The sequence below is a fragment of the Flavitalea plasmicola genome (assembly GCF_030546645.1).
GTDB lineage: Bacteria > Bacteroidota > Bacteroidia > Chitinophagales > Chitinophagaceae > Puia.
Genome location: NZ_JAUOTO010000007.1, coordinates 576,717 through 618,178, shown reverse-complemented (window position 1 = coordinate 618,178; position 41,462 = coordinate 576,717). Strand labels below are relative to the sequence as shown.

Annotated in this window: 39 protein-coding genes, 1 tRNA gene and 1 pseudogene (1 of these 41 only partly in view); 22 read left to right on the top strand and 19 right to left on the bottom strand. The window is 49.8% G+C overall.

All coding sequences use genetic code 11. The annotated features are described in order from the left end of the window. The 3 genes from Q4E93_RS27930 to Q4E93_RS27920 form a co-directional block, all read left to right on the top strand. On the top strand, window positions 1-1,062 hold a 1,062-nt coding region (locus tag Q4E93_RS27930), incomplete at its 5' end, for an RHS repeat domain-containing protein (RefSeq protein ID WP_303590998.1). 32 nt (window positions 1,063-1,094) lie between these two features. Continuing rightward, window positions 1,095-1,436, top strand: coding sequence for a DUF7957 family protein (locus Q4E93_RS27925; RefSeq protein WP_303590997.1), 342 nt, complete (start codon window positions 1,095-1,097; stop codon window positions 1,434-1,436). A gap of 701 nt (window positions 1,437-2,137) precedes the next feature. After that, window positions 2,138-2,644: a hypothetical protein gene (locus tag Q4E93_RS27920; RefSeq protein ID WP_303590996.1), complete on the top strand. Its 507-nt coding sequence runs from the start codon at window positions 2,138-2,140 to the stop codon at window positions 2,642-2,644. A 222-nt stretch (window positions 2,645-2,866) separates the two neighbouring features. On the opposite strand, the pseudogene Q4E93_RS27915 reads toward Q4E93_RS27920, so the two are convergent. From Q4E93_RS27915 to Q4E93_RS27905, 3 genes and pseudogenes are all read right to left on the bottom strand, one after another. Further along, window positions 2,867-3,214, bottom strand: a pseudogene (locus tag Q4E93_RS27915) (DUF7684 family protein); the annotation flags it as partial. Between the two features lie 292 nt (window positions 3,215-3,506). Then, complete coding sequence (locus Q4E93_RS27910) at window positions 3,507-4,115, bottom strand: hypothetical protein (RefSeq protein ID WP_303590994.1); 609 nt, start codon at window positions 4,113-4,115, stop codon at window positions 3,507-3,509. A gap of 111 nt (window positions 4,116-4,226) precedes the next feature. After that, entirely contained in the window at window positions 4,227-4,691 is a 465-nt protein-coding gene (locus Q4E93_RS27905; RefSeq protein ID WP_303590993.1) for a DUF4268 domain-containing protein, read from the bottom strand. 126 nt (window positions 4,692-4,817) lie between these two features. Between Q4E93_RS27905 and Q4E93_RS27900 the strand changes: the two genes are divergently transcribed. Together Q4E93_RS27900 and Q4E93_RS27895 are read left to right on the top strand one after the other, a co-directional pair. Next, entirely contained in the window at window positions 4,818-5,726 is a 909-nt protein-coding gene (locus Q4E93_RS27900) for an alpha/beta hydrolase (protein ID WP_303590992.1), read from the top strand. 57 nt (window positions 5,727-5,783) lie between these two features. Further along, window positions 5,784-6,257 (top strand): hypothetical protein, encoded by a 474-nt coding sequence (locus Q4E93_RS27895; protein ID WP_303590990.1) that lies wholly within the window; start codon window positions 5,784-5,786, stop codon window positions 6,255-6,257. A gap of 545 nt (window positions 6,258-6,802) precedes the next feature. Here the strand turns inward: Q4E93_RS27895 and Q4E93_RS27890 are convergent. Next, entirely contained in the window at window positions 6,803-6,958 is a 156-nt protein-coding gene (locus tag Q4E93_RS27890; protein ID WP_303590988.1) for a hypothetical protein, read from the bottom strand. Window positions 6,959-6,998: 40 nt separating this feature from the next. Between Q4E93_RS27890 and Q4E93_RS27885 the strand changes: the two genes are divergently transcribed. After that, window positions 6,999-7,412, top strand: a complete 414-nt coding sequence (locus tag Q4E93_RS27885; protein WP_303590986.1) for a YybH family protein — start codon at window positions 6,999-7,001, stop codon at window positions 7,410-7,412. Window positions 7,413-7,733: 321 nt separating this feature from the next. Here Q4E93_RS27885 and Q4E93_RS27880 read toward each other — a convergent pair whose 3' ends face one another. Then, a complete protein-coding gene (locus tag Q4E93_RS27880) occupies window positions 7,734-8,561 on the bottom strand; it encodes a hypothetical protein (RefSeq protein WP_303590985.1) in 828 nt (275 codons plus the stop codon). A gap of 283 nt (window positions 8,562-8,844) precedes the next feature. Here Q4E93_RS27880 and Q4E93_RS27875 point away from each other — a divergent pair, with 283 nt between their 5' ends. The 3 genes from Q4E93_RS27875 (at window position 8,845) to Q4E93_RS27865 (ending at window position 10,924) form a co-directional block, all read left to right on the top strand. Further along, a complete protein-coding gene (locus Q4E93_RS27875) occupies window positions 8,845-9,480 on the top strand; it encodes a Crp/Fnr family transcriptional regulator (protein ID WP_303590983.1) in 636 nt (211 codons plus the stop codon). 129 nt (window positions 9,481-9,609) lie between these two features. Then, window positions 9,610-9,822, top strand: coding sequence for a hypothetical protein (locus tag Q4E93_RS27870; RefSeq protein ID WP_303590982.1), 213 nt, complete (start codon window positions 9,610-9,612; stop codon window positions 9,820-9,822). Window positions 9,823-10,162: 340 nt separating this feature from the next. Further along, window positions 10,163-10,924, top strand: coding sequence for a metallophosphoesterase (locus Q4E93_RS27865; RefSeq protein WP_303590981.1), 762 nt, complete (start codon window positions 10,163-10,165; stop codon window positions 10,922-10,924). A 12-nt stretch (window positions 10,925-10,936) separates the two neighbouring features. Here the strand turns inward: Q4E93_RS27865 and Q4E93_RS27860 are convergent, their stop codons facing one another. The 3 genes from Q4E93_RS27860 to Q4E93_RS27850 form a co-directional block, all read right to left on the bottom strand. Further along, on the bottom strand, window positions 10,937-11,683 hold the full coding sequence (locus tag Q4E93_RS27860; RefSeq protein WP_303590979.1) for a LytR/AlgR family response regulator transcription factor: 747 nt from the start codon (window positions 11,681-11,683) through the stop codon (window positions 10,937-10,939). Continuing rightward, window positions 11,680-13,344 carry a sensor histidine kinase gene (locus tag Q4E93_RS27855; RefSeq protein WP_303590977.1) on the bottom strand — a complete coding sequence of 555 codons (1,665 nt, stop codon included), beginning with the start codon at window positions 13,342-13,344 and terminating at the stop codon, window positions 11,680-11,682. Before Q4E93_RS27855 ends, Q4E93_RS27860 begins: the two co-directional genes overlap by 4 nt. A 118-nt stretch (window positions 13,345-13,462) precedes the next feature. Next, window positions 13,463-14,743 (bottom strand): ankyrin repeat domain-containing protein, encoded by a 1,281-nt coding sequence (locus Q4E93_RS27850; protein ID WP_303590975.1) that lies wholly within the window; start codon window positions 14,741-14,743, stop codon window positions 13,463-13,465. A 767-nt stretch (window positions 14,744-15,510) separates the two neighbouring features. Between Q4E93_RS27850 and Q4E93_RS27845 the strand changes: the two genes are divergently transcribed. Then, window positions 15,511-16,305, top strand: coding sequence for a class I SAM-dependent methyltransferase (locus tag Q4E93_RS27845; RefSeq protein WP_303590974.1), 795 nt, complete (start codon window positions 15,511-15,513; stop codon window positions 16,303-16,305). 76 nt (window positions 16,306-16,381) lie between these two features. Here Q4E93_RS27845 and Q4E93_RS27840 read toward each other — a convergent pair. Next, window positions 16,382-16,454, bottom strand: a tRNA-Phe gene (locus Q4E93_RS27840). Between the two features lie 254 nt (window positions 16,455-16,708). On the opposite strand from Q4E93_RS27840, the gene Q4E93_RS27835 reads away from it, so the two are divergent. Both Q4E93_RS27835 and Q4E93_RS27830 read left to right on the top strand, forming a co-directional pair. Beyond that, window positions 16,709-17,512 (top strand): 2OG-Fe(II) oxygenase, encoded by an 804-nt coding sequence (locus Q4E93_RS27835; RefSeq protein ID WP_303590972.1) that lies wholly within the window; start codon window positions 16,709-16,711, stop codon window positions 17,510-17,512. A 7-nt stretch (window positions 17,513-17,519) separates the two neighbouring features. After that, window positions 17,520-18,233: a helix-turn-helix transcriptional regulator gene (locus Q4E93_RS27830; protein WP_303590970.1), complete on the top strand. Its 714-nt coding sequence runs from the start codon at window positions 17,520-17,522 to the stop codon at window positions 18,231-18,233. 3 nt (window positions 18,234-18,236) lie between these two features. Here Q4E93_RS27830 and recQ read toward each other — a convergent pair whose 3' ends face one another. Next, the gene (recQ, locus tag Q4E93_RS27825; protein WP_303590969.1) at window positions 18,237-20,513 is read right to left on the bottom strand and encodes a DNA helicase RecQ; all 2,277 of its coding nucleotides are present in this window, start codon (window positions 20,511-20,513) and stop codon (window positions 18,237-18,239) included. Window positions 20,514-21,027: 514 nt separating this feature from the next. On the opposite strand from recQ, the gene Q4E93_RS27820 reads away from it, so the two are divergent. The 6 genes from Q4E93_RS27820 to Q4E93_RS27795 are packed head-to-tail and all read left to right on the top strand — an operon-like array spanning window position 21,028 to window position 27,028. Further along, window positions 21,028-21,996, top strand: a complete 969-nt coding sequence (locus Q4E93_RS27820; RefSeq protein WP_303590967.1) for a KpsF/GutQ family sugar-phosphate isomerase — start codon at window positions 21,028-21,030, stop codon at window positions 21,994-21,996. A gap of 8 nt (window positions 21,997-22,004) precedes the next feature. Next, a complete protein-coding gene (locus Q4E93_RS27815) occupies window positions 22,005-23,087 on the top strand; it encodes a mannose-1-phosphate guanylyltransferase (RefSeq protein ID WP_303590965.1) in 1,083 nt (360 codons plus the stop codon). 34 nt (window positions 23,088-23,121) lie between these two features. After that, complete coding sequence (locus Q4E93_RS27810) at window positions 23,122-23,850, top strand: 3'-5' exonuclease (protein WP_303590963.1); 729 nt, start codon at window positions 23,122-23,124, stop codon at window positions 23,848-23,850. A gap of 21 nt (window positions 23,851-23,871) precedes the next feature. Then, window positions 23,872-25,023 carry a methionine aminotransferase gene (locus tag Q4E93_RS27805; RefSeq protein ID WP_303590962.1) on the top strand — a complete coding sequence of 384 codons (1,152 nt, stop codon included), beginning with the start codon at window positions 23,872-23,874 and terminating at the stop codon, window positions 25,021-25,023. A 7-nt stretch (window positions 25,024-25,030) separates the two neighbouring features. Next, window positions 25,031-26,383, top strand: coding sequence for a PQQ-dependent sugar dehydrogenase (locus Q4E93_RS27800; protein ID WP_303590960.1), 1,353 nt, complete (start codon window positions 25,031-25,033; stop codon window positions 26,381-26,383). A 33-nt stretch (window positions 26,384-26,416) separates the two neighbouring features. Then, window positions 26,417-27,028 carry an HAD family hydrolase gene (locus Q4E93_RS27795; RefSeq protein WP_303590958.1) on the top strand — a complete coding sequence of 204 codons (612 nt, stop codon included), beginning with the start codon at window positions 26,417-26,419 and terminating at the stop codon, window positions 27,026-27,028. Window positions 27,029-27,070: 42 nt separating this feature from the next. Here Q4E93_RS27795 and feoB read toward each other — a convergent pair whose 3' ends face one another. From feoB to Q4E93_RS27760, 7 genes are all read right to left on the bottom strand, one after another. Continuing rightward, window positions 27,071-29,206, bottom strand: coding sequence for a ferrous iron transport protein B (gene feoB, locus Q4E93_RS27790; protein WP_303590956.1), 2,136 nt, complete (start codon window positions 29,204-29,206; stop codon window positions 27,071-27,073). A gap of 64 nt (window positions 29,207-29,270) precedes the next feature. Then, on the bottom strand, window positions 29,271-30,014 hold the full coding sequence (locus Q4E93_RS27785; protein ID WP_303590955.1) for a 2-phosphosulfolactate phosphatase: 744 nt from the start codon (window positions 30,012-30,014) through the stop codon (window positions 29,271-29,273). A 181-nt stretch (window positions 30,015-30,195) separates the two neighbouring features. Continuing rightward, window positions 30,196-30,672, bottom strand: a complete 477-nt coding sequence (locus tag Q4E93_RS27780; protein WP_303590954.1) for an SRPBCC family protein — start codon at window positions 30,670-30,672, stop codon at window positions 30,196-30,198. Window positions 30,673-30,800: 128 nt separating this feature from the next. Further along, window positions 30,801-31,886, bottom strand: a complete 1,086-nt coding sequence (gene gcvT, locus Q4E93_RS27775) for a glycine cleavage system aminomethyltransferase GcvT (protein WP_303590952.1) — start codon at window positions 31,884-31,886, stop codon at window positions 30,801-30,803. 389 nt (window positions 31,887-32,275) lie between these two features. Further along, window positions 32,276-34,462, bottom strand: a complete 2,187-nt coding sequence (locus tag Q4E93_RS27770; RefSeq protein WP_303590950.1) for a PspC domain-containing protein — start codon at window positions 34,460-34,462, stop codon at window positions 32,276-32,278. Between the two features lie 50 nt (window positions 34,463-34,512). Further along, window positions 34,513-34,842, bottom strand: a complete 330-nt coding sequence (locus Q4E93_RS27765) for a PadR family transcriptional regulator (protein WP_303590948.1) — start codon at window positions 34,840-34,842, stop codon at window positions 34,513-34,515. Window positions 34,843-35,385: 543 nt separating this feature from the next. Continuing rightward, on the bottom strand, window positions 35,386-36,327 hold the full coding sequence (locus Q4E93_RS27760) for an isopenicillin N synthase family dioxygenase (protein WP_303590946.1): 942 nt from the start codon (window positions 36,325-36,327) through the stop codon (window positions 35,386-35,388). Between the two features lie 66 nt (window positions 36,328-36,393). On the opposite strand from Q4E93_RS27760, the gene Q4E93_RS27755 reads away from it, so the two are divergent. Continuing rightward, complete coding sequence (locus Q4E93_RS27755) at window positions 36,394-37,446, top strand: DUF3089 domain-containing protein (protein ID WP_303590944.1); 1,053 nt, start codon at window positions 36,394-36,396, stop codon at window positions 37,444-37,446. Here Q4E93_RS27755 and Q4E93_RS27750 read toward each other — a convergent pair whose 3' ends face one another. Together Q4E93_RS27750 and asnS are read right to left on the bottom strand one after the other, a co-directional pair. After that, window positions 37,447-37,998, bottom strand: a complete 552-nt coding sequence (locus Q4E93_RS27750; RefSeq protein WP_303590942.1) for an ExbD/TolR family protein — start codon at window positions 37,996-37,998, stop codon at window positions 37,447-37,449. It abuts the gene before it with no gap. 62 nt (window positions 37,999-38,060) lie between these two features. After that, window positions 38,061-39,500: an asparagine--tRNA ligase gene (gene asnS, locus Q4E93_RS27745; protein ID WP_303590941.1), complete on the bottom strand. Its 1,440-nt coding sequence runs from the start codon at window positions 39,498-39,500 to the stop codon at window positions 38,061-38,063. A gap of 113 nt (window positions 39,501-39,613) precedes the next feature. Between asnS and Q4E93_RS27740 the strand changes: the two genes are divergently transcribed. From Q4E93_RS27740 to rho, 3 genes are all read left to right on the top strand, one after another. After that, window positions 39,614-40,258 (top strand): DUF1016 N-terminal domain-containing protein, encoded by a 645-nt coding sequence (locus Q4E93_RS27740; RefSeq protein ID WP_303590939.1) that lies wholly within the window; start codon window positions 39,614-39,616, stop codon window positions 40,256-40,258. A gap of 20 nt (window positions 40,259-40,278) precedes the next feature. Next, the gene (locus Q4E93_RS27735) at window positions 40,279-40,665 is read left to right on the top strand and encodes a PDDEXK nuclease domain-containing protein (RefSeq protein WP_303590937.1); all 387 of its coding nucleotides are present in this window, start codon (window positions 40,279-40,281) and stop codon (window positions 40,663-40,665) included. Between the two features lie 269 nt (window positions 40,666-40,934). Next, a protein-coding gene (gene rho, locus Q4E93_RS27730) for a transcription termination factor Rho (RefSeq protein ID WP_303590936.1) crosses the window boundary here: on the top strand, window positions 40,935-41,462 show its start. Its footprint extends 1,215 nt past the window's final position; 528 of the gene's 1,743 nt are visible here — the first part of the coding sequence; it begins with the start codon at window positions 40,935-40,937; the stop codon falls past the right edge of the window.

Sequence of the window (41,462 nt, the reverse complement as noted above, 5' to 3'; positions counted from 1 at the left end):
AATGTCCCTGGCGACGGACACAATAAGAATAAAGAAGAACGGATATTTTATATTTACCTGCTGAATGAGACGAAGAATGTCTCGGTGTTCTTTGATAATCTAAGTTTAACGCATTACACAGGTCCGTTGCTGGAAGAGACGAATTATTATCCGTTTGGATTGACGATGGCGGGGATTAGTGATAAGGCGTTGAAGACGAATTATGCCGAAAATAAGTACAGGTATAACAAAGGATCGGAGCTGCAGAATAAGGAGTTTAGTGATGGGAGTGGATTAGAATTATATGCTACTAACTACAGGAGCCTCGACCCTCAGATAGGCAGGTTCTGGCAGATTGACCCGCTCCTTGAAATCAGTGAAGACGTATCTCCATATGGCTACTGCATTGATAACCCTGTCTTACACGTTGATCCTCTTGGATTAGCTATTTCGGATTCGACTCATCCGCAAGAGCGTACTCCCGTTACAGTAACAGGTCACAAGAATAATAATTCGGGTGCGGGGATCGCTGCTCTATCAGGGGTGACATTTGCAAAGGCGGTTACAGATCATCCGGTTGCTCGTCCATATGTCAATACATCGCTGCGATTTATTACGGCAGAGCAGGCAAATGTTGAATCAGGATATTCTCTTCCACCATATAAGAAAGGAACAAATGTGGCGAGATTCAAATCCAGTGTACTTGGCAAATATGTGCGAGTATTTAGTTCTAAAAATCCAAAGGCGAATGCGATAGGTAGGTGGGTAATGAAGCGGACTGAAATTGAGAATCTAAGCCCGGCAGAGATTAAAGACAAATTTGCCTTAGAATTTGAACCAGATCAGATTGCTGAGGTTGAAGTGCCAGTAGGAGAAGAGATGGAAGTTAGCGTTGCTGGGGAAAATACGTGGGGAAAGGGAGGTGGTATTCAATACAGAATCTTAGGTAAAATAGTAGATGGTATGTTCAAGGGAATATCGACAATCCAGACGCCGTTGCCCGATGTTAATTTGCCGACGTTTGTTAGACCCGGCGCTGGTACGGTTCCTCTCGAAGAGATTCCTCCTATTGACCTCCCATGACTGTTTTTGGTTGGCTAAATTGAGACAATAATATGTATAAAGTAAATGAAAATCTCCTTGTAATAGAAGCTCAGGAAATATATTTTAAATATAAGATCAATAGTATTCTTGAAGTATTCGACATGCTCATAGTATTTTTAGAGAGCCCGAGAGAGACTGTGTTTAATGAGAATGTATTTGGAGTTAACCTTCTTGAAAAAAAAGTCAAGTGGCAGATTGCTAAATTGCGATATGACACGGGGGTTGACTGTCCTTTCGTCGGCGGTAAACTCTATAATGGGCAACTTTACTTACATAATTGGTGTGATATTTACTTGATTATAGATCCAGTGACAGGAGAAATTTTGGAAAGAGGATTGCCCAGTAAATCCTGAAAGGAATTAACTGATGGAAATTATTCATATACTCTTTGCGCTGTAAAAAGTACAATGCAGCAGTTTTGCGACCGTTTACTTCCCCAATTCCCGCAACACCTCCTTCGACACGACTAAATAAGCCGCAATATCCCCAGGCTCCGCCAGCTTCAGCACCCAGGGTTGTGTGGCCTTCAGAGATTATACCGCTCCTTGTCGGACATGGTCTGTAGGCTGCACAGGTGGTCTTGGACCCTCTAGTGAAGGGAGATGGTTGAGTTGGTGAATCGGGAGATGAATATGATTGTGGGGGATCCTGGGTTGAAAGGGAAGGTGGTATCTTCGTAGGTGTAGGGTATGGGAGCTTTTTGTACATTGAGGCATGCTGAAGTTCTAATTTGACAAATAACGGGGAACCCTATTTAAAAATGTTGTATGAATTTTTTTTTATCTTATTTCGTACCGTTTATTATATTGTTTATTGCCTGTTATCTATACAAAGTGTATCTGGAAAATAAAATTCGTGAGCCTAATCGGCGTGAGTCAATTTTTTCAATCATCGCATTTAAAAAGTATAGCATGACTTCGTTATTCCTTCTGAATCCTCGATTAGGCGATGAACGGGAAAGAGAGCTTCGGAGAAAAGCTAATAGGGTATTATTGATTGCATATGCAAGCTTCATAATAATATTATTATTGGCCATAATTTCAAAATAGAGCGTATGGAATATTATTTAGACGGGAAAGTTTTTAAAGATAATGACGAAATTTATTATAAATTATTGTCTATAATGGTTCCGCTTGAAAATGATATCCAAGGTCAGTTGGTTAAGATATTTAGACTTACAGATGACAATAAGGTGAGGGATAAGATAGCATTGATTTTTGCAGATCTATCAGATGAGCATATTATACCTGTTCTGATAAATAAGATTAATGAAATTAAATACTCTGGACATATATCAACTTTAATATATGTTTGCTCTGAATACGACTGTGCAGAATGGATAGATTTTTTTGTGGGACTAGTAATCGATCTTGATGACTCATCTTATCTTGAAGCAATCAGCGTTATAGAAGGCATCCAGAAGCCAATAAAACTGAGCGACAAAGTTATTTGTATTAAACGTTTGGCGAATTATTTATCTTCTATAGAAAATGAAAGCAACAAATATGAAGACGTTGAAGCTGTCATGGAGTTCGTGGACAATTTGAAGACTGTCTTTTAACCCAAACTTCTAGTCTATGTCAAGTAATGTGTAATCTCCCTCAAATTAGGCCACGTTCACTGGAAAAACCGTTAGTTTTCTCGGACAGCCAGGCGAGAAGATTAGCAGCAGAGAAATCGCTAAGCCTTCGGTGAACTACCCTTCTAATTATTGACGAATGATTTTGCACAAACCTTTTTGCTACAAGTTATTCGGGTATAGCCTTCGTCCGTCCATTTATTTTCAGCCATTGATATTGTCATAAACCGGATCTTTAAAAGGTTCATCCGATGGGAGCCAATTATTGTTGATTTTGATAATCAATTCTGTTAAATGATCTTTAACCCCTTTTGTTGTGAGGTCAATGCATACTGCCGTATCGATGTCTTTGTAGCTATCACATGCGACAGTAGTTGCAAACCAAAAACCCTCGCTAAAGTTATTATGAGAAGTGGTTATTGGGGAAAGCTCATAGTCATATGGTTTCCCCGTTTGTGTTTCTTCCTGAATGGCCCTATTAACTATTTCCTCGTCAAAAATGAGCTCCGTCAAGCTAGAAAGCTTCCCGGCACAACATATATAACAAACCGATTTGTCAAGACATAGTTCAACAGCTTACTTTATAAGTTCCCGATCGAGGTCGTCGGCTATATTGAAAACTATCCAATTATCAGGTGGTAGTGCATTTGACCACTTTTGGTCTGCCCGAATGTTGGTATAAAGTATTTGACGATCCCTTATGTTTCCCAGAGGTTCCATTTGCAATTGGTATTTTGTCCGCATCACTAAAGCAATAAATGTAAGCAACTCATCAATAAAAAGCAAACACCTATCCCAGGCAAGCGCCCCAACAGGTTTTTGCCAGGAAGACTTAAGTTCTCTCTTATACAGCATTCGACTTGTGCCAATCAATGTAGCTTGATAATTCTATTATTGGGATTTGCCCGTCTTCTTCAGGGTCTACTATTTGACTTTCGAATTCGATGTATGTTAAGTCTTCAGAAAACGATTTTTCACCTACAATTGTGTCGATCATTTTCAATAAAAGCGGGTTGGAAGAATCGTTATCTCTGATGAGATCATAATTGGGAACATATACTCTTATTCCAATTTCTCTGGGGTCTTCGCTTTCAAGCGGTATAAACCAGATGTCTTGCGAATCCAGTTCTATATCCCCCCACTTAGACTTGAATTGATCGTTTGTAGGTTGTTTAAAAGCAATAAAAGTCCATCCGTTAATATTGGGAGCATTAGCGATTAACTCTTCAGTTTTAGAGAAATATTCCTTGTTTCCCTCAGCTGTAATGATGAGCTCCTGTTCCTCATCTGGGAATCCCCCTATTTCAAAATAGAGTTTGTCACAATATTTATGCAACTGAACTAACAGGTTGTCGAGTAGTTCTTCTTTAACAGATGGTTCAATAGATGTTAAAAAAGTATAAGCCTTATGGTTATCCGTAAACCACTGCCAGAATTCCGTGCCATTTGTCATACAATCTTAAAGCATTTGGCATGCCTTCGTTGTAAATGTATAATAGAATGCTTAAATATCAAAAACAACCTTTTTGCCTTTAAAAAGTTTTGATTCATTGGCACGTTTGAGTTAGCCGATGACATCAAAATGATACCGCACCATCCCCCAAAAACTATCCAGCGCTATGATCCGCGGCTTCAAAAAAGAAATGATTGCCGACCAGTCTTCATTCTTAAAAATATTAACCCCCGTCAGCGTCTTTTGTACTACGCTTACAGTTTTCCCGTGCTCATCTGTGACCTCCCGCAGCCAGCTCCAATCCTTCTCTTGCAGCTCCTCTTCAAAAATGTCTTTGAGCCGGGAGAACCCATCGAAGTATAACCGCTGCCTGTCGGGGTCGGAGTGATGCAGGATAACCGCTATCTGCGCCTGCCGGCTGTCCGCGTCCATTTTGAACTGGACATGCTTATTACCCGTCTTGTAGTTTAGCCAGCTGATCACTTCGCCGTCCGTGGACAGGACCGGCTTCATATATCTACCGAATGCCGTCCAGAATGCCTGCTTCTGTCTGGATATCTCCTGTTTTGTATACATGAAAATCAAATCGTCGTGTCCGCAATTTACTGCGGAAAAGCGAGGTGTATCAGATGGTTTTGGAGATTCGCCCGGGCGGGAGATGGATTTTTTATAACTTTAATCTTCACTTTAACTGTCTGCCATATGAAGTCTTCGATATTTGCGCTGGGCTGTTTGCTTTCCGGACTCGTTTCGATGGCACAGGCGCCGGAACGCGTAAAAAGCATTTTCCCTGCTTCCACTGTCGTATATGAAAATGTCCCTTATGCGGGGGATACGTTACGGAAGCATTTACTGGACATTTACCTGCCGGCGGGTGCGGGGCCACGGACGCCTGTGGTGGTGTGGGTACATGGTGGCGCCTGGATGTCGAATGACAAATATGCGGACATGGGCTATATGCGGAACACGATCCAGGATATTTTGGCAAAAGGGTATGCGCTGGCATCCATCGATTACCGCCACAGTACGGATGCGGTGTTTCCCGCGCAGGCGCAGGATTGCAACCAGGCGCTGGAGTTCCTTTACCAGCATGCGAGCCAATATAAGCTGGATAAGGACCGGATCGCGCTGATCGGATTTTCGGCGGGCGGTCACCTGGCCTCCCTTATCGGCCTATCCAACAATAATGCGGTGGCTGTATTTTACCCGCCGGGTCTAACGTCGCATTTCAAGGTGCGATGTGTGCTGGACTTTTATGGCCCCTCTGACTTTCTCATGCTGGCCAGCAACCCGGATACGGCTATCAACAATATGCATAACCCCGTGTCCATCCTGCTGGGAGCGCTTCCTGTGGAGCGGCCGGACCTGGCGAAGCGGGCCAGCCCTGTGACGTATATCGACAAGGATGACCCCCCTTTCCTGATCGTGCAAGGGGAAAAGGATGAGTCGGTGCCCAACACGCAGTCGAAGGTCCTGCATAGCTGGCTTACGCTGGCAGGGGTGGCGAATGAGCTGATCGTGGTGCCGAAGGCGCCGCATTATGGGGAGATGTTCGATGCGGCGGAGATACGGGCGCGGGTGCTGGCGCTATTGGAGAAGGTTATGCGATGAGGGATCATCGCTTGATAGAAAAATTTCTTGCGGCGGATAGCAAATAAAGAAATTGATTTGAGCCAAGAAACACAATACTTGAGACAAATGCCGGAAGAATTGAAAAAGAGGGATAGTCGGGAGGTTGATGCTGGAAAGATGAGCGGTATAAAAATGGGCACCTTAACGACGCGCAACCGGCAACAAAAAAAGTTAATAGCATTTCTAGGTGATAATATGAAATATATAATTGTTTTAATCTTTCTCTGCCCATCATTGAGATCCAACGCGCAGACAGGAACTGGCCTAAATAACGACTCCCTTGATCTATTGTTTAAGCATCATTTTAGAATTCTGGATTCTGCGATACTTAAAAAGACTGTAAGTAGATATTATTGCTGTACTGCGCAAATAAATTTCATGGAAAACCGTACCAGAATTATTTCTTCTTCGGAAAAGTCTTTTATGGGAAAACTAAGTTTTACGATTCAGGATGTCATAAAATGGCACCAATGGTATATAAAACGGAGTGTTCTTACGACATCTGAATAGTGGTTTTTTATGGTATGGCAATAACGCTCCTGCTATTCCGCCTTGGCCATGCTGCTGTAGTGGGTCGCTCAAGTAAGAAAGGCACCAACGGCCCTTTCCTAAAGGGCATCCGCCGCAACTAATGTGCATTAAAGCGTCCGCGCTGCCTTATTTACCCGAAGACAAGCTGCCGGAAGATTCTGATACACGCTTGCTTGGGGTGGTAGATGTAGGTATTTGCCCGGGTAAATACAGCAGCGCGGCATCAAGATGCAATCTTCGGCTAGCGGAAGGGCAAGTCTCGAATGTCACCCTTAATAAGGCCTGCACCTAGCAGGCTGCAATCTATCAGACAAAATGATTGCACTTGCACACAGTATCTGCCAGGGTCAGCCCTGCCGCGGAGACGCCTTACATTGGGCTCGTGGGATGCAGGCAGAAAAGCCCAATTATATTTTGGCTGAGTTAAAGGGCAACATTCAGTGGTAGCCCAATGTACAGCGGCGGAGCGGTTAGGGCTGCCCGGCGAAACGAGAAAGAGAGGCGCACAGGATGCAGGAATCTTTTTAACACGTAGCACTGACCAGCGTGAGGGATTGCAATGGAAAGCCCGCAGCCAGCAGGGTGAGGACTTGCAATGGAAAGCCCGACCGAAGGGGCACGCCCTGAAAATTCACCCGTACATTTACGTTCCCTCCTACCGGATGGCACAATGCGTCCATTTTTACGTAAATTGATCCCAACTATTATATCTGTCAGCACATGAAAGAAATCGAATCTTTATTTGAAACCTATAAGAACGCCGTCTTTCAGAAAGACGTCGAAGCCTTCCTGTCTATTTTTGACGAGCACGTCCGCATCTTTGATATGTGGGAATGGACGTATGAGGGACTGGTTTCCTGGAGGGAGATGGTGAAAGGCTGGTTCGGGTCGCTGGGAACAGAACGGGTCGTCGTTACGTTCGATGAGGTTCAAGTGGAAGCGGCCGGCGGGATGGCTGTTGCCAGCGCATATGTAAGGTTTGCCGCTATCTCGGAGCAGGGCGAAGAGCTTCGGTACCTGCAGAACCGGCTGACATGGGTGGCGCAGCAGAAAGGGGGGGTATGGAAGATCATACACGAGCATACATCGGGGCCCGTGGACGGCGAGACGATGAAGGTGATCATGAAGCGTTAAACCGCACTCCCTCTGAAATAATAAGGACTTGCCCTTAGTATCCGGTAAGTTTACTGAGCAAACAAAAAAAAGGGGCGATGGAAAACGAGGCAACGCTTCGCAGGTACCGCATCTTTGTATCGGCAACCTACTAATCCAATATACAATATATCCCTAAACCCCGGACACCACCCCTAAACCCTGAAACCCGTGGCGGTCCCCATCCAATACTTGAAAAACTACTGTAACACGCAGGATCTTCTTACAGTAAACGAACTAACCCGCCTGACCCGGCGGGTTCTTTGTAGCTTGATGTTTTCCGTACCCTCCTTGCGAGGATGATCAATAATAGGTGTAAGCCGCGTGTGTCTGGAACCTTTTTCCTGCGTCACTTCCGTCGGTGTATAATAGCTCGCCTATTTTGGATGAAGGTGTATTATCGCTGTTGTAAGTATAGGTGTAATCAATCGTATATGCGGTGAGGCCGACGCCGGCTGAAAAAGATTCTTTCCCGGGATTGTTTTTCTGCAGACGGAACCCTTGCAGAAGAAAAAGGTGATCGTGTATGCCGTCATGGATAAGGCTGAAATCCTCTACGTTGATCTTGTTGTCATATTGCCCGAACTGCCGGATGGAGGTAAGCTCGGGCGAACCGGGATGGGCGGGTCGGTGTTCGGTGATCGTACTTACATTCCCATCGGGAAGATAAGTAAATGTGAGGGTGCGGTCGATCAAAAAACCGGCATCGCCTTCTTTATGATCCCATTCTATTCGTGTAACCTTATCTCCATTGTAGGCAAATGTAACGTGCCTGTAAAGAACATTTTGCTGGTTGATAAATTTGATCATGAACACTTTGCCTGCATTGTCATACAAATACCGCAAGGTGTCGTGATTGACCAGGATGTTGTTTCTCATCTCGGCGATCCTGTTTCCGGCGTAAATGACATCATAGATCGTGTATCCGGAAGCAAAGTCGGCCTTGGAAACCGTACTGTCGGGGTTATACTCAAAATGGTAATAGGGAGAAGGGATATGAGGTATCGTAATATCTTTCAGCAGGATCTTTTTGACGGGATCCGTTGGTGGTGGGTTATTGGGATGGTCTTTTCTGCACGAGATCAGGAGCGATGCAAATGCCACTATCCGTAAAGCCTCGGTATATCGCATATTGTTACTTTTTGCTGTAAAGCTAAACTGCGGGAGCGGCAATTTTGGGCGGAAACTATGAAGGGTGAGAATGGATGTACCAAAGGAGCGGATGATTCATTTAACGGCATTCCGGGTCTTACCCGGGCAACCGGGGACTTCCGGGCGAATCCGCTTTTCATTGCCCGGCTTGAAGATAAGGCATTGATTAATAGTGTTGATTACAGGGATCAATGATTTTCGGTCCAATTGTTAATTGGCCGCACATTAGGAATTTATTATATTTGAATATAACTGAATGCTTGTGAGGATAGAACTGCCACCGGAGGAACATAGCGTCTTTTCAAAAAAATGGAATCAAGAGTGGGGACGATCGCCCATGGCCTTTTTTGTGAATCACATTCACCCGGTGAGATCGGTCTTGCTGGACTACATCGATGAGCATTGTTTTACCTACACCATACGCAAGGGCAAGCTGCTGCTGAAAGCAGGAGAATTTTGCCACCACCTGTATTTTGTCAGGCGGGGAGTGCTGCGTGCCTATATCCAGGAAGACGCAAAAGAGATCACGACCTGGATCACGGCGGAAGAGGAGATGGTCACTTCCATTCGAAGTCTGTTTGACCCCGGGCAGCCTTCCCTGGAGAATATCCAGGCAATCGAAGACTGTGAGCTGGTGGGAGCCCAGTATGCATCGCTGCAGTACGCGTACGACCATTTTATTGAAATGAATATAGTGGGCCGAAAATTACTGGAAAGGTATTACTGCGATGCGGAGGAAAGGGCGTATATCAGCCGCCTTAACAGAGCCGAATCCAAATACAGGCACTTTATCCACACGAAAGGGCGGCTGGTGAACCGGATCCCGCTGAAATACATAGCTTCCTACCTGGGGATGACGCTGGAGACGCTCAGCCGCATTCGTAGTAAAATCCGGTAGCTCATCAGGTGAGCCGGAATACCTTTCCCCTGGCAAAAATAAACGTTGATAATTATCAAAAATTTGCCGGCGAATATGCGTCCCATTCATGTAGTCATTTAGGTTTGCATGAACTCCAAAACCTACTGCATGCAAACATTATTCGCACAATTAAATCTTGATACCAGGGCCAAGCTGGTGTGGGAAGAGGGAAAACTAATCTCCGACCGAAGCGATGCGCATCACAGGATAACCTTATACAAACTGTTCTCTTTTTACGTGGAAGTCTATTGCGACCTGGACTTTACGACGATCGAAGAGATCAGGCCGGTGGCTTTTCCTGATCCAGCGCCCATGCCATAAAAAGCGCGGGATAAACTGATCAATAATAAGCACGTGCAGCCCTTGATGGGCGGGCAAAGGTCTGATCCGAAATGGAAGTACGGTGACATAGGCCTCGCCGGATTTCGTATATTCGGAAAAACCTGTAGCCGGAAATGCAGTTTGCCCCTTCTGATATTTTAAGGCCTTTCAAGCTGCCTTCCAGGCTTGCGGTCTCCAAGGGGACACCCGTATTGATTGCCAGAATCTATCATCATACTAGCTCATTATTCTTTACCAACTCCATGTCGACATGAAATAAATATTATAACTTTGAGTTGCATCAAAGTAGCGGGAAAATATTGTTTCTCTAAAGTCTTTGATGATGAAAATTCAATACTGTTCTGATCTTCACCTGGAATTCCCGGAAAATCAAAAATTCCTTCGCAGAAACCCCCTGCATCCATTGGGGGACATCCTTGTATTAGCGGGCGATATCGTTACGTTTCATGATCCCGGGAAAGCCCGTGAGTTCTTCGACTTCGTTTGTGATCATTATGCTGCCGTGTATTGGGTGCCGGGTAACCACGAATACTATGGGTCCGATGTTTCCGACAGGCCGGAGACGTTTTGCGAAAAGGTCCGGGATAATTTGTATCTGGTAAATAACCAATCCATTGTTCATGAGGGCGTCAGGCTTGTTTTTTCCACTTTATGGGGCCGGATAAGCCCGGTGCGTGAATGGGACCTTCAAAGAAGCATCTCTGATTTTTCGGCTATACAGTACCAGAGTCGGAAATTTACCGCGCGGGATTTTTCTTTGCTGCATGACCAGGGGTTGAATTTTCTCGGGAATATGCTGCGATCCGGAAGTGAAGCGCCAACGGTCGTGATCACACATCATGTTCCTACCTTGATGCATTACCCGGCGGTGTATAAGAATAGCCCGTTGACGGAAGCGTTTGCCGTAGAGCTTTTTGATCTTATCCAGGATGCGGGGGCAGCCTGCTGGATGTATGGGCATCATCATGTCAATACGCCGGAGTTTAAGATCGGAGGGACGATGATGGTGACGAATCAATTGGGGTATGTTCATCATTATGAACACGGATCGTTCCGAAGAGGGGCGGTGGTGGAGGTTTGAGGGGGGAATGCGCTAGCGAAACAACTCTTTAATATATTCTTTCTTTTGCCGCGACACCGGTACAAGTGAAGCATCCTCCAGCAATAGAAAGTCGCCGTCTTGTTTCACCCAGCTTTTGATGAATTTCTTATTTATAAGATGGGATTGGTGGCAGCGCAAAAAGCCATAGTCATGTAAGAGCTCCCCGAATTCATAAATGGGTTTGGACACCAGCAGCTTTTCGCCCGACAGGAGGTAAATCGTCGTGTAATTGTTGGACGATTCACAGCGGACAATATCCTGTGTCTTCACTAACCTTGTTTCCTTTGCTGTGGCCAACGCTATGCGGTGCGTATCCTTTTCCTGCTGGTGCTTTAGGAGCTGCAGCAGATTTTCCAGTTGCAGGTTTTGCTTTTTTTCGCTGTACCGGGTGATGGCCTTGCTCACGGCTGCCTTCAGCTCATGGGTGTCGATGGGCTTCAGCAGGTAGTCGATCGCGGAAAATTTTACCGCCTGTATGCCATACTGATCGAAAGCCGTGACAAAAATGATCCCGAAAAAATGATCCGGCAGCGATTGTAATAGCTCGAACCCTGATTTTCCCGGCATCTGGATATCAAGAAAGATAAGATCTGGTTTCTGGGCAAGGATGATTGCCCTCCCTTCATCAGCAGTCAATGCGGTAGCTGCGACCGCTATTTCGGGGCAATGCTTTTCCAGCAGCCGGCACAGGTTGTCCAGGTTGTTTTGCTCATCGTCAATGATCACTGCTTTTATCATCCCAGCCAGTTTTTAAAAGTTAGGATTACCGTGGTTCCCGCTCCGCTGTCAATATCCATTACAATTGAAGGGGATTTCAATATTTCATTGATCAATGCTATTCTTTGACGGGTTAGTTTCAGGCCATAGCCCTGCGATGCATGGTGGATATCGAATCCCTTTCCGTTGTCAGTGATGCGAACCTGCATATCGTTGTTGCTTTGACTGAAGACGATCTCAATCCTTCCCTTATCCTGGAGCGCCGAGATGCCATGCTTTACGGCATTTTCCACCAATGGCTGTAACAGCAGGGAGGGGATCTGAATTTCCGACAAATTGGTGATCTTTCCAGTGTCTATTTTATACACAAATTGAAACCGCAATTGCTCCAGCTTCATGTAGCTTTCCAGGGTTTGAATTTCGCGATAAAGCTCGTTATTTTCATTATTATTTCCATTCAGGACATCCCGCATCAGGTTGGCAAAGTCGGCCAGGTAGTTATTCGCCTTGTCAATTTCCCCTTTATTGATCAGCCCCTGGATCGAATTCAGTGCGTTGAACACGAAATGGGGGTTGAGCTGGGCGTGGAGGGCTTTGATCTCTGTTTCCAGCTTTCCCTTTTTCTGTTGTTCCGCCAGGAGCAATTGCTTTTGCCGGCGGCCGCGCCACAGCAAGATGATAAAACCAAAAAATGCAGCTATTAAGGCGCCTGCCACCAGTTTGAAAGCGGTGGTTTGATGCCATGCAGGTTTTATCCGGAAGGGGTATGAAGTTAGGTGTTGCGGCTGGATGAGGTAACGCATCTCCAGCCTGTATTCCCCGGGCGGGAGATTTTTAAGCCAGATAAAATGACCGTCAAATTCGTTCTTCTGCCATTCTGTGTAGGGTGAGCCGTCTTTGATGAGCTGGTATTCCAATACGCGCCGTTGGTTGGGTCCCCCCTTGAGGTAGAAAATAAGGTTATTATCATTATTGGGCAGGATCAGCTTTTTCGGGAGTGCGCTCGCGGAATCTATTTCATCCGGGGGATACCGTTGTTTCCATTTTTTTCTTTCATCGCGCGTCAGGGAGCTTTTTTGCAATTGAGAGATACTCAGCCGTCGGAGAAATTCATTTAATTCGTTGGAAGTATATATATTAAGCAAAACAGGCTGAGTCTTCCTCCAGAAGACATAAGCATAAGACAGGACGCTGTCGGAATTTTTTCTCCTGATATCCACGCCGAGATAGTTCCCGAAACCCGTTTTGTACCCTCCCAGCAGCGCCATTTCTTTCTCTTTACTGTCACTTTTGGGAACCTGGTCCCCGGTGACAAAATGTGTGATATTGGTCCATGGCAAAATGGTTGTGCTGTGATTCTGCCTTACCCTGAATTCATATTGGGAAGCATTGTGGTGATCAATGTGCTCTACGAAGAAATAGGCCTCCGACGAATCATAAGTAGTGTTGTAATAATAGTAATACGGACGAGCAGAAATAAGGTCTTCCGGTGGTAACGGAAAGGGGGTCCCCATGTCTTCCACATAGCTGTTGTTTTTGCGGGTGGCGGTAACCAGCGAGGGAGTGGTATCGCCTTTCGGCTTGGTGTAAGAGCTGACGGAATAGTCCTTCAGGTTTATTTGCGCAAATGCTGCCGGCGTTAAGATCAGCGCTATGGCGGCGAGCAATAATATTTTGTTCATGCAGGTTGATTTTTCATCAAAACTATTTTCTGCGTTCTTGCTTACGGGGCTGACTGTGAATTTGGCGGGTGCGGCTGTGATGTTGGATATTCCTGACCGACGATGGGATGTGCCATCATTATGTATGAATGCTTTCGATCATACAGACGGCCTCCTGGTTTACCCAACCTCTTTCCGGAAAACCGGCCGCCCACTCCAGGGGCGTGACATTCCTTGCGATGTGCCAGCCCGGTTCTTCGCGCCAATCGAGGTACTTTCTCAGGTTTATCCTGACGTGTATATCGGCCCCCTGCTCCAGAAGCCGGTGGGCCATGTAAGCGTCCCGCTGCCTGCCGTTGACATACGCATCGCTTACGATGGCATTGAACAGCGGCGTATGTCCGCCAAAACCTTCTTTGTCAATAGTGGCTGCGGCATTTACATCCGCTCCCTGCTCCAATAACCAGTCGAAGATCTCCTGTTCGTCAAAGTCGATCGAAAGGTGCAGCAGCGTGGTCCCGTCAATGGGGGTACCGTGCAGGCCGGACCGGCCATCAGCTGCGCAGCCCAGTTCGAGAGGATAAATCTCACGATAGCTGAAACACCGGTGGATCAGCTGCGGATCGCGTTGCAGATGAGCTTTGAGCTGGTGCAGGTCGCCGCCATGAAAAGCCATCATAGGCGTATTTGTCCAGCGATATCCTCTTGCCTTGAAGCGCTGTAAGATCGCATGTTTGCCGACGGGGTTGCGACTGTAAGTTTCCAGCACCATGGCAAGCGAGGCTAATTTATCGCCTTTCCCATCCGTCAAGGGAGCGCCCGCATCATCCAGAAATCCAAAGCCACGGGCATTCAGCGTTTCGCAGGATCCCATGATAATGCCAGGTGTGAAGGTGGCGCCCTGTCCATACAGCCATTGAGCTACCTCAATATCACCATGCAACAATGCTCGATCGAAAGCATGTTGAAAATCTTTTGCACCCAGTGCCGCGATTGTTTTCACCATGTCAAGCAGGCCCATGTTGGCAGCGTGGCTCATGGGCGGTCCCCAATTGCCGCTGCGGACGGGGACGTGCAATAGGTTGGGATGCGCGGTGAGCAGCCGGGTGACTGCGGCGGCGTCATTGGAACGAATGGCTTTGTCGATCAGCTCTGCCGCAGTATTTTCTGTGATGCGCTGCTTGAGCTGCGTCCAGGAAGAGAAACCGTATTCCCGTGCAATGACCAGCTGCGTGTCGCTCAATTTTAATTGGGTGGAAATGGGGTCATCAACGGCCGTGCGAAACCTTGGATGCTGGCGTCGGACGCGATCGAGGGCTTCGGTTGACCTTGCTTTGCATTGCCGGAGCAGTTCGCGTGCCTGTTGTTTGGGAACATCGAGATGGGGCTGTGCGGGCAAGCCGCGGGAGACTGTAGACATAACTTTCCTTCTTTTATTATGCCCGTGTCCGCACAGGGGCAAGAAGTTAAGTTAATAAATATGTTCGTGAACCATGCCGGTGGGCTTTGCCCATTTCCGCGGACGGGGTGCTTCCGGAGAGCAAGGTGAAATTAGGAAATTTTGCGATATTATGGTAAAAGGGGTACCGACTTTTAAGTGAACAAAGTTTTAATATCTTTAGTGGAAGTTATCTGTAAAATCATGGCGAAGTATATACCTGACGAGATATTAAGGCCCTTTATACAATCTTACGAAAAAGGAGATGTATGGCAGGTACACACGGGAGATAGATGGATAAATTTTTTTTTATACCTGGATAGCCAGATTGAATCAAATAAACGCTTGCCTATATACCGGCAAGTGCGTGAGGAGTATTTCAAATTGGTAGATAAATATCTTGATTTGCATTTGTCCAGCCCGAGTGATATTAATTTATACTTTGATAGTAAAGAAAATTTTGAGAAGAAATACAAAGGCAATTGGAATATGTATTATCATTAATGCCAAACCGTGGTTTAACCTATTTTAAAGCGATGGCTTTTAATTTAAGGCAAAGAAAAAAGCAGTCACAACATTTCGTCATAACTGCTTCATTTTCTTCGTGGTGTGGGGCGGGCTCCAGCCGCCGGCACAAGGATCTTCAGTCCTTTGATTATATTTGCGGTCAATAGCCGATACTGCACCCGGCGTTTTATTTCTTTTCCTTGTTAAATTGCCGGAGGCAGATCGCAAAGATAATTCTCGTAATGAGTAAGGTTGTTATCGACAAGTCGTTTGGCCGGAAGGCCTTTGGCCTTGACCCAGCTGGTTACCATGCTGCAAGACCGGCATATCCCGAGTGGATTTATGAATTGCTTTATGAACGCTGTGGTTTACGGCAAAACGTGGCAACATTTGAGATTGGTGCAGGAACGGGGATCGCTACGCGCCGATTACTTGAACTTGGTGCTAATCCGTTGGTGGCCATTGAGCCGGATGATCGCCTCGCTGATTTTCTTTGCGAAACCATACAGTCTGACGCTTTGATGGTGATCCGTTCCTCTTTCGAAGACGCCATATTGCCTGGTGCCGGTTTTGACCTTGGGCTTAGCGCCACTGCATTTCATTGGCTGGATGAAGAAACAGCCTTGGCAAAGGTAGCTAGTCTTCTCAAGCCTGATGGATGGTGGGTCATGGTCTGGAATGAATTCGGTGACCCGGATCGGGCCGATCCTTTTCATGAAGCAACTAAGGTGCTGCTTAACGGCTCGTCGGTCTCCTTGATGGGCAATGACGTCTCCTTTGCACAAGACAAGGCTGCCAGGTTAGCCGCGCTGGAGCATACGCAAGCTTTCGATCGTATTGAGCACCGAACCAGCGCATGGTCGTTGGTCCTCGATCCTGATCAGGTTGTCAACCTTTATGCAACCTATTCCAATATCAATATCCGGCCTGATCGGGAATCCATCCTCGCGGAACTGTGCCGCATTGCCCGTGACGAATTTAACGGCTGGGTGACACGTAATATGACCACCAGCCTTTACATAGCCCGACGACGTTGATAGAATTTCATGTCGTACCTGAATATCATTGAGTTAGGACACAAAAAAAAGGCCACATCTCTGTGACCTTTCTTCGTGGTGTGGGGCGGGATCGAACCGCCGACACAAGGATTTTCAGTCCTTTGCTCTACCGACTGAGCTACCGCACCTTCCATCGAATAGGAACAAAAGCTCCATATTTGGGCTGCAAATATATTCCTTTCCGGGGAAGTTTCCGAAAATATGCAGAAGAAATTTATCAAAAATTCAGGCTGAAAAAGTCTGAAAATCAGGTTTGTAAGGACGGCATAGGATTTTAAGGCCCTTTGCTCCGTTAAAAGGGGCGGGGGCTTTGTAAACGGAAGAGAAATTAACACGTTCAATGCCGGATTCTTTATAATTTGTCGCGCCAATCAACAATCGCATGAAATTTATCGACAAGTCCGCGGGAGACCTGATCCAATTCGGGGAGAAAAAGAGTGAAGCATATGCACAGGCGGAACCTTTCCCCAATATCGTTTTTGACAATTTTTTCATTCCTGAAAGATTGAAAGAGGTGCTGGCGGAATTTCCGGACCTCTCGAAAAAGCCTGACATCAAGTTCAATGATGAGAACCAGGTCAAAAGGGCATCCCGGGGTGAAGGCAGGTTTGGCGAAAAGACCAGGTATTTCATGCATTACATGAATTCGGAACCTTTCCTCGAATTTTTGTCGGCCCTTACCGGGATTGAAAACCTTATTCCGGACCCGGGTTTCGAAGGGGGTGGATGCCACCAGATCCTGCCGGGTGGAAGATTGGGCATACACGCGGATTTTAATAAACATCCGAAAACAAAGCTGGACAGAAGATTGAATGTACTGGTGTATTTGAATGAGGATTGGGATGAGTCGTTCGGCGGGCATTTCGAGCTGTGGGATATTGAAATGAAGGGTTGTGTAAAACGCATATTACCCCTCTTCAACCGGATGGCTATCTTTTCCACTACCAGCACTTCTTATCACGGACATCCTAATCCCCTGACATGTCCTCCCGACAGAACGCGCAAATCACTGGCCCTGTATTATTATACCAATGGCCGGCCGGAAGAAGAGATGAATGATGCGCATCTTACGCTCTTCAGGGAACGACCGGAAGACAAAGGCAGGCCCAAGTTCAAGAGGGAATCAAAGCTGAAGAAATTCCAGAAAAAACTGACGCCCTCCTTTTTGAAGAAAAAGAAAAAATAGCGGCCCGATGGCTTATACCTCCCTTTCCCCTCATCCGGCGCTGGCATCCTATATCGATGCCTACTGGTCTGTAAGAGGCCCGGTGGAAGGTTGTACGACCAGCAGGATCCTGCCGGATGGGTGCGTGGATATCATTTATAATGTGGGAGAGGATATGGCTTCCATGAAAAGCGGCAGCGCTTACCTGGTAGGCACGATGACGCGGCCTTTTGACAGCACGGTCACACCGGGGACAAGGCTCCTGGGGATCCGATTTAAGCCTGCGGCCTTTTCGGCTTTTTACAGGTTCTCGTCTCTTCATGAGCTCACTGATGACGCCATTGAATGCGAAAAAGGACTGGCGCCGGCGCTTTCGACCCTCCGGGATCCTGTTGCAGGGCTGAATGCTTTTTTCCTTGCAAAGCTATCTTCTCCTAAGCATGTGTTGTTCCCTGTGCTGGAAGACATCCATCGTCATCATGGGCTGGTGCGGGTGGAAGAGCTGACGAAGCGACATTTTATTACGGTGCGGCAGCTGGAGCGCAGCTTTAAATATCATATTGGCGTGAGCCCCAAGGAATTTATCAACCAGGTGCGTTTCCGGCGTGCGTTGCAAGTCATCCGCCATAAACGGCCTGATGTCCGCCTTGGCGACATTGCCGAAGCCTGCGGGTATTATGATCAGGCGCACCTTGCCAACGAGATTAGGAAATACACGGGAGCCTCGCCGGTGCGGCTGTGAGAGCTACATGCCGTATTCGCTGAGGAACTTGATCCGCATGATCTTCAATTGCTCCCAGGTGAAATTACCATCGGACAGCTCCTGCTGGGCTACCTGCAGGCTGCTGGTCTCGCAACCTTTGAAATATTCGATGATCTCATCCTGCTCGTATTCGTCCAGCATCTCGTCGACGGCATAGTCCAGGTTGAGCTTGGTACCGCTGGCGGCGATGGTCTCCATGTCCTCCAGCAAGGCGTCCAGGCGGAGGTCTTTATTTTTTGCGATGGTCTCCAGAGGGATCTTCTTGTCCACCTGCTGGATGATGTAGACTTTATTGACACTTTTATTGACGACGCTCTTCATCACGAAATCATCGGGCTTCTCGATGTCATTCTCCTCTACGTATTTAGCGATGATCTCGATGAAGGGCTTGCCATAGCGGATGGCTTTGCCTTTGCTGACGCCCTGGCATTTTTCCAGCTCCTGCGTCGTCGTGGGATATAAGGTCGCCATGTCCTGGAGGGATGTTTCCAGGAAAATGACGAAGGGGGGTAATTGTTTCTTCTTGGCTTCCTTCTGCCGCAGGTCTTTTAACAGTTCGAAGAGTTTCTCGTCTGCGGAAGTGGTGCCACCTGTCTGTTCGCCTTCTTCCTCGTCATCAGCATTGGCTTCTTCGAAGAGATTGTTCAGGACAATTTTGAAGGAGCGGGGCTTTTTCAGGAAATCCTCCCCTTTCTTCGTGAACTTCAGGACGCCATATTCTTCGATGTCTTTTTTCAGCAGGTCTTCCAGCAGGAGCTGGCGGATCAGTGAATTCCAGAAATGTTCCGGCTCTTCCTTGCCTATGCCGAACTCGGAAATGCCTTCGTGGCGGAACATATGGATCTGGGGGGTCAGCTTGCCTGTGAGGATGTTGACGACATAGTTCGTCGCAAAGCGTTCGTCCAGGGCCTTGACGGTCTTCAACACTTTTACGGCGTTGTCCTTGGCCTCTACCCTCTCCTTCGGATGAAGGCAATTGTCGCAGCTGCCGCAGTTCTCCGTGGTATACTCCTCTCCGAAATAGCTCATGAGCACTTTCCGGCGGCAGACGCCTGTCTCGGCATAACCTACGGTCTCGTTGATCAGCTGGGCGCCGACCTCGCGTTCGCTCAGCGGCTTGTCTTTCATCAGGTGCTCCAGCTTGGCGACGTCCTTGTGAGAGTAATAGAGGATACAGTTGCCTTCCAGCCCATCACGGCCGGCGCGACCTGTTTCCTGGTAATAATTCTCGATGGACTTGGGAATATTGAAGTGAATGACGAAGCGAATGTCCGGCTTGTCGATGCCCATGCCGAAGGCAATGGTGGCAACGATGACCTGCACGTCCTCATTCAGGAAAAGGTCCTGGCGTTCGGCCCGGAGCTTGCTGTCCAGTCCTGCGTGGTAGGCTACGGCCTTGATGCCATTGGCGACCAGCATATCAGCCAGCTCTTCGGTGGTTTTCCGGTTGAGGGTATAGATGATACCGCTCTTTCCTTTATGTTGTACAATATAGCGGACGATGCTTTTGATGGTCTGGTCCTTCTTGATCTTGGGCTGGATCTCGTAATACAGATTGCCCCTGTTGAAGGAGGAGATAAAAATCTTGGGATCACGCAGGCCCAGGTTCTTTACGATGTCGCTCTGTACCTTAGGCGTGGCGGTCGCTGTCAGCGCGATAACGGGAATATCCGGGCTGATCTGGTCCATCATTTCCCGAAGGCGACGGTATTCGGGGCGGAAATCATGTCCCCACTCGGAGATACAATGCGCTTCATCCACGGCGAAGAAAGAGATCTTCAGGTCGCTGAAAAACTCCATATTCTCCTGCTTGGTGAGCGTTTCCGGGGCCACGTACAGCATTTTCGTGTGGCCATTGAGCAGGTCCTCATGGACTTCCCGGATCTGTTTTTTATTTAAAGTGGAATTCAGGAAATGGGCGACATTATCCTTGGCGCTGTAGCCGCGAACCAGGTCCACCTGGTTCTTCATTAGGGCGATGAGCGGACTGACAATGATCGCTACACCTTCACTGATCATAGCGGGCAGCTGGTAACAGAGACTTTTTCCGCCGCCTGTGGGCATAATGACGAAGGTGTCGTGCCCGGAGAGCAGATTTTGGATGATAGCAGCCTGATTGTCTTTAAAGGCGTCAAAGCCGAAGTATTCCTGTAACTGAGCCTGTAGGGGATCTGAAGGGTTGGATCTGACTTTTACGGACTTGCTACTGACGGCCTTTGTTTTCCTGGTAACGGTTTTTTTAGTTGTGGTTGTTGCCATGCTCGAATATTTTCCTCCTCACGATTTACGGTAACCAAAATACCCTGAACAGCCGGAATTACTTATTCACGCATTAAGATTAACAGGTGAATAAAGGCGTTCTATTGTATCTATTCAGAGCCCGGCTTAAGGGGTTGGCGAAGTTACACAAAAACAGGGTAAGCCCATAGCTGAATCTGTTAAAAGTTGCCATTCACTGTATAAATATAAGAAAAAATGATATGTATTCGGAGTGGAAATTTTAAGCGATAATAGTTTGATATACAAAGAAGAATGGTGAAACGCTCTTGAAATGGGGATCAAAAGATAAAGATTAACACTTAGGAAATACGATTTGGCCTGCTTTTAAGGGAAAGGGGGAGAAACAAGGAGGGCGGTTCTGGGATGGATGACGGTGGTAAATGAATGGACATGAAGAACCTAACACGACGATGGAAACATTATTGAGCAGTATCAAGCGTACATGTGCATTTATTGTCCTTTTATCATTTTAATGTAGGTTTGCGAAATCTTTATGAGCAAGGGCATCAATATTCTCGAGACAGGCAGAAATACCATCCGGAAGGAGGCCGCATCAGTGGCTGCGTTGGAAGAGCTTTTGGACGGCCAGTTCGAGAAAGCGGTGGAGCTCATATTTGCCTGCAAGGGCCGGGTGATCGTCAGCGGCATCGGGAAAAGCGCCATTATTGCGCAGAAGATCGTCGCCACTTTTAACTCCACGGGTACGCCGGCTATTTTTCTTCATGCTGCGGATGCCATTCACGGCGACCTGGGCATGGTTCAGGAGCAGGATATTGTACTTATTATCAGTAAGAGCGGGGAGAGCCCGGAGGTCAAAATGCTGCTCAGCTTTATCAGGAATTTCGGGAATCCACTGGTGGCCATGGTGGGTAACCTGCAATCCGTGTTGGCCAAACAGGCTTCCATTGTACTGAATACCACGGTAGACCAGGAAGCTTGCCTCAATAACCTGGCCCCCACCAGCAGCACGACGACACAGCTGGTGATGGGCGATGCCCTGGCGGTGACGCTGATGGAAATGAGGGGATTCGGGAGCGAGGACTTTGCCAGATTCCATCCCGGCGGTACGTTGGGGAAGAAGCTCTACCTGCGGGTACAGGATTTGTATATCCACAACGAGCGGCCGAAAGTGCCTGTCTCCGCCACGCTCCGGGAAGTGATCATGGAGATCACCTCCAAGCGCCTGGGTGCAACGGCTGTCACGGATGAAAAAGGCGGTTTGCTGGGTATCGTTACGGACGGTGACCTGCGCCGCATGCTGGAGAAGAATATCAACACGGACGGGATGACGGCCGGGACCATCATGACGAAGCATCCGAAGACCGTGGAAGCGGAAGCGTTGGCGATCGAAGCACTTGACCTAATGCGCACATATGATATCACACAGCTGGTGGTTACCGGGACGACTGGCTATATGGGCTTTATCCATTTGCACGACCTAATCCGGGAAGGGATCATTTAAAACGTTTTATGAATAAAAATCACTATGTGGTCATCATGGCCGGCGGCATCGGCAGCCGCTTCTGGCCTATGAGCCGTCAGAACTTTCCCAAGCAGTTCCTGGACATCCTGAATACGGGAAAGACGCTGATCCAATGGACCTTTGAGCGCTTTGCATCCTTTATTCCCGCGGAGAACATTTATGTGGTGACGTCCAACGAGTACAAGGACATCGTGCACGACCAGCTACCTGAGCTACCCAAAGCAAACATATTGGGAGAGCCATCCCGGAAGAACACGGCTCCCTGTATCGCTTACATCTCTTTCAAATTGATGCAGAAAGACCCTAAGGCCTCTCTCATCGTGGCGCCGGCTGACCACCTGATCATGGATAAGAAGGGATTTACCAAGGTATGCCTGGAAGCGCTGAGCTTTGTCAACAAGCACAGCGCCTTTATCACCCTGGGCATCAAGCCGACCTATCCCAATACGGGGTATGGCTATATCCAGCATGAGCAGCAGTCTGTATCCGACAATGTTTATAAGGTAAAGACCTTTACCGAAAAGCCGAACCTGGAGCTGGCCAAGACCTTTTTAGCCAGCGGCGATTTCCTGTGGAATGCGGGTATTTTTGTCTGGCAGGTGAAGAACATCATCCAGGCGTTCGAAAAATATCTGCCCGAGATGTACGATGTATTTGCGGCGGAAAAAGAGAAGTTCAACACGCCCGGCGAAAAGGCGGCCCTGGAACATATCTATCCCTTATGCACGAATATTTCCATCGATTTCGGTATCATGGAAAAGGCGGACAATGTCTACGTGATACCGTCCTCATTTGGATGGAGCGACCTGGGTACCTGGAACAGCGCCTACGAGAACCTTGAAAAGGATTACCTGGCCAATGCGGTGGCTGGCGATAATGTCGTGGTGATCGATTCCACCAAGTGTGTCGTGAAGGCGCCCAATGACAAGCTGCTGTTGCTGCAGGGCCTTGATGATTTCATTGTCGTGGATACCAAGGATGTGCTGCTGATCTGCAAGCGGGAAAAAGAGCAGGAGATCAAGGAATATGTGGCAGAGCTGAAACGCAGCAAAGGGGATCAATACCTCTGAAGGAGGAGACAAAGGAGATTCGTATATTCGTTGCATGTCTCCCCACCCACTCCATAACATTCTGTTCCTGGATATCGAAACGGTGTCCCAGCATCGGACATTTGAAGAAGTGCCTGATGAGTGGAAAGCACTATGGCGGCACAAAGCCGAGATATTGCTGAAGGACAAACAGCCGGTGAGCCTGGAAGATGTCGAAAAGATCTACGAACGAAGCGCCATCTATGCGGAATTCGGCAAGATCATCTGCATCAGCTGCGGGATCGTCTCCGGACCTCCTTCGGACAGGAAGCTGACGCTGAAATCCTTTTCCGGCGACGATGAAAAGGCGTTGCTGGCCGGGTTTGCGGACCTGTTGCGTAAATGGGCGCCGGATCACTCCAAATATCTTTGCGCGCATAACGGCAGGGAATTCGATTTCCCCTATCTCTGCCGCAGGATGGTCATTCATGGGATGAACATTCCGGCCGTGCTGAACATGTCCGGCAGAAAACCCTGGGAGGTCCAGCACATCGATACCATGGAGCTTTGGAAATTCGGAGAATACAGAAGCTTTGTCGGACTGAACCTGCTGGCCCATACGCTTGGGATCCCCACGCCAAAGGACGATATCGACGGCAGCCAGGTGGGGAATGTTTATTGGGTCCAGGGCGACCTTCCCAGGATAGTCACCTATTGCCAGAAAGATGTCATCACCGTAGCACAGGTGTATCTCCGCATGCACGGCGAGTCCCTTATCCGGGACGAGAACATAGAATTAAAATAGCGCCTTTCAAGCATTATTACCATGAACATTCCTTCTATCCCCAGCAAGCTGCCCCAGGTGGGGACGACCATCTTTACCGTCATGAGTTCGCTGGCCACGGAACTGGGCGCCGTGAACCTGGGTCAGGGCTTTCCTGATTTTCCCATGGACGCCCGGCTGATAGGCCTGGTGGATAAGGCCATGCGGGACGGCTTCAACCAATATGCGCATATGCATGGGCTACAGTCCCTGCGGGAAGTGCTGTCGGCGAAGATCGAATACCTGTATAACACTTCGGTCGACCCTGCTACCCAGATCACCATTACCCCGGGCGGGACCTATGCTATCTATACGGCGCTTACCACGATACTACGGCCGGGGGATGAGGTGATCGTCTTCGAGCCGGCTTATGACAGCTATATCCCGAACATCGAGATCAATGGCGCCGTGGCCATCCGGATCCCCCTGAGCTTTCCCGACTACCGGATCGACTGGGAAGAAGTGCGTCGCCGGGTCACGTCCAGGACCAGGATGATCATGCTGAACTCGCCGCATAATCCCACCGGCTCGGTGCTGCGGGAAGACGATATCGTCGCGTTGCGGGCATTGGTAAAGGATAGCGGCATCTTCATCCAGTCGGACGAGGTATATGAGCATCTTATTTTTGACGGGGTGCCCCATCAATCTATTTTACGCTACCCCGACCTGCTGGAAAGGAGCTTTGTCTCCTTCTCTTTCGGGAAGATCTACCATTGCACGGGCTGGAAGCTGGGGTATAGTGTTTCTTCGCCGGCGTTGATGGCGGAGTTCCGGAAGGTCCACCAGTTCAACTGTTTCAGCTGTCATACGCCTTCGCAGGTGGCGCTGGCGGAGTTTCTCACGGACAGGAGCTCGTACCTGGATCTCCCTGCTTTTCTGCAGGGCAAAAGGGACTATTTCCAGGATTTGATGCGCGCCACGCGGTTTACGCCCCTCCCCTCTTTTGGCAGCTATTTTCAATTGTACCGATATGACCGGATCAGTGATGAAAGCGATAAGGATTTTGCCATTCGTATTACGAAAGAATATGGGGTGGCGATGATCCCCGTCTCCGCGTTCTACACGGCGGGTAAAGATGATAAGGTGGTACGGTTCTGCTTTGCAAAGAAGGAGGAGACGCTGCAGCGGGCGGTGGAGCGGCTGCTCAAAATATAATGGATATATGATAAAGAAGACAGGGGTAGCTGTCATGGTGGTGTCGTGGATGGCTTGCGGCGGAGGTGGAGGAAAGAAGGCGGGCGGTGATACGGTAGATACGACAAGCATTACCACGTCGGGGGCTGTTGCGGCACGGCCACATGATACGGCCTATTATACGGGGGCGGAGACGGACACGTTGGCGGGTGTCGATACGTCCGCAGCATTAGCTGGCAGGGATGAGCCAGTCCCGGAGCAGGTGTCGCATTCCATCCACCTGCAAAAAGGAGTGGAGCTGCAGCTGCATACGCCCAAGGGGTATCATATCGGTGTCGCCTTTGAAGGCTTGCGACGATTGAGGTTTCTTGCCAGAAGTCCGGACGGAAGGCTCTTTGCTTCGGACATGTTCAATACCAGCGACAATAAAAGAGGTAAGGTATACATCTTCGCCGATTGGGACAGCGCTGGCCGGCAGTTCAGGAAGGTGCAAACCTTTATGGAAGGACTGCACAATCCGAACCAGGTGGGTTTTTACGAGGAGGAGGGCAGGACCTATATCTACATTTCGGAGACGGATAAGCTCTGCCGTTACCCTTACCGCGGGGGCGACACGGTCCCTTCCGGGCCGGCACAGGTGGTGGCCACCTGGCCGGATTACGGACTGGGGTATAAATACGGGGGATGGCATCTCACCAGAAGCTTTGCCTTTCACGGGCGGAAATTATATGTGAGCGTTGGCAGCAGCTGTAATGCCTGTATCGAAAGCGAGGATGTGCGGGCCACGATCCAGGAGATGGACCCTGATGGCGGCGACCGGCATGTTTTTGCCAGGGGCCTGCGGAATTCCGTGGGGATCAAATGGGTGGGTGATGAGCTGTGGTCCACCGGCATGGGGAGAGATCTGCTGGGACCGGATAAACCGGAAGACCTTTTTCAGAAGATCGGTAGGGGCGTCCACTATGGATGGCCGTTCTATTTTCAATATAAAAAGACCATTTATCCTGATACGGCCATGCAAAGGTTGGCGCATGAAACGGCCATGTCGCTGCCGCCGCCGCCGCCCGTGGCGTATTGCGGGTTCCTGGCGCATTCCGCACCGCTGGGGTTCGACTATTTCAGGGGTTTTGGCGACAGCCTGCTACGGGATGCCTTTGTGGTGGCGTTGCATGGCTCGACCACGGTCTCGCGTCAGCGGGGCAACAGTATCGTGAAAATAACGCGCCATGGAGGGTATGTTCCCATCGTGGATGGGTTCCTGTCCGGCAGGACGGAGGCGGACCGTAAGGGGCGGCCTTGCGGCGTGCTGATGAACGACGCGCGGTCCTTTTTTTTCACGGATGACAAGAACGGGGTCCTGTATTATGTTTGGAAAGAATGATCGTTTATTCATCAACTGATAAAAGAATTAATTATGGCGACTATTGATACGGTGGTGTTCGACCTGGGCGGGGTGCTGGTAGACTGGAACCCGGATTACCTGTATAAGGAGATCTTCCCGGGTGAGGAAGAACGGAAGTGGTTCCTGTCCAATATATGTACGCTGGACTGGAACGAGGAGCAGGATGCCGGCAGGACCCTGAAGGAAGGCACTGAATACCTGGTGCGCAAATACCCGGAGCATGAAAAATACATCCGGATGTATTACGATCGCTGGAAGGAGATGCTGGGAGGGCCCATCCATGAGACGGTGGAGATCTTCCGGCACCTGAAGGAAAAGAGCAAAGTGCGGCTGTATGCCCTGACGAACTGGAGCGCCGAAACCTTTCCCATTGCGCTGGAGCTGTACGAATTCCTCCATTGGTTTGATGGCCGGCTCGTGTCCGGGGCGGAAAAAATAAGGAAGCCTTCACCTGATATTTATAAGCTGCTGATCAGGAGATTTGACATCGATCCTTCCCGGGCGGTGTATGTGGATGATAATCTCCGGAATGTGACTCCGGCCAAAGCGCTGGGTTTTTATGGCATTCATTTTCAAAGCCCGGGGCAGTTCCGCCAGGAGCTGGAGCAGCTGGGGGTGTGGTAGGGGGTCTGTGACAGAGGGTCCTGTTTGCGATACGCGGTCCTGCTATTTCAGCAGCTGGTAGACCAGCAGGCTGACGAGATAGGCCAGGCCCGTCATATACACCAGCTGGATCAAAGGCCATTTCCAGCTGCGGGTCTCGCGCCGCACGACGGCCAGGGTGCTCATGCATTGCATGGCCAGCACATAGAATACCATGAGGGAAATGCCGGCTGCCAAAGTATACACGGGCGTTCCGTCATTCCGGCGGGCGGCGCGCAGGCGCTGCTGCAGGGTCTGCGGGTCTGCATCCTTTCCTCCTTCCACGCTGTACAAGGTGGCCATCGTCCCGACGAAGACTTCCCTTGCGGCAAAAGAGGTGATGAGGGCGATGCCGATCTTCCAATCGAATCCCAGGGGATGAATGACGGGTTCGACGGCTTTGCCTAAGATACCGGCATAGGAGTTTTCCAGGAGGGCGGCCTGCTTCTCTTTGTTCAGGTCCGCCGCCCGGGCGGGGTTTTGCTGAGCCTGCCGGGCGTATTTGTCTTTGACGTCCTGCATGCGGGCGCCGGGGCCATACGTGCTGAGCGCCCAGAGAATGAGGCTGATGACGATGATGACCTTACCGGCATCTACCACGAAGATCTTTGCTTTGTTCACCATGGTGACCAGCACGTTGTTCCAGCGGGGGGCCCTGTAGATGGGCAGCTCGAGGATAAAGAAGCTTTTTTCCTTTATTTTAATGAACCATTTGGCTACATAGGAGACGACCATGGCCATCACCAGCCCCAGCATATACAAGCCCATCATGACGAGGCCCTGCAGGCTGAAAATTCCCAATACCTTTCCCCGGGGAACGGCCACGGCGATGAGCATGGTATACACGGGCAGGCGGGCGCTGCAGCTCATGAGCGGCGTGATCAGGATGGTGAGCAGGCGTTCTTTCCTGTTCTCGATATTCCGGGTGCTCATGATGGCGGGGACGGCGCAGGCGAAGCCGCTGATCATGGGCATGACGCTCTTGCCGTTGAGGCCTACCTTTCGCATGAGCTTATCAGTGAGAAAGCTGATGCGGGCCATATAGCCGGTGTCTTCCAGGATGGTGATCAGCCCGAAAAGGATCATGATCTGGGGGACGAAGACGAGGATGCCGCTGAGGCCGGCCAGCAGACCATTGACGAACAAGTCGCTCCACCAGGCTTCGGGCAGCAGCTGGCCCAGCCAGGCGCCCAGCCGGGAGAAGCTCCAGTCGATGGCGTCCATGGGATATTGCGCGATCCAGAAAACGCTTTGGAACAGGAAGAAGAGGACCCCCAGCAAAATGATATAGCCCCAGGTACGGTCCAGGAATACATTATCCAGGCGCTCGGTGAACAGGGTCTTTTGCAGCGGGTCCGGCTCTGACACCGTGTGCTGCATGATCTGCTTGATGCGGCTGTAGCGTTGCATGATCTCGTCGGCCTGGATACGGGTGTGATTGAAAGCATGTTTGCTTTCGATGTGTTCGATCTTTTCCTGGAGTCCCTGGTCAAAGTCGAAGCTTTCGTGGTTGATCAGGTAGTGGATGGCCGTATAGTCGCTGATCTCCTTTCCGCGGAAGAGGGCTTTCACGTCCTGTACGGCGCCGGTGGCCAGGGCATTGCCTGCGATGAAATCGCGGGGCGGCGCCTGGTGGAGCTGCCTTGCCCTCAGCTCTATGATCTTTTTCAGCTGGGGGATGCCCTTGTTCTTACGGGGATTGACGGAGACGACGGGAATGCCCAGCTCCCGTTCCAACCCTTCGATGTCGATGTCGATGCCTTTGGAGGCGGCCAGGTCCATCATCGTGAGGGCGACTACCACGGGTATTTTCAGGTCGATGATCTGGGAGCAGAAAAGGAGGTTTCGTTTCAGGTTGGACGCGTCCACCAGCAGGACTACCATGTCGGCGTGAATGCTGGGGTCCTGACCCAAAAGGACTTTATAAGTGACCCATTCGTCTGCTCTTTTGGGGTAGAGGCTATAAGTGCCCGGCAGGTCGATGATCTGGACGGAGTTACCGGTGGAAAGCTGGGTGAAGCCCGTCTTTTTGTCGACGGTGACGCCGGGGAAATTGCCCACTTTCTGGTTCAGGCCGGTGAGGGCATTGAAAAGGGAGCTTTTTCCAGCGTTTGGATTGCCCACCAATGCTACATGTAAGGTATTCTTTTTTTGTTCCACCGGTCTAATTCAGCGGGTAAAGGTAGGTGATAATTGGTGGTTGGGTTTACGAGATCGGGAGTGATTAGGAGCCGCCGGGAAGGTTTATCAGTTTCCCGTTTTCATACAGCGGCAGCACCGGCGCCACATCGGGTGTCAGGCAATAGGCGATGTCCTTTTCGAGGCCATAGCCTGAAAGACGTTGATAATGAGAGGCATTCTTGGCCTTCATGAAGCCGTACAGGTCTTTTTGAGCTTCCAGGTAGAGGGTTTCGGCGATCTGGGAGGAGTCGCAGTTGATATAGAAATTTTCCTTGACCTGGTGGATCACGGCTCCGGCGAAGAGCAGGTCTTCTATATTGACCCGGTCTTTCCAGGCTGCGCAGGCCAGTACGACGGGCAGATTTTGGGCCAGCAGATAGTCGCAGACAGCGGTCAGGTTGGGGAAGGAGCCTGTGATGATCTGCCCGGCGCCTCTGTCGAGGGCCACGTGCAGCAATTTGGTGCCGTTGGTGGTGGTGAGCACCAGGGTCTTTCCGCCAATGAAGCTGGGGGGATACTCGAAAGGTGAATTGCCGTGCTGCAGTCCTTCTGCGATCATGCCATCCCGTTCGCCGGCTGTGATGCCGTCGATCTGTTTGCCCAGCTCGATGCATTTGGCGACGCTATCTACGGGGATGACGCATTTGGCGCCATTGTGCAGGGCGGTTGCGATGGTAGAAGTGGCGCGAAGGACGTCGATGATCACCACGATGGCATGGTTCAGATCATAGAGATGCAGTAATGCGGGTGATAAAGCCGTATATAAACTGGGTCTGGAATTTGTCATAGCGAATGGTCTGCAAATGTAAGGCTTATAGAACAAAAACGAGCCGGAGGTTCGTTGTTTGTAACCGAGCGTAGCGAAGGTTACGACCGAGGAGGAGCGAGGGACGACGCTCCAACGAAGGTCTCAGACATTAGATATTTGGCACAATTGGTTAAATTTCAGAACGCCAATTGTGCTCAATTTATTTATTCAAAATAAACTTCCATTTTTCAGACTCAGCGTATTCCCTGATCAGTTGATTGCGTAATTCCAGTAGTTTTTTCAGATAATCGGTCAGAAAGAGGCGGTTGGCCAGCTTACCCAGTCCGCCGTAGGGGGATTCAAAGTGGAACAGGTCGATGATGAGGGTGCCGTTGCCAACGCGTTTGAAATGATGTTCATGCCGGAGGCTTTTGAAGTCGCCTTCCACCATTTCATCGGTGAAGGAGAGGGGACGATTCATGGAAGTGATGCGGCTGCGGAGTATGCGGGTCTTAAAGAAGTGCCGGGCTTTCCATGTGACCGTCTCATCTTTGCCGATGAGGCCGGCGACGGTTCCGGCAATCGCTTCCTCCCCTGTATGGGCCATGGATTTCCGGTGCAGCTCGATGCTTCGGCTGAGGTCAAAGACCCGCTCGGTAGGGGCGGCGACAAACGTCGTTAGATGAATGGTTGGCATTGCTTGGCTAATAGGTCCTGGATGGTTTTTCTTTCCGGAGCATAATAGCAAGAAAAAATCATTCCAACCTTGTTGATTTCCATGAAAAATGGAAGATAGGGGTAAATTCGACCGGCGGCAAAGCAGGATCAGCTAAATGGGAGCTTGACCACCCTGGCCAGGAGGAGCTTATCGCGGACCTTGATGTAGACCTGGGTGTCCAGGTTGGCGAAGACGGCGCTGACATAGCCCATCCCGATGGCCTTCCCTAAAGAGGGGGACTGTGTACCGGAGGTCACTTTTCCGATGGGCCGGCCGGAAAAGTCCTTAATCTCATAGTCATGGCGGGGGATGCCCTTGTCTATCATTTCGAAACCGATCAGCTTGCGGGGAGCGCCTTCTGCCTTCTGTTTTTCCAGGATGGGGCGGGCGGTGAAATCCTTGGTAAACTTGGTGATCCAGCCCAGGCCTGCTTCCAGGGGAGAGGTGGTGTCGTCGATGTCATTGCCGTAGAGGCAATAGCCCATTTCCAGGCGCAGGGTGTCGCGGGCGCCTAATCCAATGGGCTTGAGGCCCTGAGGTCCACCGACCTCGAAGATCTTATTCCAGATGGTGGCGGCTGCGTCATCCTTGTCTTCGAAATAGATCTCGATGCCGCCGGCTCCTGTATAGCCGGTGGCGCTGATCAGTACGTTGTCCACTCCGGCGAAACGACCTTTTTCGAACGTATAATATTTCAGGTTCAGGATATCGATATCGGTGAGGGCCTGCATGATCTTTGTCGCATTGGGTCCCTGGATGGCCAGCAGGCATGTCTTTTCGGAGATATTGTGCATCTCGGCCTTGTGAATATTGTGCCGGGAGATCCATTTCCAGTCTTTTTCGATGTTGGAGGCGTTTACTACCAGCATATAGGCCTTATTCGGCTCCATGCAATAGACGATGAGATCGTCCACGATACCGCCTTCGTCATTGGTGAGCGCGCTGTACTGGGCTTTGCCGGCGGTCAATTTTGATGCATCGTTGGTGGTCACCCGCTGGATCAGGTCGAGGGCATTTTCCCCTTTCACGATAAATTCGCCCATATGGCTTACGTCGAAGATCCCGGCATTGGTGCGGACGGCCTGGTGCTCGTCGTTGATGCCGGTGTAGCTGATGGGCATATTGTATCCGGCGAATTCGACCATTTTGGCGCCCAGGGCTTTATGAAAAGATTCGAAAGGGGTGGACTTCATGTGATGATGGTTTTATTAGGCGCGGCAAAGGTAGGGGATTTGGGTTGTAGTTGGAGGGGGAAGGATGGACGGGGCTGGGGGGTAAATAAAGGGGCGTCACAGACGCACCGGCTATAACCGAGCAAAGCGAAGGTTATGAACGAGGTATCCGAGGAAGGGTCCGACAGTGTTGGAACCAACGAAGGCAACCGAGCGCAGGCGAAGGTTGCGACCAAGGTCTCAACGGTGTTGAGACCGTAGGCCTGGCGTAGCCCTCGTGTCGAAGCAGCGCTGACGAAGTTCCCATAATCAGATGTTTTTCGGGATGGGCTATTTTGGGCAGGAAGGCCATCCCAAAAAAAAAGGCTCCCGGCCAATGCCGGAGAGCCTTGTGTTCCAACTTCAACCAACTATTGAAATAGTGCTGATAGCAAATACAGGTGTCCGTCTACAGTCGGCCGGCTGCTGGCGGAAAGAGCGGCCGTCTTTTTCACCGTGTCGACAGTGGGCGCGGGACGGGTGGATTTGGGGGAATGATAACGATAGCCGGGATCTTCCTCTGAGTTCTTTTCGTCGTTGCCTTTCTTTTCTTGCCTTTTATCCTCTTTTCTTTCGTCATTGTCTACTTTTCTTCTGTCAGTGCGGACGAGCCCGTCATTGGTCATGATGTACTCTACATCTTTGGACCAACCATACTGGCTGCCTATATTGATGTCATCATCCCATTCGCGGCCCCAGTCGTCGTCGTAGTTCTTGTTCCTGTTCCAGCGGCCACGATTGTTGTGCACGTCGACGTTGAACCAGGAGTATTGGTCGATGTTGCGATTGATAAGGATACGCCGGCCGACAGGTATTGAGACGACGACAAGCACCTGCTGGTTACGGAATTTCTGATCCCGGGAGATGGTGAATCCATGGGGCAGATAGAGTATGCTGTCCGCCTGCTGTACGGGGAACTGGATCTGCTCAGCGAGCCGCCGGGCTATGTTGGCATTACTGCCATGGCTGAATTTCAGGAGCCTCACACGGTAGCTGCTGTCTTCGCTCTTCACGAGGTTGATGCGTACGGTGTTCAGGATGAAGCTGTCTTCGTTGAGATTGTAAAAAGGGCTATTCCGATCCCAGCTGAAGTCGAACCACCAGTCGCCGTCAAAGTAGTCGTGTCTTCCTTCGGTGGCTTTTACGATCAGCTTGTTATGGCTGGGGTGGGACAAGGTCAGCTCTTCTTCCACGTGCTGGCGGGAACGGAAGTTGTTCATGATGACGCCGGCCAGGGCGATGGTGCTGAACAGGCCGATGACCCAAAGGGTGATGAATGCATAACGAAGGTAATGCTGACGGGAGCGTACCCCTGTGATGCGGCGGATGAGCCAGGTAAGCAGGGCAATGACCGGGATCACCAGGAAGAGGAAGAAGCTTGCCCAGAGCAGGACGTTCTGCCAGAACCCGGTGAGGATATAGTTCTTAATGGTCAGGATAGCGGGGCCGCGAAAGACGAGGGTTATCAGGACCATGATCAGGCAAAAGGCAATCGTTCCGGCGATGAACAGGAAGAAGGCTTTGAACAGGATGCCGATGGCACGTCCGATGCCGCTGCCGGCCCTGCGGGCGGCTGGATAGGCTTCCGATGCGAAGTTCTGGGTGGTTTGTTTCACCTTTTCTCCCGTGCCTTGAAAAGTACCCTTCAGGTCAGTGCCCACGTTGCTGGCTTTTTTCGCAAAGCCTTCCAGGTCGCTCTTGATGGTGTTCTTTATTGATTCCAGGTCAACTTTTTCGCCGCGCATTTCCAGCTTTTGAGAGGAGGATATGGCTTCGGGCAGGACGATCCACAGCACGATGTAAGTGATGAACAGGGTGCCGCCGAAGCCGCCTGAATAAAATGCGGGGCTGTCCCAGTCGAACCACATATGGCGGAAGATGGATGTCAATATGCTCAGGATCAGGGGCAGACAGAATATGAGGCGGGGTATCCAGACCTCGATGTGGAAGTAGGCGGCCAGTCCGCTGGCCACGCCACCGATGACGCGGTCGTCGGGGTTGCGGTACAGGCGTTTGCGGGCGTTGACCGGCAAGGTCTTGGTCGGAAGGACCACCCAAAGAATGATATACAGGAGAACGCCAGCGCCCCAGCCAAAGGTGATGAGGACAAAGATGATCCGCATGATGGCGGGATCTATGCCCAGGTAATTGGCCAGGCCGCCACAGACGCCGCCCAGGATCTTTTCATTTTCGGAGCGGTGAAGGCGGCGGGGCTCTTCACTGGAATAGGAGGAGGACTGCTGCTGGGTATTAGCGCTTTGTCCTTGTCCCTGCCCTTTTCCGGGGGCTGCGTCATCGTCTTCGAAGTCTTCAGGTCTTCCCATGCTGGCGATGATGGCATTTACGTCTTCGTCAGTGATGCAGGCGGCGCCTTTCTTCAGCGTCTCGGAAAAAAGCTCGGCAAACCTATTTTCAATATCACTAATGATCTCATCCCTCCCTTCTTCATTAGCGAAATGTCTGCGCAGGCTTTCGATATACTGCTGCAGAATTTCATAGGCGGTCTCTTCGATCGGGACTACCCGGCTATGAAAGTTTATATTAATGATCTTTTTCATTTGAGTTGTATTTGAAGGTTGAAATTTGAAACAGCGGTCTTTACAGGGTTTTAGGTTTTGTTGGCAAGGGCATGGACGGCGTTGGCTAGTTCGTTCCAGGTGGCTTCCAGTTCGCTGTAGAAAGCTTCTCCCTTTGGCGTCAGGGAAAAGTACTTGCGTGGGGGACCTGAATTACTTTCTACCCATCGATAAGTGAGCATGTCTGCATTCTTCAGGCGGGTAAGCAAGGGGTAGAGGGTACCTTCCAATATATTCAGATTGGCGGCCTTCATCTCTTCCACGATGTCGGAGGGGTAGGCCTCGCCGCGCCGAATTACCGAGAGAATACAAAACTCCAGGATACCTTTTCGCATCTGGCTCTGGGTGTTCTCAATATTCATACGCTTCGATTTTATGCTTGAACGGTGATATAAATCATCTTGTCAAAACAAAGATAAATACTTTTTTAGTACTATGCAACACAAAGTACTGAACTAAGGAAGGTAATTTTCATAAACCACTAATAGGGATTAAATGAGATGCAGGCTGGATAAGGGTTTTAGGTCGTCGGGGGCTATTCTTGGCGGATGGGCGGATTGTAGGAATGGCAAAAATTGTCCGATGAGCGGCGGATATCGGGACGGATGGATAGCCCCGAAGGGAGCCGGGCATGAAAATTTAGGAGGAAGGTTCGACGATGGACGGGTCTGGAATCGCAGGATTAAAATTCGATTAAAAACTGCAAACAAAATCGCTTAGATTCGCACTATCGTATGTTGACGTATATTGTACACAATTTTTATCGATTTGACCTTTCATGATTAGTAAGTTCAAGACCCTTGACAACCAGGAAAAGATCCTGGTTGTGGTAAAGCTGATACTCTGTTTTATTGCGGGCGCCTTATCTGCCTTTCTGCTATTCAAGCTTTTAGGCTTATAGGTTCCTATTTTTTCAGACCTATCTCCCGCAGGCGCTCGTCCAGGTATTCTCCGGCGGTCGCATCCGGATATTGTTTGGGATGCCCCTGATCGATGCAGCCCGGCAGGCAGGCAAGGCTCATTGAGCTCTTGGGATGGAGGAAGAAAGGGATGGAAAACCGGCTGGTTCCCCATTTCTCCCGGGGAGGGTTCACCACGCGGTGGGTAGTAGACTTCAATTTATTATTGGTGAGCCGCTGCAGCATATCTCCCACATTTACAACGATCTGTTCCGGCAAGGAAGTAACGGGCACCCATTCGTTCTGTTTGGAAAGGATCTCCAGGCCATCGGCGGAGGCGCCGATCAGCAAGGTGATCAGGTTGATATCTTCATGTTGTTCAGCGCGTATGGCGGAGCGGGGCTCGCTGGTGATGGGAGGATAGTGAATGGCCCGGAGGATGGAATTGCCGTTGTGCACGTACTGGTCGAAATAGTTTTCGTCCAGTCCCAGGTACAGGGAGATGGCCTTCAGGAGCCGGCTGCCGGAATCTTCAAAGGAACGGTAGGCTTTAAAAAAAGTGGGCGTGAAGTTGATGACCTCCGTCACCGTAACATTCGCGGGATATTCGGCGGCAATGGGATCGCCATCCACAACGGTCTGTCCGAACTGGAAGAACTCTTTAAGGTCGGCGGCTTTGCTGCCTTTTGCGTGCTCTTTGCCGAAAGAGGTGTAACCCCGCTGACCGGCCAGTCCGGGAATCTCGTATTTCTTTTTTACATCAAGGGGAAGGGAGAAAAATTCTTTTGTATTGGAATAGAGCTCCTCTATGGCGGCATCTGTAATACCGTGGTTTTTCACCGCTACGAACCCAACTTCTTCATAGGCTTTACCCAATGCGTTCACAAAAGAGGCTTTTTGTTTAGCGTCACCAGAAAAATCAGCAAGATCTACTACCGGAATGGCCATGGCAAATGTATTTGTGTTTAGAATAAAGTTTTTTGTGATTAGCTTTATCAGTAAAATTAAAACATTTTGAAACACCGCAGGCGGCGTTTTCCGCATTGGATGTTTGTTTTGCTGATGGCCAGCTGCACATCGGCGACCGGGCGATATATTACGGTCAACAAGGTCCCCGAGCTGCCGGCGGGGGCTGATAAGTATGCCTTGCCGGAGTGCTGGGCTGCTCTTCCGGATAAAAGGGATGCTTCGGACAGCATACCGGAACCACTGCGCGCGAGCTGGGTGGCGGACACTACGACTGACGTATTCTTCCTTCATCCCACTACGTTGGTGGATAAGCGTGACGAGCGATGGAATGCGGACATCAATGACTCCGCGCTCAATTCGAAGACGGACCGTACCACGATTCTTTTCCAGGCCAGCGCCTTTAATGAATGCAGGGTATACTCGCCCCGCTACCGGCAGGCGCATATCCGTGCTTACTACAGTCCCGATACGGCCAGGGCGCGGGAAGCCCTGGACCTGGCTTACCAGGATATCCGCGAGGCGTTTATCTACTATTTGGATCACTTCAACCGGGGGAGACCTATCATTATCGCCTCGCATAGCCAGGGGACGACGCATGCCCTGCGGTTGATGAAGGAGTTTTTCGAGAACAAACCACTGGCCCACCGGCTGGTGGCTGCCTATATGATCGGAATGGCATTGCCGGAGGGTTATTTTTCTGCGCTGGCGCCTTGCGCCGACTCGACAGCCACGGGATGTTTTGTAGGCTGGAGAACCCTTAAGGAGGGGTATATGCCGAAGTATGCGAAAAAGGAAAAGTCGCCGTCAGTGACGGTGAATCCCCTGACCTGGACGATGACGGATACGCTTGCTCCCCGTGACATGAATGAGGGGGCCATCCTCACCAGGTTTAACCACCTTGTCCCGCATGTGACGAATGCCCGGATCCACGAAGGTGTGCTGTGGGTGCACCGGCCTTATTTTCCCGGCAGCTTCCTGTTAAGAACACGCAATTATCATATCGGGGATATCAATTTATTCTATTTGAATATCCGGGAGAATATACGGACCAGGATCAGGTCTTACCAGGTGCGTGAGGGCGCTGTCAGGAACGGATGATCAATGAGCGCCTGCCGTCAGCGCTGTGATCTGCGCCTGTTCTTTTTCCGGGAGGTCAACCAGGGCAAAACGTTTGACATCATTGATCAGCTTCTCGTCCATCAGGCTGACGATGTTCTGGTAGCTGGATCCGGAAAAAGGCTTTAGCAACAACATCAACTCTTTTCTGCCGCCTTTGTAGGCGCGGTCCATTGCCATCTGTTTTTGCCGGATGATGTCGCCGATGCCGCCATGCTGATGGTAGGTGGTGACACCGTAGCTTCTCTCCCGAATGGATTGGTCCAGGTCGCCATTGTAATAAAAAACTTTATTGTCTTCGAGGGCCACGACGGTGAGGACGGCATTGTTCCCAATGTTCGAGGGGGGCCCTGCGACCGGCATGATCAGCTGCGTGGCCTTGGGTTTTGTCCAGGCGGTCGTGACCATGAAGAACGTGATGAGCAAGAATCCCAGGTCCACCATGGGAGTGAGGTCTACCCGTGTGGAAAGTTTCTTGCTGCGGCGTACTCCCGGCTTACGGGAATGCGTGGCCGCGCTGGTGAGCTCTGCCATAAAAATGTTGTTTCTATAGAGAGCGCAGTCCGGAAGATTTCCATAAATGTTGATGCGGTGAGCTAGAACTCCGCGCTCTTCGGCGCCCTTGGAAAAGCGATGACATCCCGGATATTCGTCATGCCAGTAATGAAGAGCATCATCCGCTCGAAACCCAGTCCAAAGCCAGCATGCGGTACGGAGCCAAAGCGGCGGGTGTCCAGGTACCACCACATTTCTTCTACGGGTATGTGCATCTCTTTCATGCGGTTTTCCAGCTTTTCCAGTCGCTCTTCTCTTTGTGAGCCGCCTACGATCTCACCGATGCCGGGGACGAGAATATCCATGGCGGCGACGGTCCTGCCATCATCGTTCTGACGCATATAGAAGGCTTTGATATCCCTGGGGTAACCGGTGACGATGACGGGCTTTTTAAAATGTTTTTCCACCAGGTAACGTTCGTGCTCGCTTTGCATGTCGATGCCCCACTTGACCTCGTACTGGAATTTTTTCTTTTTGTAAGCGGGTGACTGCAGCAGTATGTCGATGGCTTCGGTATAGCTGATGCGTTCGAACCGGTTGTTCACGACGAACTCCAGCTTTTCTATCAGGCCCATCTCGCTGCGCTCAGCCTGGGGCTTTTGCTTTTCTTCCTCTGCCAGGCGCTGGGCGAGGAATTCCAGGTCTTCGCGATTGTGCTCCATGACGTACTGGATAAGATAACGGATGAAGGATTCCGCGAGGTCCATATTGTCTTCCAGGTCATAAAAGGCCATTTCCGGCTCGATCATCCAGAACTCGGCCAGGTGGCGGGCCGTATTGGAATTCTCGGCGCGGAAAGTGGGGCCGAAGGTATAAATTTCGCTAAAGGCCATGGCGCCCAGTTCGCCCTCCAGCTGTCCGCTGACGGTGAGATTGGTGGCGCGGCCAAAGAAGTCTTCGCTGAAGTCGATGGTGCCGTCGTCCTTACGGGGGGGATTGTCAAACGGCAGGGTGCTGACGCGGAACATTTCTCCTGCGCCTTCGGCATCGGAAGCAGTGATGACGGGTGTATGGAGATATACGAATCCTTTTTCGTTGTAGAATTTATGAATGGCGAAGGCCAGGGCGTGGCGTACGCGGAAGACGGCGCCGAATGTATTCGTCCTGAACCGGAGATGGGCGATCTCGCGAAGGTATTCCAAAGTGGGCTTGTTCTTCAGCTGCAAGGGATATTGTTCGGGATTGCAGTCTCCGAGGATCTCCACGGAGTGTGCTTTTACTTCTACTTTTTGTCCTTTACCCAGGGAAGGGATGAGCTCTCCCACGACTTTGAGGGCGGCGCCGGGAGTGATCCTTTTCAGTAAAGAGTCGTCAAAAGCGCCCAACGCTACCACGATCTGGAGGGTGTTGTTGGTGGAGCCGTCATTGAGGGCGATGAACTGGTTGTTACGGAAATGCCTTACCCATCCCATGACTGTCACTTCCTGGTTTTTCGGCTCGGTTGCCAGCAGCGCTTTCACTTTGACTCTTGTGTTGAACATATTTTGTTTTATTAGGGAGGGCAAAGATAAGCAAGCGAGGGATTGAGGATGGGCGAAAGTTTTTGAAAATTGTGTTTATGTCTTTGCTAAATTTGTTGGCAAAACCTAATCATATGAATACGTCGTTTTCTGAAAGTGAATATAAAGCCTTTGTTACGGAAGTGAAGGCAAAGGTTTACCAGTTGCAGCATGAGGCCTTCAGGCAGGTGAATAGATCTTTGATCCAGCTATACTGGGAAATTGGGAAAAGCATTGTTGAGAAACAGAAGCAACATGGCTGGGGGAAATCGGTAGTGGGCAATTTATCGAAAGACCTTCAAAATGAGTTTCCGGGTATGAATGGATTTTCTGTGCAAAACCTCTGGTATATGCGGAAGTTCTATACCCAATATTCAATTCTCCAAGGGAGCATTGGAGAAATCGGATGGAGCCATAATATTGCCATTATGGATAAATGCAAAAGCCTGGAAGAGAGCTTGTTTTACATAGGAATGGCGAAAAAATACGGGTGGACGAGGGATGTACTGGTCCACCAAATCGAGGGCAAAAGCTATGAACAGTACCTGCTGGGGCAGACCAATTTCGACCAAACCCTTCCTGAGAAATACAAGAACCAGGCAAAGCTGGCGGTGAAGGACGAGTATAACCTGGAATTCCTGGAATTGACCGAGAAGCACAACGAAAAAGGCCATTATGGAGCTGCAAGCTTCGAGCTGCAAGCTACAAGGGGCATAATTAGTCAGGCTTGCAGCTGGTAGCTTGTGGCTTGTAGCTGGTTTTGGGGAATCAGTTCAAGCTGGAAGTCGGATCGGAAAATTTTTATATAGACATTTTACTGTTTCATAGGAGACTGAAAGCGTTGGTAGCGCTGGAATTGAAGACCGGGTCTTTCAAGCCGGAATATGCCGGGAAGATGAGCTTTTACCTGACGGTATTGAACGAAAAGGTCAAAACGGAGGAAGAAGTGGCTTCTATTGGCATTATCATCTGCAAGGATAAGGACAGGACCATTGTGGAATATGCCTTAAAGGATAAATCACACCCTATGGGGGTGGCATCTTACAGGGTCACGTCTGAATTGCCACAGGCACTGAAAGAATATCTGCCATCAGCGGAAGTGATTACTGGCAGTGTGTCGCATATTCTGGATGTTTTGGCAAAATAGATGTCCTTTAAGGAGGGACTACGAAAAAAAATTGTTATTTTTGTTGACGAAACCTGCTGTAAAACAAGCGGTTTTAAAATTTTTTTTTGATTTTTCCTTTTTTATGCTAAAATTGCAGTGGAATTAAGCTGATCAGTTTCTCTTATCCAATGCTCACAGCTCATCAGTTTTAACTCATTCCGTTCATCAATAATCAAAATTCATTTTTCACATTTTCAACTAGACAGGCCGGGCTGTTTGAGAATGGTGTTCAACTCTCAAGTTATTTTATGTACGATATTCTCCAATTGAACGACATGCTCGTTCCAGAGCTGCTAGATATTGCTGAGCAGCTTAAAATCACAGGCGCCAAAAAGCTGGATAAACAAGAGCTGGTATACAAGATACTGGACAAGCAAGCTTTGACGAGCGACAGCAAGCCTGAAGCGGCCGATGACAAACCTAAAAGGAAACGCATTATAAAGACGACCACGGCCAATAGTACCGAGGAAGCCATTGTGGAAAGCGGCCTGGAGGAAAGACCCAAGAAGGCGGCAGCGCCTGCGCCTGCGGCTATTGAAGGAAAGAAAGACTCCCGCAAAAAAGAAGAAAAGCCCCTGCTGAAGAAAATAGGACGCAAGAAAGAGGATGTCGAAGAGGACGCTCCTGCCGTTGTGGCGCCTGCAGCAAAGGCACAGCCCCAGCCGCAGCCCATGAAAGTGCATCAGCCTGCTCCCCAGCCGCAGCCTCAGGAACAGGGAGAGATGATAGAAGACGAGGATGAAGGAGAAGACGATGACTCTTCCCGTCAGATGATG

Bases quoted from the DNA above. Each gene is read 5' to 3' on its own strand.
- Q4E93_RS27820 (WP_303590967.1), top strand. From the start codon at position 21,028: ATGAGCAAGGGCATCAATATTCTCGAGACAGGCAGAAATACCATCCGG.
- Q4E93_RS27900 (WP_303590992.1), top strand. From the start codon at position 4,818: ATGAAGTCTTCGATATTTGCGCTGGGCTGTTTGCTTTCCGGACTCGTT.
- Q4E93_RS27770 (WP_303590950.1), bottom strand. From the start codon at position 34,462: ATGAAAAAGATCATTAATATAAACTTTCATAGCCGGGTAGTCCCGATC.
- Q4E93_RS27890 (WP_303590988.1), bottom strand. From the start codon at position 6,958: ATGGACGCATTGTGCCATCCGGTAGGAGGGAACGTAAATGTACGGGTG.
- Q4E93_RS27765 (WP_303590948.1), bottom strand. From the start codon at position 34,842: ATGAATATTGAGAACACCCAGAGCCAGATGCGAAAAGGTATCCTGGAG.
- Q4E93_RS27780 (WP_303590954.1), bottom strand. From the start codon at position 30,672: ATGCCAACCATTCATCTAACGACGTTTGTCGCCGCCCCTACCGAGCGG.
- recQ (WP_303590969.1), bottom strand. From the start codon at position 20,513: ATGGCAACAACCACAACTAAAAAAACCGTTACCAGGAAAACAAAGGCC.
- Q4E93_RS27925 (WP_303590997.1), top strand. From the start codon at position 1,095: ATGTATAAAGTAAATGAAAATCTCCTTGTAATAGAAGCTCAGGAAATA.
- Q4E93_RS27860 (WP_303590979.1), bottom strand. From the start codon at position 11,683: ATGATAAAAGCAGTGATCATTGACGATGAGCAAAACAACCTGGACAAC.
- Q4E93_RS27885 (WP_303590986.1), top strand. From the start codon at position 6,999: ATGAAAGAAATCGAATCTTTATTTGAAACCTATAAGAACGCCGTCTTT.
- Q4E93_RS27910 (WP_303590994.1), bottom strand. From the start codon at position 4,115: ATGACAAATGGCACGGAATTCTGGCAGTGGTTTACGGATAACCATAAG.
- Q4E93_RS27880 (WP_303590985.1), bottom strand. From the start codon at position 8,561: ATGCGATATACCGAGGCTTTACGGATAGTGGCATTTGCATCGCTCCTG.
- asnS (WP_303590941.1), bottom strand. From the start codon at position 39,500: ATGTTCAACACAAGAGTCAAAGTGAAAGCGCTGCTGGCAACCGAGCCG.
- Q4E93_RS27870 (WP_303590982.1), top strand. From the start codon at position 9,610: ATGCAAACATTATTCGCACAATTAAATCTTGATACCAGGGCCAAGCTG.
- Q4E93_RS27815 (WP_303590965.1), top strand. From the start codon at position 22,005: ATGAATAAAAATCACTATGTGGTCATCATGGCCGGCGGCATCGGCAGC.
- Q4E93_RS27805 (WP_303590962.1), top strand. From the start codon at position 23,872: ATGAACATTCCTTCTATCCCCAGCAAGCTGCCCCAGGTGGGGACGACC.
- Q4E93_RS27905 (WP_303590993.1), bottom strand. From the start codon at position 4,691: ATGTATACAAAACAGGAGATATCCAGACAGAAGCAGGCATTCTGGACG.
- Q4E93_RS27760 (WP_303590946.1), bottom strand. From the start codon at position 36,327: ATGGCCATTCCGGTAGTAGATCTTGCTGATTTTTCTGGTGACGCTAAA.
- Q4E93_RS27845 (WP_303590974.1), top strand. From the start codon at position 15,511: ATGAGTAAGGTTGTTATCGACAAGTCGTTTGGCCGGAAGGCCTTTGGC.
- gcvT (WP_303590952.1), bottom strand. From the start codon at position 31,886: ATGAAGTCCACCCCTTTCGAATCTTTTCATAAAGCCCTGGGCGCCAAA.
- Q4E93_RS27785 (WP_303590955.1), bottom strand. From the start codon at position 30,014: ATGACAAATTCCAGACCCAGTTTATATACGGCTTTATCACCCGCATTA.
- Q4E93_RS27810 (WP_303590963.1), top strand. From the start codon at position 23,122: ATGTCTCCCCACCCACTCCATAACATTCTGTTCCTGGATATCGAAACG.
- Q4E93_RS27750 (WP_303590942.1), bottom strand. From the start codon at position 37,998: ATGGCAGAGCTCACCAGCGCGGCCACGCATTCCCGTAAGCCGGGAGTA.
- Q4E93_RS27920 (WP_303590996.1), top strand. From the start codon at position 2,138: ATGGAATATTATTTAGACGGGAAAGTTTTTAAAGATAATGACGAAATT.
- Q4E93_RS27835 (WP_303590972.1), top strand. From the start codon at position 16,709: ATGAAATTTATCGACAAGTCCGCGGGAGACCTGATCCAATTCGGGGAG.
- Q4E93_RS27800 (WP_303590960.1), top strand. From the start codon at position 25,031: ATGATAAAGAAGACAGGGGTAGCTGTCATGGTGGTGTCGTGGATGGCT.
- Q4E93_RS27740 (WP_303590939.1), top strand. From the start codon at position 39,614: ATGAATACGTCGTTTTCTGAAAGTGAATATAAAGCCTTTGTTACGGAA.
- Q4E93_RS27830 (WP_303590970.1), top strand. From the start codon at position 17,520: ATGGCTTATACCTCCCTTTCCCCTCATCCGGCGCTGGCATCCTATATC.
- Q4E93_RS27795 (WP_303590958.1), top strand. From the start codon at position 26,417: ATGGCGACTATTGATACGGTGGTGTTCGACCTGGGCGGGGTGCTGGTA.
- Q4E93_RS27865 (WP_303590981.1), top strand. From the start codon at position 10,163: ATGATGAAAATTCAATACTGTTCTGATCTTCACCTGGAATTCCCGGAA.
- Q4E93_RS27850 (WP_303590975.1), bottom strand. From the start codon at position 14,743: ATGTCTACAGTCTCCCGCGGCTTGCCCGCACAGCCCCATCTCGATGTT.
- Q4E93_RS27855 (WP_303590977.1), bottom strand. From the start codon at position 13,344: ATGAACAAAATATTATTGCTCGCCGCCATAGCGCTGATCTTAACGCCG.